The following is a 57,671-nucleotide window of genomic DNA, read 5'->3' on the forward strand; positions in this document are numbered from 1 at the left end:
ATATCGGCCCTGACGAGGCGCCGGGGAGATGTTCGACGACACGCCGCCCCGAAGATCAGGGGAGTCTCCGGGGTACACCCTGATGTCCTGTTTCCGGGGCCGTGTGACCATCGTTGGCATGCCGGAAGCCACAGCAGCGCCAGTCGTCGAGCCATGGCCGCCGCGCAAGCTCTACCGCAGCAGTGACGGACGCTGGCTCGGTGGAGTGGCGCGGGGGCTCGCGGGCCACCTCGGGCTGCCCGTGATCTGGGTGCGGCTGGTCTTCGTCGGCCTGTTCGTGGCCGACGGGCTCGGCGCGCTGCTCTACGCGGCGTTCTGGTTCTTCGTGCCGCTCGGCGTCGGCGGAGTCGACGCGCAGAAGCCGCCGTCCCTCGTCTCCACCGAGACCTCCCCGGACGGCCGCCGCAGGCTCGTCGCCCGCAGACCGGACAAGGGACAGATCGTCGCCCTGCTCCTCATGGTCGCCGTGGCCATGGTCTTCGTGGGCAACGTGAATCTGAGCGGCGGGGCCAGGGCCTACCTCTGGCCGGCCGTGCTGGTCGGCGCGGGCGTCGCCCTGGTCTGGCGGCAGGCGGACAACGCCCGCCGGGCCCGCTGGGTCGAGGCCGGCCGGCGTCGGCGCACGGTCCGGCTGCTGCGCGCGGTGGTCGGGGTGCTGCTGGTGACGGCCGGTGTCTCCGGCATCTTCGTCCTCCAGGGCTCCGCGGCCCACCTCGGATCCGTGCTCCAGGCGGCCCTGGCGGTCCTGGTAGGCATAACGCTGCTGGCCGGGCCGTATCTCGTGCGCATGACGCAGGACCTCTCGGAGGAACGCCTGATGCGCATCCGCGCCCAGGAGCGCGCCGAGGTCGCCGCCCATGTGCACGACTCGGTGCTGCACACCCTGACCCTGATCCAGCGCAACGCGGAGAGTCCCGGCGAAGTGCGGCGCCTGGCCCGCGCCCAGGAGCGGGACCTGCGCGCCTGGCTCTACAAGCCGGAGGGCAACGGCAAGGACGAGGACGACGAACCGGCCACCCTCGCCGAGGCCGTGAAGCGCAACGCCGCCGAGGTCGAGGACAAGCACGGCGTCCCCATGGAGGTCGTCGTGGTCGGCGACTGCCCGCTCGACGAACGGATCGGGGCACAGATGCAGGCCGCGCGCGAAGCGATGGTGAACGCGGCCAAGTACGGTGGCGAGGGCGGCGCCGTACAGGTCTTCGCCGAAGTCGAGGGCAGGACGGTCTTCGTGTCCGTCCGGGACCGGGGACCCGGCTTCGACCTCGAATCGATACCCGCCGACCGGATGGGTGTCAGAGAATCGATCATCGGCCGCATGGAGCGCAACGGCGGCACGGCGCGGCTGCGCGCGGTGCCCGGCGGCGGCATGGAGGTCGAGCTGGAGATGGAGAGGGCGGAGAAGACGTCATGAGTGACCCGACCGAAGCGAACGCGGGATCAGCCGAGTCGGCCGGCGGTGCGGCCGAGCGGCACGTACGCGTGGTCCTCGTCGACGACCACCGCATGTTCCGTACGGGTGTGCAGGCCGAGATCGGCCGGACCGAGCAGACCGGGGTCGAGGTGGTCGGTGAGGCCGCCGACGTCGACCAGGCCGTCACGGTCATCACCGCGACCCGGCCCGAGGTCGTCCTGCTCGACGTCCACCTCCCGGGCGGCGGGGGTGTCGAAGTCCTGCGTCGCTGCGCTCCGTTGATGACCGGCGCCGAGCGGCCCGTGCGCTTCCTCGCCCTGTCCGTGTCGGACGCGGCGGAGGACGTGATCGGCGTGATCCGCGGCGGTGCGCGGGGCTATGTGACCAAGACGATCACCGGCGCCGACCTCGTCGACTCCGTCTTCCGGGTCCAGGAGGGCGACGCCGTCTTCTCGCCCCGCCTGGCCGGCTTCGTCCTCGACGCCTTCGCCTCCACCGACGCCCCGCCGGTCGACGAGGACCTCGACCGTCTCACCCAGCGGGAACGCGAGGTGCTGCGCCTCATCGCCCGCGGCTACGCGTACAAGGAGATCGCCAAGCAACTGTTCATCTCCGTCAAGACGGTCGAGTCCCACGTCTCGGCGGTCCTGCGCAAACTCCAGCTGTCCAACCGGCACGAGCTGACACGGTGGGCCACCGCGCGGCGCCTCGTCTGACGCGGCTCGCGCCGGGGACTTGTCTGACGCGGCTCGCCCTGGGGTCTTGTCTGACGCGGCTCGCGCCCGATGGTTTCGCCGGGGCCGGCCGGCGTCGCAGGGGCGACGGGGTAGCTGCAGTTCCCCGTTTTCCTTCTCGTCTTCCTTCCCGGCTTCCGGAACGAACGCCGTTCCGCGTCACCGGAGTCCGAGGTGCTTGACACCAACCGGGTGGCTCCGGTGGACGGCGTCTCGTCCACCGGAGCCGCCCGGACCGGGGCCGACGGGTTCGGGGCGTGGATCATCCGCCCGCCCGCTCGATCCGCGTGGCCGAGTCCAGGTGCCGGTCGGGCTCGGCGCGGCACGGCCGGTCCCGTCCCACCCGAGGTGCGGAATCGGGGCCCGGCGGCCGTGCGGAGCATGATGCCGGAGAGCGCCCGGGGGCTGGTGGTGAGCCGGGTCCGTGCCCTTCATTAGGCTCCGGGCTCATGGACGTACTCATCCACCTCTTCGTCGGTCTGCACATCATCGGCATCGCGGCACTGCTCGGCGGCTTCCTCACCCAGATGAAGGCGATGGGCGAGGGCACGGCCCGCTTCGGTCCGGCGATGCTGCACGGCGCGCTGACCATGCTGGTCACGGGGGTGATCCTGGTCGGGCTGAACCAGGCCGACGGGCAGTCCGTCAACAACATCAAGATCGGCGTGAAGCTGGCCGTGCTGGTCGTGATCCTCGGCCTCGTCTACGTGAAGCGGGACGAGGAGAAGGCGGAGAAGGGCCTGTTCGGGCTGGTCGGCGCGCTGACCATGGTGAACGTCTTCATCGCGGTGCTGTGGACCTGAGCGCCGGCCGCGTGGACACGGCCGGCGCCGGGGACCGGAGCCGGGGAGCGGAACCCGCTCAGGCCGGGCGGAGCGGAACCGCTCAGGCCGGGCGCACCACGCTGTAGATCGACGACTCGCCGTCGTAGTAGACGGACTCCTCGCGGACGTACGCGCCCGGCTTCGGCGCGTGGATCATCATGCCGTTGCCGATGTAGATGCCGACGTGCGAGATGTCGTCGTAGAAGAAGACCAGGTCACCTGGTTGCGCCGCGGAGATCGACACCGTCGTTCCGGCGTTGACCTGGTCGTAGGTGGTACGGGGCAGGTCGACGCCCGCGTCCTTCCAGGCGGCCTGGGTGAGGCCGGAGCAGTCGTAGGAGTCGGGGCCGGTGGCGCCCCAGACGTACGGTTTGCCGATCTGGGCGCGGGCGAAGGCCAGGGCCTTCTCGGCCTTGGTGGTGTACGAGGAGTCGGTCGCGGACGTCGTCCCCGTCGATCCCGTCGTCCCCGCCGATCCCGAGGAGCCGCTCTCCTGCTCGGCGGCGGTCTTCGCGGCCTCCTCCTGGCGCTGCCGCTCCTCGGCCTGCTGCCGGGCCAGCTCATCGGCCTTGCGGGCCGCCTCCTGCTGCTTCTCCCTCTCGATCGCGGCGAGCCGCGCCTTCTCCTGGGCGGTCAGGTCGGCCAGCAGCTCACGCGCGGAGGCGAGCTTCGTCTGGACGGCGGCCTTGGCCGCCTTCAGGTCCTTCTGCGACGTGGTGAGCGTCTGGAGGCTCTCGGTGGCCTCCTGGCGCTTCTCCATCGTCTCCGCCTGCTGGGCGACGTAGTCGTCGACCAGCCGCTTCTGCCGGCCGGTGAGCCGGTCCATCAGCTGGTTCTGGTCGAAGTAGTCCTGCGGGGAGTCCGCGAGCAGCAGGGTCGCGGTGTCGGAGACGGCCGTGCCGGTGCGGTACTGGGCGGCGGCGAAGGAGCCCAGTTCCTCGCGCGCGTCGTTGAGCTCCTGGGTGCGCTCGGCGACGTCGTCCAGGAGGGTGTCGACCTGCTCCCGCTGCTTCGCGGTCTTCTCCTTGGCCGCGTTGTACTTCTCGGTGGCCGACCCGGCCTGGCGGTAGAGGTCGTCGACCTTCTTCTGGACCTCTTCCAGGCTCGGCCGGTCGTCGGCGGGGGCCGCGGTGGCCGTCTGGGGGAGCAGGGCCACGGAGGTGAGCGCGGCCGTGGCCAGGACGGGGGTCCGTATGCCTGCCATGCGCGTTCCGGCGGGACGCGACTTGCGGTGCGACGCCAAGGGAGGCGACTCCTTCCGTGCTCCGCCTACCGGGTTAGCTGTCGGGTTCGGGCGGGGGTGGTACGGAAGGCTGCCCTACGGTTCGGGCCCGGGGGAGGGCTGTGAACCGATTCACCCCAGTGTCACGGTGGGTCCCCGGTTCCGGGCGCCGCGTGGGCACGCCGGATTCGGCGGAGGCCGCGCGGCCCGGCGACGTTCGCCGGTGGGGGTCGAGCGGCCCGTCCGCACCGTAGCCAACTCATGCGGCCCCTGTGAAGGTTGAAGGGTGATATGCCCGATACATTTTCGTGACCTAGGGAACGGTCCTCACGGTGGGTGACGTGCGGTGGCGGGAGCGTGTCCGGCGGTCCGGGTCCGGCCGGGTTTCCCGGGGGGCGCCCGGTTGTCGGTGGGGCGCCCTAGACTCGTAGAGCGATGAGCAGCCTCTTTGACGACAGCTTCCTGGCGAACCTCCAGGCCCCCCGCGGCCACGAGGAGGAACCCCCGCCACCGCCCGAGGACGAGCACGTGCCGGAGCCGATCCCGGACGATCTGTTCGCCGGGAAGTTCGACGTGCCGCCGGAGCGGGACCCCTACTACCGGGACGGCGCCCCGCGCCCGGTGCTGGACCCCGCCGCGCTCCTGGACGGGCTGAACGAGAACCAGCGCGCCGCGGTCGTCCACGCCGGCTCCCCGCTGCTCATCGTGGCCGGCGCCGGTTCCGGCAAGACCCGCGTCCTCACCCACCGCATCGCCCACCTGCTCGGCGCGCGCGGTGTCCACCCCGGCCAGATCCTCGCGATCACCTTCACCAACAAGGCCGCCGGTGAGATGAAGGAGCGCGTCGAGCAGCTCGTCGGCCCGCGGGCGAACGCCATGTGGGTCATGACCTTCCACAGCGCGTGCGTACGCATCCTGCGGAGGGAGTCGAAGAAGCTCGGTTTCACCTCGTCGTTCTCGATCTACGACGCCGCCGACTCCAAGCGGCTGATGGCGCTGGTCTGCCGTGACCTGGACCTCGATCCCAAGCGCTTCCCGCCGAAGTCCTTCAGCGCGAAGATCTCCAACCTGAAGAACGAGCTGATCGACGAGGAGGACTTCGCCGCCCGGGTCGCTGGGGGCACCTCCCAGACGGAGTCCGGGGGAGGTTTCGAGCAGACCCTCGCCCAGGCGTACGCGATGTACCAGGCCCGGCTGCGCGAGGCCAACGCCCTCGACTTCGACGACCTGATCATGACGACGGTCAACCTGCTCCGCGCCTTCCCGGACGTCGCCGAGCACTACCGCCGGCGCTTCCGGCACGTCCTGGTGGACGAGTACCAGGACACCAACCACGCCCAGTACGCCCTGGTGCGCGAGCTGGTCGGCACCGGCGACCACGGCGAGGGCGTCCCGCCGGGCGAGGGCGGTGTCCCGCCCGCCGAGCTGTGCGTCGTGGGCGACGCCGACCAGTCGATCTACGCCTTCCGCGGCGCGACCATCCGCAACATCCTCCAGTTCGAGGAGGACTACCCGGACGCGACCACGATCCTCCTGGAGCAGAACTACCGCTCCACGCAGACCATCCTGAGCGCCGCCAACGCGGTCATCGAGCGCAACGAGTCGCGCCGGCCGAAGAACCTGTGGACCAACGCGGGCGCGGGCGAGCGGATCACCGGGTACGTCGCCGACACCGAGCACGACGAGGCCCAGTTCGTCGCCGACGAGATCGACCGGCTCACCGACGCGGGTGAGGCCAAGGCCGGTGACGTCGCCGTCTTCTACCGCACCAACGCCCAGTCCCGTGTCTTCGAAGAGGTCTTCATCCGCACCGGCCTGCCCTACAAGGTCGTCGGAGGCGTCCGCTTCTACGAGCGCAAGGAGGTCCGGGACGTCCTGGCCTACCTGCGGGTCCTCGCCAACCCGGAGGACTCGGTGCCGCTGCGGCGCATCCTCAACGTGCCCAAGCGGGGCATCGGCGACCGCGCCGAGGCGATGATCGACGCCCTGGCCCAGCGCGAGAAGATCAGCTTCCCGCAGGCGCTGCGGCGCGTCGACGAGGCGTACGGCATGGCCGCGCGCTCCACGAACGCCGTCAAGCGCTTCAACACACTGATGGAGGACCTCCGTACGATCGCCGAGTCCGGTGCCGGACCGGCCACCGTGCTGGAGGCGATACTGGAACGCACCGGCTACCTGGCCGAGTTGCAGGCCTCCACCGACCCGCAGGACGAGACCCGCATCGAGAACCTCCAGGAACTCGCCGCCGTCGCCCTGGAGTTCGAACAGGAGCGCGCGGAGGCGGAGGGAGAGGGCGAGCGGGCCGGGTCCGCCACCCTCGCCGACTTCCTGGAGCGGGTCGCCCTGGTCGCCGACTCCGACCAGATCCCCGACGAGGAGGACGGCGACGGCGTCGTCACGCTGATGACGCTGCACACCGCCAAGGGCCTGGAGTTCCCGGTGGTCTTCCTGACCGGCATGGAGGACGGCGTCTTCCCGCACCTGCGCGCCCTCGGCCAGACCAAGGAGCTGGAGGAGGAACGGCGGCTGGCGTACGTCGGCATCACGCGCGCGCGTGAGCGGCTGTACCTGACCCGGTCGACGCTGCGCAGCGCCTGGGGGCAGCCGTCGTACAACCCGCCCTCGCGGTTCCTGGAGGAGATCCCGGCCGCCCACCTGGCGTGGAAGCGGACGGGCGCGAGCACCTCCGCTCCGTCCGCGGGGCCGGTCTCCGGGGTGGCGGCCTCACTGTCGTCGTCCCGGTCGCGGTCGTCGGCGTCCGGCGGGTCCGGGTTCGCCACGCGCCGCACCGGTGAGCAGCCGGCGGTGTCGCTGGCGGTCGGCGACCGGGTCACGCACGACCAGTTCGGGCTCGGGACCGTGGTGGCGGTGAAGGGCACGGGAGGCAACGCCGAGGCGACGATCGACTTCGGCGACGCCAAACCGAAGCGGCTGCTGCTGCGGTACGCGCCGGTGGAGAAGCTCTGACGGAACGCTGAGGCCGGGCCCTTTCGGGGGCCGGGGCTCGGGCGTCCCGCGCCGGGGGCTGCGGCGCGTGTCCCGCGCCGGGGGTTCCGCGGCGGGTGGTTCGGACGGCGGGGGGTCTGCGGCGGGTGGTTCGCGCGTCGGGTGTCGTACGCCGGTGGGGCCGGTGTCGGATGTGCTACGTCGGGTCGAGGCCGTGGCTGCGCAGCCACGCCAGCGGGTCGATCGCCGCGCCGCCGGAGGGGCGCACCTCGAAGTGCAGGTGCGGGCCGGTGGAGTTGCCCGTGTTGCCGGAGTACGCGATCGGGTCGCCGGCCTTGACCGTGGTACCGGAGGAGACCTGGTAACTGGAGAGGTGGCAGTACCACGTCTCCGTACCGTCCTTCGCCGTCACGATCATCATGTTCCCGTACGCGGTGTTGTACTGCGTGCGGACCGTGCCGTCGGTCACGGCCATCACCGTCGTGCCGTACGAGACGGGGAAGTCGATGCCGGAGTGGACGGACATCCAGTTGATGCCGGACTGGCCGTAGTAGGCGCTGAGCCCGTGCTGCGCCACCGGGAGCGCGAACTTGGGGCGCAGCCGCTCCTTGCGCGCCGCTTCCTGCGCCGCGCGCTTCTTCTCCGCCTCCTGCTCGGCCTCGAGGTCGATGCGCTCCTGGGTCCGGCTGGCCCGGTCGGCGAAGTCGTCGGCACCGGCCGAGAGGCTGGCGAGCTGGGTGTCGAGCTTGTTGTTGGCGGCGGACGGTTCCACCGCCGGGGTGTCTGACGCCGACGCCGTGTTCTCCTTGCCGCCGTCGCCGTGCAGGCCGTCGACGGAGGCGGCGGCGATACCGGCCACGCCCATCACACAGGCCGAGGGCACGGCGATGGTCAGCAGCGCGGAACGCTTGGCGGGCTGGCGGCGGCGTGAACGGGACGCGCCCCGGGCGGCGGCACGGGCGGCGGCGCGGGTGCCGGTGGCGGGCGCCTGCGGAACGTCCGTGGCCGGTGCGCTCCCCTCCTGCTCCTCCAGCAGCGGCGTGACGGCGGGGAGTTCCCCGGTGGCGGCGAGGCCGTCGTCCGGCAGGGCGTCGTGGGGGGTGCCGCGCGGGTCGCCGTGCGGGTCACCGTGTGACACGCCGTGCGGATCGCCCTGCGGGTCGTCCTGAGCGGTCCCGTCGTTCACGGGTGTGCCGTCGGTGTTCCACTGGGTCGCGTCGTACGCGCCGGTGTCGAAGGCCTGCGTGCCCCAGTCCCACTGCTGGGTCTGGTCGGCGGGGTCCGCCGGGGCCGGGGCGGAGGCCGGTGCGCCGTACTGGTCGAGCTGGTCGGGCTGGAGCCAGGCGGCGCTGTCCCACTGGCCGCTCGTGTCCGGGGCCCCCGCCTGGGGCGGCACGGCGGGCAGGGGCTGATAGCCGTCCGCCCAGGTGGTGGTGTCGAAGGCCCCGGTGTCGTACGCGGCGTGATGCTGAGCGGCGTACGCGTCGTAGTTCAGGGTCTGGTGGCCGCCGGTGTCCAGGAGCTGGTGCCCGCCGGTGTCCAGCGTCTGGTGGCCGCCGGTCCACTGGGTGGTGTCGTACGCGCCGGTCGTGTCGTACGCGGTCGCGGCGGTGGCCGTGGCAGTGGTGGCCGCGGCGTACGGAGCGGTCTCGTATCCGCCGGCGTTCTGGCCCGGGAGACCGCCGAAGAGCGGGTCCGCCGCAAAACCGGTGGTGTCGTAGCCGTCGTACGTGGTGAGGTCGCCGTACTGGGCTTCCTGGATGCCGTACGACGCGTAGTGCGCCGAGGCGGCTTCGGAAGCCGCGGCCGGGGCGGTGGGGGTCCCCGACGGGTGACGGTCGTTCACCAACTTCTCTTTCGCCTCGACAACAGGGGCTGCCAGAGCAGTGCGGCGACTGTACCCGGCGGTACACGGGCGCGACAATCTTCCTCAGGTTTCACTCGCGCAGGAAACGGGCAATCGGTTGTGATTCGGCGGACTGCGGGCGCGGGTTTGGCCTTGTGTTCGAGAGTTGTTCGATAGGTCGGTCGTGAGTGATCCCGCTTCCGCGTCCGGTGGACGCGGTGGTCGGCGGACGCGGTGACCGGCGGATGCGGGTCCGCCGGACGGCCGTCAGGCGACGGTGAGCCCCGTGGGGCCGGCGGAACCGGCCGGATCGTCGGGGGCGCCGGGGCCGGCCTCGGACGGTGCGCTGATATGACTCGCGTCGAGGGCCTGCCGGATCCCGGTGGCCACCGCAGGGTGAACCGGCAGGGCCAGATGGCCGATGCCGCTGACCCGGACGTTCCGTGTCAGCAGGTCCGGGTGGTCCAGGCGGGCCGCCTCCAGTGGAACCATCAGCGGATCCAAGTCGCTCCAGAAGCTGACGAAGCGGGTGCGGCAGCCGGGGGCGGGGCGGGCCAGCTCCTCGATCACCGGAGAGCCGGGGCGCATCTGGCGCACGATCGGGTGCGCGTTGGCCAGTGGTGCCACGCGGGTGCCGGTGTGCGGGGTGCCGAGGGTCACCAGCATCCGGACGCGCCGGTCACCGCCGAGGCACTGGACGTAGTACCGCGCGATCAGCCCGCCGAGGCTGTGCCCGACGATGTCCACCTGGTCCTTGCCCGTGCGCTCGCAGATGTCCTCCAGGTGCCGGCCCAGCAGCTCCGCCGCGATGCGTATGTCACAGGTCAGCGGAGAGTAGTTGAGTGATTCGACCTGCTGCCTGCCGTGCTGCGCCAGGCTGCGGCGGAGCAGGACGAAGACGGACCGGTTGTCGATGAAGCCGTGCAACAGGACGACCGGGGGGCGGTTCTCGGCCTGTGTCGGCAGGCGGGGGAGCGCGACGGGGGCCCTGGCGGTGGTGTCTGCGGTGCTGGCGGTGGCGGTGGCGGTGGTGTGGCCGGTGGCGGCCGGGGTCTCGGCGGGGGTGCCGGCGCCGTCGTGGCTGCCGGAGGGCTGTCGGCCTGGCGAGGTCGGGATGGGCGGCACCGACGCCGGGGCCGCCCGGCGTTCCTGGATGATGCCCGAGGGGTAGAGAAGGACGTGCCCCGCCAGGATCGCGATCTCCAGGGCCGTCGCCTTCAGCAGGCCCACGGATACGCCCGTGACCTTCACCGGCAACACCGGTGCGAGCCGCCGGCAAAGCGGACGAAAGGGCTGCACTGCCCAGCTGACCTTCATGGCCGGCCTCCCGTCGGCACGCGGAAGAGCGCCTGTTTCTCCCGTGTGCCCTCATGGAGAGCCGTGACACGGGCGTCGGGCGGTGCAAATGGGGTACCGCGTGACTTCTGTGGGGGCGGGTGCGGCGTACCGGTAGTGAGCTGGTGGTTCGCGCAGCCCGATGCGTACAGGAGACCTGCTGCCTCCCGCAGTGGCCTCGTGGTGTCGTGTGCTGTCGAGGTGGCGGTGACCGAGTGTGCCGAGGCGCTGGTTCTCCGCGTGAGCGGTGGCTGTGGTGCGGTGTCGAAAGACCTGCTGTGAGCCTTACGCTGCGCGTCCCGCGTACTGTCCCGCCTGCTGTGTGTGTCCCGTGTTCAATGCCCCGTGTGCTGTGCTGCCCGGTGCGTCCGTGTCGGGCGCGGCTCTCCGTGCGCGCGCTTCCGTCAGTGGTCGAAACGCTGCGCGACCAACATGTTCTTCTGTGTGATTTCCCCCTCGGTGTCCACCGTGAAACTGCCGTTTGCGGGATGCTGGAGATAACGTTCGTTCACTTTGTCAGAGGCCGCTTCATGTCATGGAGGCAGTGATGGGCGTGGCAGCCGGACCGATCCGAGTGGTGGTCGCCAAACCAGGGCTCGACGGACATGACCGAGGGGCCAAAGTGATCGCGCGGGCGCTGCGCGACGCGGGCATGGAGGTCATCTACACCGGGCTCCACCAGACCCCCGAGCAGATCGTCGACACCGCGATCCAGGAGGACGCCGACGCGATCGGGCTCTCCATCCTCTCGGGTGCGCACAACACGCTCTTCGCCGCCGTGATCGACCTCCTTGAGGAGCGGGACGCGGAGGACATCCTGGTCTTCGGGGGCGGGATCATCCCGGAGGCCGACATCCCGTCGTTGAAGGAGAAGGGCGTCGCGGCGATCTTCACCCCCGGTGCGTCCACGACGTCGATCGTGGACTGGGTGCGGGAGAACGCGCGACAGCCCGCGGAGGCGTGAGCCAGAGGCGCCGGGAGGGCCGGGGGAGGACCGGAGAGAGCGCCGGCAGCGGTGACACCGGGGACGGGGGGGACAGGAGGCGGCGACCGGGGGCAGGAGGTGGTGACCGGGTACGAGGGGGGCGGGAGACGGTGACCGGGGACGAGGGGGCGGGAGACGGTGACCGGGACGGGCGACAGGAAGCGGTGACCGGGACGGGTGCACAGGAGACGGTGACCGGGACGGGTGCACGGGAGGCGGGCGCGGTACGGCGGGGCGGTCTGCATGTCAGCGCGGGCCCTGGGCCGGGGTGGCGTCCGTGGGGGCCGGGGCCGACTCCAGTTCCTCCGCCATCGTCGCGCGCAGCCGCAACGTGGTGACCAGGCGCTGGAACGCCTCCGCCCAGTACCCGCCGGCCCCCGGCGACGCGTCCTCCGGCTCGTCCGGTATCGCCGACAGCCCGTCGAAGCGGTCCGCCTCGGAGGGGTCGAGACACCGTTCGGCCAGGCCCATGACCCCGCTGAAGCTCCAGGGGTAACTCCCCGCGTCCCGAGCGATGTTGAGCGCGTCGACCACCGCCCGCCCCAGCGGCGCGGCCCACGGCACCGCGCACACCCCGAGGAGCTGGAACGCCTCCGACAGACCGTGCGTGGCGATGAAACCGGCGACCCACTCGGCCCGTTCGGCGGCGGCCAGGACGCCGAGCAGCTTGGCCCGCTCGGCCAGGGAGACCGCGCCCGGCCCTCCGGCCTCTGGCGCCGTGGGTGAGCCGAGCAGCGCCCGTGCCCATGCGGTGTCCCGCTGGCGTACGGCCGCCCGGCACCACGCGGCGTGCACCTCGCCCTGCCAGTCGTCCGCCACCGGGAGCGCGACGATCTCCTGGGGCGTCCGTCCGCCCAGGCGGTGGGTCCACGTCGGGAGAGGCGCCGCTTCCAGCAACTGGCCCAGCCACCAGGACCGCTCGCCCCGCCCGCTGGGCGGCTTGGGGACAACGCCGTCACGCTCCATGCTCGCGTCGCACTCGTGCGGTGCCTCCACGACGATCGTCGCGGTGGCTCGTGTGCGGTCGACGGACACGCAGGTCACCGCCCTGGCCGCCATCCGCTCCGCGAGCGCCGAACCCGGCAGCGCCGACAGCAGCTCCGCCGCCGTCGCCCGTACGTTGCGGCTGCGGTCGGCGAGCGCCTGTTCCAGGAACGGCTCGTCGTCCGGGCCGAGGCCCGCGCGGAGCGAGTCGAGGAACATCAGGCGGTCCTCGGCCCGCTCCGTCGCCCACGTGGTGGCGAGCAGTTCGCGGGCCTCCGCGGGGTGCCGGGCGCGCAGGGACGAGAGGAGCGCGACCCGCTCGGCGAACAGACCCTCCTCCCACAACCGGCGGACCCGGTCCGTCTCCTCCGGGCGCGGCAGTGCGGAGTCGCCACCCGGCGCCGCGCGCAGGGCGAACCGCCAGTCCGGGTTCAGCCGGGCCAGCCACAGGGCGCGCGGACCGGCGAACTCCAGGGCCGCCGGGCGCAGGTCGGTCCGTCCGCGTGCCGCGTCCAGCAGGGCGGGCAGGGCCTCCGGCGGGGCCGCGTAACCGTGGTCGTTCGCCGCCGCCAGCCACTGGGGCAGCAGCTCCATGAGGTCCGGGGCCGAGCCGCGCCGGCCGCCGCCCACGCCGGAACGGTCCGTGAGCAGCAGGGCGAGCCTGCGGGCGGCGGCCACCGGCAGGGGCGGACGGTGATCGGCGGGAGCCGGCGCCGGGTGCTCCGCCGACCGGGCGGGGCGCAGGGAGGCCCTTCTGCGGACGGTCTCCACGGCCGCCGCGTCCAGCAGGGCCGTCGGAGCGTGCGGGCCGGGCGCGCAGCCCGGCGGAGTGCGCCGTTCCGTGCCGAGCAGGGCCGCGGTGACCAACTCCTCCCAGACGGGCGGCGCGGGCGCGGACGCGGGTGTCCTGGACATGCGGTTCCTTTTCCTGGAGAGGGTGAGGGGCGGATTCCTGCGATGCGGAGGAGGCGGGCGTCTGAGGAGGAGGCGGGCGTCTGAGGAGGAGCGGGCGTCTGGGAAGAGGCGAATGCCGGGGAGACGGGTGCCTGAGGGGAGGTGGGTGCCCCAGGAAAGGCCAGGGCATGAGGGCGGACCGGGGCATGGACGGGAGCGGATGTCTGAGGACGGGGAGGGCGGCCGGTCAGTGCAGCGGCACCGCCGGGCCCGGGCCGGCCGGCCAGGCTGTCAGCGGGGTGAAGCCCCGGTGGCCGCACTCGCCGAAGACCTTGACGGGTGCGCCGCCCGACAGCGCGACCAGGCGCCACAGACCCGGATGGGCGCGGGCCGCGGGTGTGAGGGGCAGGGCCGTGTCGCCGTCGGCGTCCGCCAGTTGCCAGCCGTCACCGTCCGGGACCGGTATGACCCGGTCCAGTGTCACGGGGACGGAGTCCAGCCAAGGATCGTCACGAAGGGCATCACCGTACCGGGCGACCGCCCGGTACGTACTGATTCCCGGGGGACGCCGCTCCGCCATGGCGGGCGGGGCGAACCGCTCGCCCAGGGACGCCCGGTACTGACCGGCACCCGGATAAGGGGACACCTCCGTCTCCAACGCCAGCCCCACCGGCAGCGCGAGCTCCGGGGCCCGGCCCGCGGCACCGTAGGAGAGGAGCAGGACGGTGCGGTCCGACCCTGTGCCGTACAACCAGACCCGGCGCGTGGTCAGCCGCGCGTCCGCTGTGTCGTACTGGGCGAGGACCAGCCACTGGTCGCGGACGGCCGGCCCCTCCGGCGAGGAGGGCAGCCCCACGCGCGAGCGGACCGTCGCCGCCAGCCCCTCCGGCAGACGGTCACGGCACAGCCAGCCCCGGTCGAGCAGGTGGAGCAGGGCGCACTCCTCGAGCAACCGGGCCGGCCAGCCGGGACCGGACGACGGGACCGAGCCCAGCTCACGCGCCCGGGCGGCGAGTCCGGGAGCCTGGGCGTCGACCATGCGCGCCGCGGTCTCCTCCCACAGCCCGTATCCGGCCGTCTCCGCGCCGGCCAGGCCGCCGCGCAGCAGGTCGGCCAGGCGCCGCTCCAGCTCCGTGGCACCCGCCGATATCCGCTCGGCCCGGCGCTCGGCCCGGCGCCGCGCCGCCTTCGGATCGGCGGGTGTGGAGCCGGAACCGGACCCCGAGGCGTCCGCCCGGCCCTTCCGGTCCGCCTTCCCCCGCCGCGCCGACAGCCACTGCTCGGCCCAGTCGGGGGCCTGGGCCGACGGCACCGCGCCGTCCCCGCCCGTCCAGAGCAGCAGCAGACCGAGCGCGTGCTTGCACGGGAACTTCCGGCTCGGACAACTGCACTTGTACGCGGGTCCGCTCGCACCCGCGAGATCGACGACCGTCTGGTACGGCTTGCTGCCGCTGCCCTTGCACAGTCCCCACACCGCCCCTTCGTCGGTACATCCCGCCCCGGACCACGGCCCGGCCGCTCCGAGTTTGCTTCCCGCTTTGCGTGACGACGCGTCAGGCGCCAGTGCCAGCACCTGGTCCGCCGTCCAGCGCTCCCCCTGCTGTGTCATGCCACCGAAGCTAGGACCTACCACTGACAATCACCCCTCGCGCCGTCATTCGTGCAGGTCAGAGCGATTGTCAGTGGTGTGGTGCACCGTTGATGCCAGATCCGAACCGGCCGAGCTGGAGGGGGACTCAGCCATGCCTGTGTCCGTAGAACCGACGTCCGTCGACCCGAGCCAGAACGGGTCCGCGCCCGTGCGCACGGGCGCGGAGACCCAGACATCCGCAGGCGTGCGGGAGACCGCGCAGGCCCTGCGTCCGCACGCCGAGAACGCCTTCGCCGACGAACTGGCCGCACTCGCCGCGCAGGACGACCGACCGCGCCCGGCCCGCTGGAAGCTGTCGCCGTGGGCCGTCGCGACGTACCTGCTCGGCGGCACCCTGCCGGACGGCACGGTGATCACGCCGAAGTACGTGGGCCCGCGCCGCATCGTCGAGGTCGCCGTCACCACGCTGGCCACCGACCGCGCCCTGCTCCTGCTGGGCGTGCCCGGTACCGCCAAGACATGGGTGTCCGAGCACCTGGCCGCGGCGGTCAGCGGCGACTCGACGCTGCTGGTGCAGGGCACGGCCGGCACTCCGGAGGAGGCGATCCGGTACGGCTGGAACTACGCGCAGCTGCTCGCCCACGGTCCCAGCCGGGACGCCCTGGTGCCCAGCCCGGTCATGCGGGCGATGGCCGAGGGGATGACCGCCCGGGTCGAGGAACTGACCCGTATCCCGGCCGACGTGCAGGACACGCTCATCACGATCCTGTCGGAGAAGACGCTGCCGATACCGGAGCTGGGCCAGGAGGTGCAGGCGGTCCGCGGCTTCAATCTGATCGCCACGGCCAACGACCGCGACCGCGGGGTCAACGACCTGTCCAGCGCGCTGCGCCGCCGCTTCAACACCGTCGTACTGCCGCTGCCGGAGAGCCCCGAGGCCGAGGTCGACATCGTCTCGCGCCGCGTCGACCAGATCGGCCGCTCCCTGGACCTGCCCGCCACGCCCGACGGCATCGACGAGATCCGCCGCGTCGTCACCGTCTTCCGTGAACTGCGCGACGGGGTGACGACCGACGGACGCACCAAGCTGAAGTCGCCCAGCGGCACGCTGTCCACGGCCGAGGCGATCTCCGTGGTCACCGGAGGTCTCGCGCTGGCCGCGCACTTCGGTGACGGCGTGCTGCGCTCCGGCGACGTCGCGGCCGGCATCCTCGGCGCCGTCGTCCGCGACCCGGCGGCCGACCGTGTCATCTGGCAGGAGTACCTGGAGACGGTCGTCCGCGAGCGCGACGGCTGGAAGGACTTCTACCGGGCGTGCCGGGAGGTGAGCGCATGACCGGCGTCAGTGGGGCGTCCCGGAGGACGGAGGGGCTGGGAGCGGTGGCGTACGACGGGCGGGTCATGACGGGCCGCTGCGGCGACGGGGACGACACGACGTGGTCGTTCGCGGGGATCCGGGAGTGCGGGGGAGGGGGACGGGGCGATGAGCGCTGACGTCCACGGTCCCGGCGGTGGCCCGCTGCTGCTGGGTGTACGGCATCACGGGCCGGGGTCGGCCCGCGCGGTACGGGCGGCGCTGGCGGCCGCCCGGCCCCGGGTCGTCCTGATCGAGGGGCCGCCCGAGGCCGACGCCCTGGTCCCGCTGGCCGCCGACGAGGAGATGCGGCCGCCGGTCGCCCTGCTCGCCCATGCCGTGGACGAGCCCGGCCGCTCGGCGTTCTGGCCGCTCGCCGAGTTCTCGCCGGAGTGGGCCGCCCTGCGCTGGGCCCTGGACCACGACGTCCCGGTCCGCTTCTTCGACCTGCCGGCCGCGCACACGCTGGCTTTGCGGGCGCGGACGGACGGGACCTGCCAGACCGGCGGGCCTGAGGAGTCCCGGGAGCCGAGTGGGTCCGGGGAGCCTGAGGGGTCCGGCGAGTCCGGGGAGTCCGGCGGGTTCGGGAAGGCCGGGAAGGCCGGCAAGCCCAGGAAGGCCGGCGAGCCCGGGGAGCTTAGTGAGTCCGGTGAGTCCGGGGAGTTCAGCGAGTCCGGTGGGTGCGGGGTGCCCGGTGAGGCGGAGCACGCGGGTTCGCGGGAACTGACCGCGCGGACCGCCGTACGGACCGATCCGCTCGCCGCGCTCGCCGAGGCCGCCGGGTACGACGACCCCGAGCGCTGGTGGGAAGACGTCGTCGAGCACCGGGGCGCGGGGGAGGACGACCCGCTCGCACCGTTCGCCGCGCTGGAGGAGGCGATGGGGGCGCTGCGGGAGACCGAGGGAGCGGAGGGGGCCGGGCCGAGTCCGTCGGGACCGCCGGAGGCGGACAGCGAGCACGACCGTGACCTGGTGCGGGAGGCGTACATGCGGCTCCAGGTCCGGGCCGCGCAGCGTGAGTTCCCGCACGGCGTGGCCGTGGTGTGCGGGGCCTGGCACGTGCCCGCGCTGCGCCGTAAGACCACCGTCACCGCCGATCGGGCACTGCTCAGGGGTCTGCCCAAGGTGAAGGTGGACATGACGTGGGTGCCGTGGACCCACCGCAGGCTCTCCCGGAGCAGCGGCTACGGTGCGGGCATCGACTCACCGGGTTGGTACGGGCACCTGTTCAGCGTGCCGGACCGGCCCGTCGAGCGGTGGCTGACCAAGGTCGCGGGCCTGCTGCGGGAGGAGGACCGGATCGTCTCCTCGGCCCACGTCATCGAGGCGGTACGGCTGGCCGAGACGCTCGCCGTGATGCGCGGACGCCCGCTGCCCGGCCTGACCGAGACGACCGACGCCGTGCGCGCGGTGATGTGCGAGGGCTCGGACGTGCCGCTGGGCCTGGTACACGACCGGCTGATCGTCGGGGACGTGCTGGGGGAGGTGCCCGAGGCGGCGCCGGCGGTACCGCTGCAGCGTGATCTGACCCGGATACAGCGCCGGCTCAGGCTCAAGCCGGAGGCGCTGGAGCGGGAGCTGGAGCTCGATCTGCGCAAGGAGACCGACACCGAGCGCAGCAGGCTCCTGCACCGGCTGCGCCTGCTCGGCGTCGGCTGGGGAGAACCGGCCGCGTCACGCGCGGGCACGGGCACGTTCCGGGAGACCTGGCGGCTGCGTTGGGAGCCGGAGCTGTCCGTGCGGGTCGCCGAGGCCGGGGTGTGGGGCACCACGGTGCTCTCCGCCGCGACCGCCAAGGCCGAGGCGGACGCCGTCGCCGCACCGCACCTCGCCGACGTCACGGCCCTCGCCGAACACTGCCTGCTGGCCGAACTGCCGGACGCGCTGCCGGTGGTGATGCGCATCCTGGCCGACCGGGCGGCGCTCGACACGGACGTCGGCCGACTGGCCCAGGCGCTGCCGGCACTGGTCCGCACCCTGCGCTACGGCGACGTGCGCGGTACGGACACCGGTGCGCTGGCCGGGGTGGCCGCGGGCCTCGCCGAGCGGGTGTTCGTCGGCCTGCCGCCGGCCTGCGCCGCGCTGGACGCGGACGGGGCCGAGGAGATGCGACGCCATGTGGACGCGGTGCACGGGGCGATCGGCCTGCTGGGGGACGCGCCCGCGCCCGGCCACGGTGACCTGCGCGCCCGCTGGCACCGGGTGCTGCGGGTGCTGTCCGCGCGGGACACCGTGCCCGGGGTCATCCGGGGGCGTGCCGTGCGGCTCCTGCTGGACGACGGGGAACTGCCGGCGGAGGAGGCCGCCCGCCTCATGGGGCTGGCGCTCTCGCCGGGGACACCGCCGGCGGACGCCGCCGCCTGGATCGAGGGCTTCGTCGGTGGCGGCTCCGGGGGCGGCATGCTCCTCGTCCACGACGAGCGGCTGCTGGGACTGGTCGACGCGTGGTTGAGCGGCGTGCCGGCGGAGGCGTTCACGGACGTCCTGCCGTTGCTGCGGCGCACGTTCTCGGCGTACGAGCCCGGAGTGCGGCGCACACTGGGGGAGCTGGTGCGGCGCGGGCCCGGGGCACGGGGGAGCGCGGCGTCCGGCGGTCCCGGCATACCGGGCTTCGCCCCCGAGCCGGACGCCGCACGCGCCGACGCGGTCGAGCCGGTGGTGCGGTTGCTGCTGGGCCTGGACGATCCGGGTTCGGGTGCGGACACGTGGGTGAGCAGGGACGCGGGTGCGGGTGCGGGTGCGGGTGCGAGCGGGGGCGGGGGTGACGGCCCGGTGGGTCCGACAGGGCGCGGAGTCGACGACCGCGGCCGGCAGGACGGCGACGACGGCATCGGCGGTGACGGTGGCGGCAGAGGCAGCAGGGGTGACGGAGGCGGCAGAGGTGACGGAGGCGGCAGAGGCGACAGGGACCTCGCGGGGGTGGAGGCGTGATGGCCACATCGGCTGAACTGGACGATCCGGGGGCGGAGCGGCTGCGGCGGTGGCGGCTGGTGCTCGGCGGTGACGCGGCCGACGGCACCGGATGCACCCTCTCCGGGCGGGACGCCGGGATGGACGCGGCGCTCACCTCGCTCTACGGGAAGGAGGACAAGCCGCGGACGGGACGGGAGCGTTCGGCGGGGCTCGGGGCGTCGGCGCCGTCCGTGGCGCGCTGGCTCGGGGACATACGGACGTACTTCCCCTCCTCCGTCGTCCAGGTGATGCAGCGGGACGCGATCGACCGGCTCGGGCTCTCCACGCTACTGCTGGAGCCGGAGATGCTCGAAGCGGTGGAGGCCGACGTGCACCTGGTCGGCACGCTGCTCTCCCTCAACAAGGCGATGCCCGAGACGACGAAGGAGACGGCACGGGCCGTGGTGCGCAAGGTCGTCGAGGACCTCGAGAAGCGACTGGCCACCCGGACCCGGGCCACGCTCACCGGTGCCCTCGACCGCAGCGCCCGGATCAACCGGCCACGCCACCACGACATCGACTGGAACCGCACGATCGCGGCCAACCTCAAGCACTACCTGCCGGAGTACCGGACGATCGTGCCGGAACGGCTGATCGGTTACGGGCGGGCGTCCCAGTCGGTGAAGAAGGAGGTCGTCCTCTGCATCGACCAGTCCGGCTCGATGGCGGCATCGGTCGTGTACGCGTCGGTGTTCGGAGCGGTGCTGGCGTCCATGCGGTCGATCAGCACCAGGCTCGTCGTCTTCGACACGGCGGTCGTGGACCTCACCGATCAGCTCGACGACCCGGTCGACGTGCTCTTCGGCACCCAACTCGGTGGCGGTACGGACATCAACCGGGCGCTGGCGTACTGCCAGTCGCAGATCACCCGGCCCGCGGAGACGGTCGTCGTGCTGATCAGTGACCTCTACGAAGGAGGCATACGGAACGAGATGCTCAAGCGGGTGGCGGCGATGAAGGCGTCGGGGGTGCAGTTCGTGACGCTGCTGGCGCTGTCCGACGAGGGGGCGCCCGCCTATGACCGGGAGCACGCGGCGGCGCTGGCCGCGCTGGGCGCGCCGGCCTTCGCCTGCACGCCGGATCTGTTCCCGGACGTGATGGCGGCGGCGATCGAGAAACGGCCGCTGCCTATACCCGACACGGTGTGATGGCCGGAGAGGGCGTGTTGTCGGCGCGTGGGGTTATCTGCCGGTGACGGTGGGCTTGCGCGAGCTCCGTATGTCCGTGCGATTATCGGCGTCCGTCAGCTGTGACTCGCGGTGCGCTCGTCCGCATCGCTGTGCCGCTGTACCGCGTCGCGCCGGCAGGTGCCCGTGACGCCCACGTCGTTCCGTCGCACGGGAGGCATCTCCTTGTCCTGGCCGGCCGCTCCGCACGCTGCCGCACGGCGCGCGCTCCTCGGCGTGCTGCTGGTCGGTGGAGTGTTCCTCCTCGGGCTGTTCCTCGGACAGTCCGCGGAGGCGGCCGAAGGCGAGGGGCAGGGGGCTTCGCCTCCGGAACGGGGGACGGTGTCGCTGGCGGGCGGAGTGGTCGACCGGGGTGTGGAGCCGGTCGGTGACGTGGTGGTGGCGGTGGCCGAGGGATTCGGTTCAGCGCGGGGGGAGGTTCCGCCGCCGGAGCCGCCTTCTCCGCCTTCTCCGCCTTCTCCGTCTTCTCCGCCTTCTTCTGCGTTCCCGGCGCCCCCAGCGGTCTCGGGGATCGATTCGCCGAGCGGGCCGTCGTCGCCGGAGCCGTCGTCTCCGTCGCCAGGTCGGTCCGACGTCCCGTCCGACACGCCGAGCGTGCCCGATCCGTCGAGCGCGCCGGGCCGGCCGGGCCCCGCCGATCTGCCGAGTCGGTTGCCGTCGTCGAGTGGGGCCGGGGTCTGGGAAGGTTCGCCGAGTCCGTCCGCCCCGCCGCTCCCGGCCGACTCACCGGCCCCGGCAGGCCCGCCAGCCCGGCCAGGCCCGCCAGCCCTGTCGGTCTTGCCGGGCCTGCCGGGCCTGCCGGGTCCGTTGGGTTCGTCGGACCTGCCGGTCCTCTCCGATCTGCCGGTTCTCTCCGACCGGCCTGTCCTGTCGGATCTGCCTGTCCTGTCAGACCTCCCCGTCGTGTCCGACCTGGTCGGTGGTTCGGCGCCCCCTGTCTGGCCCGCGTTTCCCGTGTCCCCCGTAGCTCCGGCCGAGCCCGTGCTTCCGGGGCTCCCCGTGTTGCCGGTGCCCCCCGCGCTGTCGGCAGACCTGCTGCCCGCCCCGATCGGAGTCCCGGCCGGACCTGGTGGAGCCGGGCCCGCTCCGGACGAGTCCGCGTCGCCGCCGGAGCCGCCGGAGCCGCCGGAGCCGCCGGAGCCGCCGGAGCCGCCGGAGCCGCCGGTGCCGGCGGCCACGTCCGCGACCGGCGGTCGCAGCGCCGACGGTCAGGTGGCCGCAGGCCAGGAGGGCGCGCGGTCCCTGGCGGCCGGAATGTATGGACCGAGGTTCGCCGGTGGGCCGGCGGGCTTCGGCGGAAGTGGTGACGGCCGCCCGGCCCTGGGCGCGGGTTACGCGCCCGGTCCCCTTCACCAGACGCCCGCCGGGGACCCGGACGGCGCGTTGGGCGACGCGTCCGCTGCCGATCACGGCACGCCGCGGCACGGTGACGCGCCTGCCGTCGCCCTGAGTACCCGCATCCCCCTGCGACTCGCACCCGGTGCCGTCGCGTACGCCGACGCGGGCGACATCCGCGACCGGTGCCGGGACATTCCCGTTTCCCCCGCCTAGCCCGGCTCCGGGGGCAGTGACACGACCGACCCGTTGTTCCGGGTCCTGCCGTCGCCACGCCGTCCGTCGTCGCAGCTCGGCGTAGTCCGTCGTAGCTCGTTCGGTTCGGCGAATCGTGTGCGCGCCTCCGTCGTGCGGCCGGGGCGCCGACGCCTCGGCGCCCCGGCCGCCCCCGGCACCCTCCCGCACCACTGCCCAGCTTCCGTCCTGCGGCCTACGCGGACTGCGACTGCGACTGCGACTGCGCCGACGCCCGGACTCCGGCGTCCGTGCCCGCGTCCGTGCCCATGTCCGTGTCCGTGTCCGCAGGACGGGTATCGACGCCGCGGACCCTCCGGTGCCGGACGGCCGAAATCCATCGGTTCCGTCCGGTGACGGGAGACCGCGGTCGGGGTCGGGCCGGTCCCCAGGGGTGGGGACCGGTCACCCCACGCCCCGGAGCGCCGGCATCGCCGTAGCTCAGGGGTGTTCACCGGCCTCACCGGGCCGACCCCAGCCCGGTGAGGCCCCGAGCGTGCCCGCCAAACGCCGCACAGCGTCACGCGACGCCGCGCAATCCCGTGCGATGCCACGTACGGACTCACCCGCCCTCGCTCCGTCCTCACCCCGATCGCCCCGGCCCCACCCGTTTCCCGCACCCACCTCCGCCCGCCCCCACCTCAGCCCCACCCTCAGCCCCACTCCGCCCACCCCCACCCCCAGCCCCGCTCCGCCCCCGTCCGCGATCCCGCCCCCCGTCCGCGATCCGCCCCCGTGCCGCCGTCCGTCCCGCCTGCGGCACGCGGTGCCAGGGTGGGAGACATCATGTGACAGGTATCACCGCTCAGGTGTGAGATGGGATTTAGAGACCGTCCGCAAGCGGCGATAACCTGCGAGACGGACATGCCGCGCGCTCGGACACCGTGTGCGCCTCCCCTGTGACAGCGGACGTCACGTTGCCCTTCGCGGCACGCCCACGCATCCAACGAACCGCTAGATCACTGATAGGGACGGAAGCGCGTGGACCTGTTCGAGTACCAGGCGAGGGACCTCTTCGCCAAGCACGATGTACCGGTGCTGGCCGGTGAAGTCATCGACACGCCTGAGGCGGCCCGCGCAGCCACTGAGCGCCTCGGTGGCAAGTCCGTCGTCAAGGCCCAGGTGAAGGTGGGCGGTCGCGGCAAGGCCGGCGGCGTCAAGCTCGCCGCCTCGGCGGACGAGGCCGTCGCCCGCGCGACGGACATCCTCGGCATGGACATCAAGGGCCACACGGTCCACAAGGTGATGATCGCCGAGACGGCCCCGGAGATCCTGGAGGAGTACTACGTCTCCTTCCTCCTCGACCGTGCCAACCGCACCTTCCTCTCCATCGCCTCCGTCGAGGGCGGCATGGAGATCGAGGAGGTGGCCGCCACCCGTCCGGAGGCCGTCGCCAAGACCCCGATCGACGCGATCGACGGCGTGACGCCGGAGAAGGCGCGCGAGATCGTCGAGGCCGCGAAGTTCCCGGCCGAGGTCGCCGACAAGGTCGCCGACGTCCTGGTCAAGCTGTGGGACACCTTCATCAAGGAGGACGCCCTCCTGGTCGAGGTCAACCCGCTGGCCAAGGTCGCCTCCGGTGACGTCATCGCCCTCGACGGCAAGGTGTCGCTGGACGACAACGCCGAGTTCCGTCACCCCGACTTCGAGGAACTCCACGACAAGGCCGCGGCCAACCCGCTCGAGGCCGCCGCCAAGGAGAAGAACCTCAACTACGTCAAGCTCGACGGCGAGGTCGGCATCATCGGCAACGGCGCGGGTCTCGTCATGAGCACCCTGGACGTCGTCGCGTACGCCGGTGAGAAGCACGGCGACGTCAAGCCCGCCAACTTCCTGGACATCGGCGGCGGCGCCTCCGCCCAGGTCATGGCGAACGGCCTGGAGATCATCCTCGGCGACCCGGACGTCAAGTCCGTCTTCGTCAACGTCTTCGGCGGCATCACCGCCTGCGACGAGGTCGCCAACGGCATCGTCCAGGCGCTGAAGCTCCTGGAGGACCGCGGCGAGAAGGTCGAGAAGCCGCTGGTCGTCCGCCTCGACGGCAACAACGCCGAGCTGGGCCGCAAGATCCTCACCGACGCGAACCACCCGCTGGTGCAGCGCGTCGACACCATGGACGGCGCCGCCGACAAGGCCGCCGAGCTGGCTCACGCCGCCGCCAAGTAAGCACTCAGGACGAGGACACCAACACACCATGGCTATCTGGCTCAACAAGGACAGCAAGGTCATCGTCCAGGGCATGACCGGCGCCACCGGCATGAAGCACACCAAGCTCATGCTCGGCGACGGCACCAACGTCGTGGGCGGCGTGAACCCGCGCAAGGCGGGTCAGTCCGTGGACTTCGACGGCACCGAGGTACCGGTCTTCGGCACCGTCAAGGAGGCCATCGAGAAGACCGGCGCGAACGTGTCCGTCATCTTCGTGCCGGAGAAGTTCACCAAGGACGCCGTCGTCGAGGCCATCGACGCCGAGATCCCGCTCGCGGTCGTCATCACCGAGGGCATCGCCGTGCACGACTCGGCGTCGTTCTGGGCGTACGCGGGCAAGAAGGGCAACAAGACCCGCATCATCGGCCCGAACTGCCCCGGCATCATCACCCCGGGCCAGTCGAACGTCGGCATCATCCCGGGCGACATCACCAAGCCGGGCCGCATCGGCCTGGTGTCGAAGTCCGGCACGCTGACGTACCAGATGATGTACGAGCTGCGGGACATCGGCTTCTCCACCGCCGTCGGCATCGGTGGCGACCCGATCATCGGCACCACGCACATCGACGCGCTCAAGGCGTTCCAGGACGACCCCGAGACCGACCTGATCGTCATGATCGGCGAGATCGGCGGCGACGCCGAGGAGCGGGCCGCGGACTTCATCAAGGAGAACGTGACCAAGCCGGTCGTCGGCTACGTCGCGGGCTTCACCGCGCCCGAGGGCAAGACGATGGGCCACGCCGGCGCCATCGTCTCCGGCTCGTCCGGCACCGCCCAGGCGAAGAAGGAGGCCCTGGAGGCCGCGGGCGTCAAGGTCGGCAAGACGCCGACCGAGACGGCGAAGCTGGCGCGCGAGATCCTCGCCGGCTGAACCTCCCGCACCGCACGACAGGAAAGGGCCCGCGCCCCCGGAACTCCTCCCGGGGCGCGGGCCCTTCCGCAGAGCGGGGCGGTAGCTCAGCGACCCTGCGGAACCAGTCGTTCCGGCCCGTCCTGGAGCTGCTGCCGCAACTTGTCCCGCAGCTCCAGCTCCTCGTCCGACAGCGCCCCCGGCGCCACCCGGGCCGGTACGCCCCGTACCGCCTGCCCCGCGGGCACCGGTGGTTCGTACTTCGTCGGAGCCGTCCACAGGGTCAGCGTCGTCGTGCCGATCAGGGCCGCCGTGAAGGCGATCGCGGCCCTCGTCCAGAACCGGGCCCGGCGTTCACCGCCCGTCCGCACGGCCGGCGCGTCGGCCGCCCGCAGCCGCGCGGTGGACGCCAGCCCGGCCAGGCGCCGGCGCAGCTCCGCCGGGTCGGCCAGTTCCGGCAGCCGGGCGGCGACGGCCTCACGGGCGCTCAGCAGGCGGTTCGCCGCCGCCGGGGTGGTCGCCTCCGTCTCCGCCGCCGTCTCCGGCAGGCCCAGGCCGACGCCGTCGTAGAGGACGAGGGTGCGGCGGCGAGGGGGCGGAAGCGTCAGCAGGGCGTCCAGCAGGACGCGGTCGGAGGCGTCGGCGGCGGGCGGTTCGGACCGCCGGCGGCGCAGCCGGAACCGGTGCCAGGGCGAGAGGGCGAACTCGTACGCCGCCGCCCGCACCCAGCCCGCCGGGTCCCGGTCGCGGGCCACCTCGGGCCAGCGGTCCCAGGCGAGCTGGAAGGCCCGCTCGACCGACTCGCGCGCCAGTTCGCGCCGGCCGGTGAGCAGATACGCCTGCCGTACGAGGGCGGGGGCGCAGAACGCGTACAGCGCGTCGAACCCCTGAGCGGGCGTCAGGGGAGGCGGGGCCGGTTCCGGCTCACGCGGCGGCTCACTCCGAGGTTCGGGCGGCGGATCCCCCTGCGGCTGCGGAACGGGTTCCGGATCGGGCCGCGAGGTCGGCTGCGGGGCCGGCTCCCGAGCCGGCTGCGGGACCGGCCCCTGGGCCGGCTCAGTCTTCGGCTCCCGTTCCCGGTCCGGCTGCGGGGCCGCGGGTGCGGCGGGCGAGGGGGCCTCGGACCGCGCCGCGACCGCCTTGCCGACCTCCCGCGTCCCCGGCGCCCCCTGAGTCCCTTTCGTACCCTGAGTCTTCTGCGCCCCTTGCGTACCCTGAGTCTCCGGCGTCCCCTGCGTCTCCCGTGTCCCCTGTGTCTCTCGGGCCAGCCTGGCCAGCAGCTTCGCGTACGCCTCCCGCTTCCGGCCGCGCGGAGTCGAGCGGCCCGTCTCCCACGCACGTACCGTCTCACGGGTGACACCCACCCGTGCCGCGAGCTGAGCCTGTGTCAGCGAGGCGGCCTCCCGCAGGCGTCGGCGTGCCTTGGGAGGGGGAAGCGGAATGGCAGGACTCTCCGTCACCAGGCGCCCCTCCGTGCGAAAAAGTACATAAACATATATTGGGCGACACAGCGTGTCTTCGCCTGTTACGACGAGAAGGCGCGTGTCGTTGGGAGCATGACGACGTGATTCCCACGACCGTTCGCCGACCGCCGCCGTCCCCCCTGCTGTCCTCCCTGCCGTCCCTCCTGCTCGCCCGGTGGCGTGACCGTTCGCCGGGTCTCGCCACCGGTCTGCTCGGCGGAGCGGTCGCCGCGGGACTCGGACTCGCCTCGCTGGCAGTCCTGGTGACGGTGGTGTGGATCAGCTCGCCGTACCCCGACAGCGGGGCCGGCGGCGCCCTGCACGCCGCGGCGAGCCTGTGGCTGCTCGCCCACGGCGTCGAACTGGTCCGTCCCGACACCCTCTCCGGCGCCCCCGCCCCCGTCGGGGTCACCCCGCTGCTCCTCACCCTGTTGCCCGTCTGGCTGCTGCACCGCGCCGCCCGGGACGTGACCGACCCCGGGGACGGTGTGGGCGTGACCGTGGGGGCGGGGCCCGGTGTCCAGGTCCAGGACCGTCCGGGCCCGCCGCCGGTCTCCGCGCGCAACGCCTGGGCGGGCGTGGTCCTCGGCTACCTGGCCGTCGCCCTGCCGGTGACGCTGCACGCGGACAACGCGGACGGCGGCGCGCTGCGGCCTTCCTGGGCGGAGGCGGCGGTGTGGCTGCCGCTGGTGGCCATGGCCGCGGCGGGTACGGGGACGTGGACGGCGTTCGGCCGCCCGGGAGGACCGGTGGGCCGGGCGTTGCGGCTCCTGCCCCGGACCCCGCGGGAACTGATCGTGGAGCCGGACGCGCGGGTGGGGGCCTCGGCGCGGGCGGCGGGTGCCGGGGCGGCGGTGCTCGTCGGCGGCGGGGCCCTGCTGTTCCTGGTGTCGCTGGTGGGGCACGGCGGGGCGGCCCGCGGGGCGTTCCTGCTGCTGGCGGACGGCTGGGCGGGGCGGTTCTCCGTCCTGCTGCTGTGCCTCGCGCTGGTGCCGAACGCGGCCGTCTGGGGGGCGGCGTACTCCCTCGGTCCGGGCTTCGTGCTCGGCACCGGTCATTCCGTCGGCCCGTCCGCCTCGGCCCCCGCCGCGCTGCTGCCGCCGCTGCCGCTGCTGGCGGCGGTGCCGGACGCCGGTCCCGGAACGCCGCTGCACTGGCTGGTGGCCGCGGTGCCGCTGGCCGCCGGCGGGACCGTGGGGTGGTGCACCGCCCGGGCGGCCACCGCGCCCGCCCGTGCCCCGGTGCCCACGCTGACCTCACCGGCCCCGGGCGGCCCGGCGGGCGGTGAGGGCCGCTCCGACCCCTGGTCGAGCAGGCGCACGGCCGTCGCCGCCTCCCTCGCGGCGCTCCTCTGCGCGCTCCTGGTCGCGTCGCTCGCCGCGCTGTCCGCGGGACCGATCGGCAATGCGGTCCTCGCCCGTTTCGGGCCGGTGTGGTGGCAGGCCGGGGCTGCGGCGCTGGCGTGGATCTGGCCGGTGGCCGTGCCGACGGCACTGGTCGTACGGCTCTGGCTGCGGCGGGCCGCCGCCGTGCGGCCGCCGCTCGCGGAGGGCGGGGGTGAGGCCGCGGGCGGGCGCGGTCGGCGGCGGGTGCCGTTGCCACTGTCGTCGCGATCGCCGTCGCCTTCGTCGGCCAGGAGGCGACGCGGTCCTACGGAGGCCGGGGCGAGGGGCCGCGGGACCGGCGGACGAGGACGCCGCGCCGTTCGGGCGGTACGCCGGGTACACCGGGTACGTGGGGTACGTGAGGTACGGCTGGGGTGGCTGGGCCGCTGGGGACGTGAGGTACGGCTGGGGTGGCTGGGCCGCCGGAGGCGCCGGGGGCGCGATGTACGGCTGGGATGGCTGGGCCGCCGGGTACGGCTGGGGCGGCGGGGGAGACCGGGTGCGGAGGGACGCCGGGTACGGCATGTACGCCAGGTGCGGCACGTACGCCAGGTACGCCAGGTGCGCCAGGTGCGCCAGGCTCAGCAGACAGGACGGAGGCGAAGGAGGCGGCCGAGGTGACGGAGGCAATATGAGGCGACGGAGGCGAAGGAGCCGACGTGAGGTGGCCGACGGAGCCGACGCGCGGCGCCGGTTCAGCCCTCCGTCCCCAGCACCCCCCGCAGCTCCTCCGGCAGATGCCGGCTGCACGACTGCTTGGCCTCGTTGGTGAGGGCGTCGCTCCGGCAGGTGTAGTAGTCGCTGTAGACCACCTGCGCGGCGAAGGACACGGCGACCAGCAGGATGCCCAGCGAGGCCGTGACCAGGCCGCTGACGGCGGCGGTGGTCTGCGGGCGGCCGGGCGGCTGCTCGGGCGCCGGGGTGTCCGGGTCTGCGGCGGCGCGGGGCTTGGCGCGCAGGGCGCTGATGCCCCAGTACAGGGCCAGGGAGCCCAGCAGCAGCGCCACGTACCCCCAGCTGAACAGCGCGAAGAACAGGGCCCACATGCCGCTCAGCAGGGCGTAGCGAGCGCGGCGCTGGGCGGGGTCGGTGGGGTCCCAGCGCGGGCCGGGGGCACCGGACTGCTGGTCCAAACCGCCGCCCGGGACGCCGGGGCGCTCACCGAAACCGCCGGGGGAGCGGCCGGGCTGCCGCTCGCTCCACTGACCGCCCCACGGCCGGCCGCCGTCACCGTGGCCCGAGGAGCCCCGCGAGCCGTCGCCGCCGGACGGGTGCCGCGGCCGCCAGGGCTGGTCGGGGGAGCCCTCGGGCGGCGGGGCGAAGGGGTTGTCCTCCTGCTGGGCGCCCTCCCGAGGCCCCTGGCCCTCCCGAGGCCCCTGCCGGGAGTCCTCCCAGGGCCCCTGCTGGGAGTCTTCCGAGGACCCCGGCCGGCCGCCCTCCCGGGAATCCCGCCGGGCACCGTCCCGGAAACTCCACCGGGCACCCTTCCGGGCCCCGTCCCGCCCCTCGCCCCGCCCCTCGCCGGGCCCGCGGCCACCCGGCGCGTCGGGCGGAGAGGACGGGCGCTCCCGCAGCAGCACGACGGCGCCGTGCTCCCTTCCCTGCGCCGACTGCTGGGGGAGCGTGAGCAGTCGCGGGCTGCGGTCCGGCATCAAGTGAGCGTCTTCCCCTTGGCAGTGGCGATCGGGTGGTTACGAGTGGTGAACGCGCGGTGCGCGGACAGCGTTCCCGGCGAGCCTCCAACCAGACGCTACCTTCCGGCCACGCCCCCGTCCCGAGGGGGCCGTCCGGAGTGCCGGTATCGTTGCTGCCGGTCGGCTGCTTCGTAGGCTTCCCCGTATCCGGGGGCGTGAAGCATTCGTATGACCGCACAAACGCGGTGGTACGGACCGGCCGCACGCACCCGTTTCCCCGAGAAAGGGCCCCATCGTGGCCGCCAAGCCCGTGGCCGAGCGCGTCGCGCGCCTCGTCGTCCTGGTCTCCGGATCCGGCACCAACCTCCAGGCGCTCCTCGACGAGATCGACGCCACCGGCAGCGAGGCCTACGGGGCCCGGATCGTCGCGGTCGGCGCCGCCCGCGGCGGCCTCGAGGGGCTCGCGCGCGCCGAGCGGGCCGGGCTGCCGACCTTCGTCACGAAGGTCGGGGACTACGCCACCCGCGAGGAGTGGGACCTCGCGCTCGCCGAGGCCGTTTCCGCGCACGAGCCCGACCTCGTGATCTCGGCCGGGTTCATGAAGATCGTGGGCAGGGAGTTCCTCGCGCGGTTCGGCGGGCGGCTGGTCAACACCCACCCCGCCCTCCTGCCCAGCTTCCCGGGCGCCCACGGCGTGCGCGACGCGCTCGCGTACGGCGCGAAGGTCACCGGGTGCACCGTCCACTTCGTCGACGACGGCGTCGACACCGGACCGGTCATCGCGCAGGGCGTGGTGGAGATCCGGGACGAGGACGACGAGAGCGCTCTGCACGAGCGCATCAAGGAAGTCGAGCGAAGGCTGCTCGTCGACGTCGTGGGGCGGCTCGCCCGCAACGGCTATTCGATCGAGGGACGAAAGGTAGTTATCCAGTGACCGCCGAGAGCAACAAGCGGGCCATCCGCCGCGCACTGGTCAGCGTCTACGACAAGACCGGCCTCGAGGACCTCGCCCGCGGCCTGCACGAGGCGGGCGTCGAACTCGTCTCCACCGGGTCCACGGCCGGCCGCATCGCCGCCGCCGGCGTCCCGGTCACCAAGGTCGAGGACCTCACCGGCTTCCCCGAGTGCCTGGACGGCCGGGTCAAGACCCTGCACCCCAAGGTGCACGCCGGCATCCTCGCCGACCTGCGCCTGGAGAGCCACCGGCAGCAGCTCGACGAGCTGGGCGTGGCGCCGTTCGACCTGGTCGTGGTCAACCTCTACCCGTTCCGCGAGACCGTCGCCTCGGGCGCCTCCCCCGACGAGTGCGTCGAGCAGATCGACATCGGCGGCCCCTCGATGGTCCGCGCCGCCGCCAAGAACCACCCCTCGGTCACCGTGGTCACCAGCCCCGCCCGCTACGCCGACGTGCTGGCCGCCGCCAAGGACGGCGGGTTCGACCTGGCCACCCGCAAGCGGCTGGCCGCCGAGGCGTTCCGGCACACCGCCGAGTACGACATCGCGGTCTCCTCCTGGTTCGCCTCGTCCTACGCCCCGGCCGACACGGAATCCGACAGCGGCTCCGCCGGGGGGGTCTTCCCGGAGTTCCTCGCCACCAGTCTGGAGCGCTCGCGCACCCTGCGCTACGGCGAGAACCCGCACCAGCCCGCCGCGCTCTACACCGCGCCGGCGTCGGTCGGCGACTCCGCCGCGGACGGCGGTCTCGCCCGGGCCGAGCAGCTGCACGGCAAGGAGATGTCGTACAACAACTACACGGACACGGACGCCGCCCGCCGTGCCGCGTACGACCACGCCGAGCCCTGCGTCGCGATCATCAAGCACGCCAACCCGTGCGGCATCGCGGTCGCCGCGGACGTCGCCGAGGCGCACCGCAAGGCGCACGCCTGCGACCCGCTCTCCGCGTTCGGCGGCGTGATCGCCGTGAACCGCCCGGTCAGCAAGGAGATGGCCGAGCAGGTCGCGGAGATCTTCACCGAGGTCATCGTCGCGCCGGACTACGAGGACGGCGCCCTCGAAGCCCTCACCAAGAAGAAGAACATCCGCGTACTGCGCTGCCCCGGGGCCCCGGCCCACCCCATCGAGGTCAAGCCGATCGACGGCGGCGCCCTGCTCCAGGTCACCGACCGGCTCCAGGCCGAGGGCGACGACCCGGCCACCTGGACCCTGGCCACCGGCGAGGCGCTGTCGGAGGCGGAGCTGGCCGAGCTGGCCTTCGCCTGGAAGGCGTGCCGGGCGGTCAAGTCCAACGCCATCCTGCTCGCCAAGGACGGCGCCTCGGTCGGCGTCGGCATGGGCCAGGTCAACCGGGTCGACTCCGCGAAGCTGGCCGTGGAGCGGGCGGGCGCCGAGCGGGCGCGGGGGGCGTACGCCGCCTCCGACGCGTTCTTCCCCTTCCCCGACGGCCTGGAGATCCTCACCGAGGCCGGTGTGAAGGCGGTCGTCCAGCCGGGCGGCTCGGTCCGGGACGAGCTGGTGGTCGAGGCCGCGCGGAAGGCCGGCGTGACCATGTACTTCACCGGGACGCGGCACTTCTTCCACTGATTCCGGCGACGTGACCGCCGGCGGTACGGGAACGGGGGCGACGCCCTCGCTCCCGTACCGCCGGACCCGTATCCGCATCCCGCCGCCGTCGGCGTACAGGGTGGCCCGCCGTCGATGTGCAGGGTGGCCCCGGTGACGGCGTACAGGGTGGCCCCGCCGTCCGGCGGACCTGAGAAGTCCCAGGGTCACTTCCGGCCCGGAGGCGTGTATTCCTTGAGGTGGTGGGCGACGCGGCCGGCGTAGTCGCGGTACTTCGGGGGAACACCGGCCGCGTCGTTCACCGTGCGGTACGACGTCCGGTAGGCGGCGGCGATCAGGACCCGGCGGTCGCCGGGCAGGTCGTCGTCCAGGCGGGGGGCGATCCAGCACAGGTAGCGGCCCATCGCCGGGATGGACTCGGCCGGGGGGAACGGGGGTTCGGGCACCGTCTCGGCGGGGGTGCCGTCGTCGTTCATCCACCAGCGCAGCACCTTCGGCGTCCACCGGGCGATGCCGTACTCGTCGAGTTCGTAGTCGGCCAGGTCCGGGTCGAAGTCGCTCTCCACCTTCAGCATGGCGGCGATCAGCGCCGGTGTGACGTCCTCGTCGGCGCAGTCGTGCGCCGTCTCCACGATCAGCAGCCGGTAGGCGGCCGGGACGCCCCGGTCGGTGCGCAGCTCGGCGGAGCCGTAGGAGGCGGCGGCGACGGCCGCGCCGTCGGCCGTTTTCGTGCCGCCGCCGGCCTGCCGGTGCGGACCGGTGCCGGACCGGTCGACGACGCCGTACGCCAGCGCGGCGACGGCCACCGTGGCGGCGCTCGCGACGAGCAGGCGCCGGCGGCGTCCTCCGGGGCGGTCCCGGCGGTCCCGGCGGGCGAACGGGCGCGGCGGCCGGCGCGATCGCCGTCCGGCCGGTGCCGCGGCCGTGGCCGCGGCCATGGCGTCCGAGACCCGGCGCAGCAGCGCCTCGGTGCCGATCCGGTCGGCGTGCGTAGGGGTCAGACAGGCGCGGACGATCCCCCGCCACGCGTCGGGCAGCCCGGGCGACAGGCGCAGCTCGTCGCCGCCGCGGGCGTAGGCGACGGCCGCGTCGCGGCGGGCCGTGGGGGTGCCGCCGGGCAGCGGGAAGGAACCGGTGAGCACCAGGTGGGCGAGGACCCCGAAGGCCCAGACGTCGGCGGACGGGCGGGTCTGCCGCCCCCGCTCCCCGACCTCGGACCACAGCAGCTCGGGCGGGGTGTAGTCCGGGGTCGAGAAGGCGGGCGTGTAGGCGTGGGTGCCCTCCAGCTCCGCGGCCATGTTGAAGTCGGCGAGACGGACCGAACCGTCCGCCATCAGCAGCACGTTGCCCGGCTTCAGGTCACCGTGCACCCAGCCGGCCCGGTGCAGCTGGGCCAGGCCCTCGCAGACCTGGGCGAGCAGGACGGGACCGGACGGCGGACACGGGGCGGCGGCCAGCAGGCCGGACAGGGAGCCCTCGGCCCGCTCCAGCACGAGGACGGTGGCGCCGTCGAGGCGGGGCGTGCCGGGGTCGTCCACGACGAGGGTCTCGTACATCCGCACCAGCCGGGGCCGCCGCAGCCGGCCGAGCAACCGCACCTCACGGTCGGTCAGTTCGCGCAGGTGGGCCAGTTGGCGGGGCGTCCCCGTGCCGGTGGGCAGGAACTTCAGGGCGACCGAGTCCGGCGCGTTTGGCCCGCCCCCCTCGGTCCCGGCCCGGCGTGCCGCGTACACGCTGCCGAAGGCGCCGGTCGCGATCGGCTCGCGCACCTCCCAGCCGCCCACCCGGTAGCCCCGGGGCACCGGCACGGCGTACGGCTCGGTCACCGCGGCGCCCGCCGGGACGGCGCCGCGAGGACCACCAGGTCGTCCTCGCGGACCAGGTCGAAGCGGAGCGCCAGCGACACCAGCGACTCCTTCTTGCCGTTCAGCCGCGTGCCCGGCTCGGCCGTCTCCGGACCGGGCTTGAGGCGCAGCTTGACGGCCAGGTAGTCGATGTTCCACTGCACCGAGGTGCGGGACGCGGCCGGCCAGGTGGGGCGCAGCCGCTCCACGACCTGGTCGACGGTGGGCGGCGGGGCGTGCGGCGCGCCCCGCAGACGCGGCTCGCACAGGGCGGCCAGGACCGCGAAGTAGCGCTTGGTGCGGTCCACGGAGAAGGCGGGCGCGGTGGGCTCGCCGTCGGTCCCGTCCTCGGCGCGCAGGTAGTCGTGGCGCGGTGCCCACACCTCCACGGGGAGCAGGTCGCCCGCCGCGGGCAGCACGATCCGCGAGAACTCGAACGGCACCGGCGCGTCCAGCCGGCCCGGCGCCACCTTGATGTGCTCGCCCGCGCCCTCCGGGTTCTCCACCACGTACGTCTGGTGGCCGGAGAGGTTGCTCAGGGTCCAGAAGGTGCCCTGGGCGGCGATCTCACCCGCTCTGCGGGACACCCCGTCGTGCGCGATCAGCAGGCCGTCCGCGGCCACCGACCGCCCGAAGGCGAGCCGCTCGCCGGGAGCGAGCCGCAGTTGCGTACGGTCCCGTCCGTCCTCCGCGGGCGGCGGAGGTACCACGATGATGCTGTACAAGGTGTCTCCCCGTGCCTGCCGGCTGCCCCGGCCAGCCTAGGGGGACACGTGAGGGCCGTGTCCCCCTCGAAAGGGTGGAACACGGCCCTCACGGTTGAACGGCGAGAACCGGACCCCGTACGGGTGACGCGGTCAGTTCTGGATGACCATCGTGCTGGCCGCCTTGTCGTGCCAGCCCTGCTGGCGGCCGGACTTGTCCCAGAACGGGGACAGGTAGATGAGCGGCTGGCCGATACAGCAGGCGAAGCCGCCGACCGCCGGGATGATGTAGCGGATGAACGACGACCCCAGGCCCGGCTTCTGGCCGGTGTCGACCTTCACCACGCGGATGCCGACGCAGAGCTTGCCGAGGGTGGCGCCCACCAGGCCGGTCATCAGCCACTCGTAGAGAACGCCGATGAGCAGGAACACGCCGACCACCGCGCCGAACGAGCTCACGAAGTCCGAGCTGGCGTCGTTCACGCAGCTGTCGTAGGTGACGGAGGCCGGGTCGCAGTCCTGGATGTCCCCGATCGAGCCGGCCGCCCCGATGAAGACGAGGACGAGGTAGATGATGAGGAAGGCCGCGCCGTCGATCAGCCGGGCGCTGAAGCGGCGGGCCATGGAGGCGACGCGCGGCCCGCCCGGGTAACCGGCCTGCTGCGGGTAGGCGTACCCCTGCTGCGGCGGGACCGGGGGCGCCTGCGGGTAGCCGTAGCCGGGCTGGCCCTGCTGGCCCGGCTGCTGGGGGTAGCCGTAGCCCGGCTGACCCGGCTGACCCGGCTGACCCGGCTGACCCGGCTGACCCGGCTGACCCGGCTGACCCGGCTGACCCGGCTGACCCGGCTGACCCGGCTGGTTCTGCGGCACGCCGTGACCCGGCTGGCCGGGCCGGCCCTCCTGGGGGGCGTCGTGCCCGGGAGGGGGGTTCTGCGGCTGACCGTACGGGTTGTTGGGCGAGCCGAAACTCATGGCGGGATTCCTCCATTGCGCAAGCGGGGACGGTGCGGACGCCGTGGAGGAACGTCAGGACATGAGCGGTTCGCCCCCCGAGCTTGACCGCGGTACTGCGCCGTTCATCGTCGTCGGCGGGCCGAGCCCTTGTCCAGCCGATCGCCGCACTGTTGTGCAAGTGCAACATCCTTGATCAAGAGCGGATACGGCGGGACAACCCGTCCACCGCCGCCCGGAGCCGCCCGGAGCCGCCCGGGCGGTGACCGGATGACGGCCGGATTGGAACAGGAGGGCGGTCATCCGCGAGGATGGGAGGCATGACCGCCCAGATTCTCGATGGCAAGGCCACCGCAGCCGCGATCAAGTCCGAACTGACCGCCCGCGTGGCGGCCCTGAAGGAGAAGGGGGTCACGCCCGGTCTCGGCACGGTCCTCGTCGGGGAGGACCCCGGCAGCCAGAAGTACGTCGCCGGCAAGCACCGGGACTGCGCCCAGGTCGGCATCGCCTCCATCCAGCGCGAGCTGCCCGCCACGGCGACGCAGGAGGAGATCGAGGCGGTCGTCCGCGAGCTGAACGAGGGCCCGGCCTGCACCGGCTACATCGTCCAGCTGCCGCTGCCCAAGGGCATCGACGAGAACCGCATCCTGGAGCTGATGGACCCGGAGAAGGACGCGGACGGCCTGCACCCGATGAACCTCGGCCGTCTCGTGCTGAACGAGCCGGCGCCGCTGCCCTGCACCCCCAACGGCATCCTCACCCTGCTGCGCCGCCACGGCGTGGAGATCAAGGGCGCCGAGGTCGTGGTCGTCGGCCGCGGGGTCACCATCGGCCGGCCGATGCCGCTGCTGCTCACCCGGCGCAGCGAGAACGCGACCGTGACCCAGTGCCACACGGGTACGCGCGACCTGTCCGCCCACCTCAAGCGCGCGGACATCATCGTCGCCGCGGCCGGCTCCCCGCACCTGGTCCGGGGCGAGGACGTCAAGCCGGGCGCGGCCGTCCTCGACGTCGGCGTCTCGCGCAACGCCGAGGGCAAGATCGTCGGCGACGTCCACCCGGACGTCGCCGAGGTCGCCGCCTGGATCTCCCCCAACCCCGGCGGCGTCGGCCCGATGACCCGGGCCCAGCTGCTCGTCAACGTGGTCGAGGCGGCGGAGCGCAGTGCCGGCCGATGAGGAGGCCGCGGGCACGGCCCGGAAACGGGACACGGACACGGACACGGTGACGGAGGCCGGGGTGGCGCAGGGGGCGGCCGGGAACGCGGCCGGGACGGCGAGGACGGACGCGGCCGGTGGCGACGCCCGCCGGAACGGTGCCGGTGGCGACAGCGCTGCCGGCGGTGACGCGGACGTTCGCGCGGAGGGTGCCGGTGACGACGCCGACGGCCGTGCGGGCGGTGCCGTCGACGACATCGACGGCTTCACCGTGCGGGACCCCGTCAGCGCCCCCGACGCCTTGGGCCGCCCGCGTCGCGTCACCCGGCGCTTCCCCCTGTTCACCAGGGACACCGCACCTCCCGAGGGCGGTGGCCGGGCCGCTCCCGGTGACGCTCCGGCGCCCGCCCGGCAGTGGCCGGTGCTCACCGTGGCGGGCCTGGTCGGAATCGGCCTGCTGCTGACCGCGCTGGACGTGTTCCGGTACGGGACGCTGCTCATCGGCCTCGCGCTGCTGGGCGGCGCCGCGCTGCGCTGGTTCCTGCCCGACGTCGGCATGCTCGCCGTACGGTCCCGCTTCACGGACATCGCCACCTACGGCTTCCTGGGCCTGGTCATCGTGCTGCTGGCGTTGATGGCGCAGCCGCGGCCGGTGCTGGAGATCCCGTTCCTGAAGGACACGCTGCACTTCACGGTGAGCAGCGAATAACGCGCGCCCGGCCCGCGGCGACCCGGCCCGCGGTGGCCCGGCACCGTTCGTCCACCAAGGCCTCCGCCGATTCTGTTACCGAGACCTCCGCCGATTCCGTTACCGGGATCTCCGCCGATTCCGCGACCGGGGAAAGCCGTGCGTCCGGCGTGACAGGGCGTGCGCGGGCGTGTGCATTCGGTGTGACGATGTGACGACAAGTTCGCGGATCTGTGGTCAACTCGTCCGAGAACCGCTTCACTTGGTCAATCGGGACGGTCCGGGGCGTCCCGACGGGAGAATGGTTCTCCGTGATTGGGGCCACGGGGGCCTCGATGGGAGACTGGACCGCGAGCCAGTGGGCGTGCGACGGTGCTCGCCCACGGTGCTGTGCTTCTGTGCGCCCCCACCCCGGGAAACCGAGATCCACGCCGGGCGCATCCCCGTGGGTAGCCAGAACGGGACTCGGCGGAGCGCATGCGCACGGGGGAACGACCAGTACGACCCAGCAAGACATCCGGGGGGAAGAGGGGGAAGCAATGCCTCGTTGGAAGGCCTTGCCCGACGAACTCGATCCGCAGATCAAGGAGTTCGCCGGCCAGTTGCGCAGACTCGTCGACCGCAGCGAACTGAGCATCGCGGCGGTGGCCGACGCCACGGGCTACAGCAAGACGTCCTGGGAGAAGTACCTCAACGGCCGGCTGCTCGCGCCGAAGGGGGCCATCGTGGCCCTGGCCGAGGTCACGGGGACCAATCCGGTCCATCTGACCACCATGTGGGAGCTGGCCGAGCGGGCGTGGAGCCGCTCGGAGATGCGGCACGACATGACCATGGAGGCCATCCGGATCTCCCAGGCGCGCGCGGCGCTGGGCGAGTCGACCGCGCCCCAGCAGAAGGCCAGGAGTGGCCGGGGCGCCGCGGATGCCGCGCCGGCCAAGGCCGCCGCCGAGGCCAAGGGCGCCGTGGGAGCCGGGGGCGGCAGGGCGGTCGGCCGCGGGGTGCTCACGCCCGGGATCGCCGGTCCGGCCGGGGTGGCGCCCACCGTGCCGCCGGTTCCGGCGCAGCCGACGGCCGCCGACAGCCAGGACTGGGCCGGTGACCGGGGCGGTGCGGCCCGGGGGAGCGTGGCCCGGGACGCCGGGGTCCGGGACAGCGCCCCGGCCGCCGAGGTCTCCGGCGCGTCCTCGGGCGGCAACTCCTGGGGCATGGCCGGCTACCGCGGACCGGCGCCCTCCGGCAACCGCGGGACCGCGCCGTCCGGCGGACCCGTGCGGGACGCCACCGTGGCGCTGGGGACCGCCGGGGACTACCCGTCCCCCCTCACCCGGCCGCAGGGCGGACCGCCGCCCGGCGACCACGGGCCGGGGCAGGGCTCCGGCAGCGGCGGCAAGCGGCTGACGACCTTCGTCGCGGGCGCGGTCGGCGTCCTCGTCGTGGTCGCCGGCGCCTTCTTCCTGCTCGACGACGGCGGCGGGGAGGACGCGGACGCCCGTCCGTCCCCGTCGCCCACCGTGAGCACCGACCCGGACCTGCCGGCCGGTGTGAAGTGCAGCGGCGACCAGTGCACCGGAAAGGACGCCGAGACCATGGGGTGCGGCGGGGACCTGGTGACTACCGAGCGGACGGCGACCGTCGGCACGGCCGTCGTCGAGGTCCGGTACAGCAAGATCTGCGGTACGGCATGGGGCCGGGTCACCCAGGCCGGACAGGGCGACGAGGTCGAGGTGAGCGCCGGCGGGGCCGAGCAGACCGGGTCGATCACGGTGGCCGGTGACACCATCGCGTACACGCCGATGGTGGCCGTCGAGAGCGCGGCCGACGCCAAGGCGTGCGTGACGCTGGCGTCGGGGGAGAAGGGCTGCACGGAGTAGCGCGAGGACTGAGCCCCGGAGGAACCGCGCAGCGGAAGCCCGAACGGCGGAAGCCCGGGCAGCCGGGAAAAGCGAACGGATTCCGTCGGGCAGGCATGGCCGGCGGAATCCCGGGCACCTGGACAGTACCCCCACGGGAGTCCGGCAACGGGTGTCCCATACGGCGGCCGCTCACGTCCCCCCTCTCCCGGACGAGCGGCCGCCTCTTCTGCGCGGGCCCGAAGGGCCATGGGCCGACGGCCTGTGGGCCGGGCCACAGGGACCCGGAGGTCCGGGATGCCGGATGCGCGATAGCCTGACGGCCGGATGGATCTCTTGATAACGAGAGATCGATCAAACGTAGCGGGGCAGGGACGCCGCCCCACCGCCAGCTGTCATACGGAGAACGCCATGACCCGCACTCCCGTGAACGTCACCGTCACCGGCGCGGCCGGCCAGATCGGTTACGCCCTCCTCTTCCGCATCGCCTCCGGCCAGCTGCTCGGCGCGGACGTGCCGGTCAAGCTGCGCCTGCTGGAGATCACCCCGGCGCTGAAGGCCGCCGAGGGCACGGCGATGGAGCTGGACGACTGCGCGTTCCCCCTCCTCCAGGGCATCGACATCACCGACGACCCGAACGTCGCCTTCGACGGCGCCAACGTCGGTCTGCTCGTCGGCGCCCGCCCGCGCACCAAGGGCATGGAGCGCGGTGACCTGCTGGAGGCCAACGGCGGCATCTTCAAGCCCCAGGGCAAGGCCATCAACGACCACGCCGCGGACGACGTCAAGGTCCTGGTCGTCGGCAACCCGGCCAACACCAACGCGCTGATCGCGCAGGCCGCCGCCCCCGACGTACCGGCCGAGCGGTTCACCGCGATGACCCGCCTGGACCACAACCGCGCGCTGACCCAGCTCGCGAAGAAGACCGGCGCGGCCGTCTCCGACATCAAGCGGCTCACCATCTGGGGCAACCACTCCGCCACCCAGTACCCGGACATCTTCCACGCCACCATCGCCGGCAAGAACGCCGCCGAGGTCGTGAACGACGAGCAGTGGCTCGCGGACGAGTTCATCCCGACCGTCGCCAAGCGCGGCGCCGCGATCATCGAGGCCCGGGGCGCGTCCTCCGCCGCCTCCGCCGCCAACGCCGCCGTCGACCACGTCCACACCTGGGTCAACGGCACCGCCGACGGCGACTGGGTCTCCATGGGCATCCCGTCCGACGGCTCCTACGGCGTCCCCGAGGGCCTCATCTCCTCCTTCCCGGTGACCTGCAAGGACGGCAAGTACGAGATCGTCCAGGGCCTGGAGATCAACGACTTCTCGCGCGCCCGCATCGACGCCTCCGTCAAGGAGCTGGCCGAGGAGCGCGACGCGGTCCGCGGTCTCGGCCTCATCTGAGCCGCCCCGCCCACGACGTCCACGAGCCCCCTTCCGGCACCGGCCGGGAGGGGGCTCGCGGCGTCCTGTCCGTCCGCGGCGGCGACGTCCAGCCGCTCCTCGGACCAGGAGTGGGCGGCGTGGACGTGGCCGTGGCGTGCGGTGCCGTACCCGTACCCGTGCGCGGCGGGCCGCCGTGCGCCGGACGCTTCACACGCACACCTCGTACGCCCTCACTCGCGACCTCGCACCCGCCTCGCGCGACCTCACGCGCACCTCGTGCGCCCTCGTGCATCCTCGCGCACGCCTCATGCGGCCCCGCGCACATCCCCCGCGCACATCTCACACGCACGTCCAACCCGATGATCGGCGTGCTCATGGTGGGGGGAGAAGGCCGTCGAGCTGATCGGCGGTGACGCCCGATGAGCGCCGTCACCGAGGCCCCGGCCGAGCGTCCCCGCGTCTTCTCCGTGGCCGGCCTGTGGAAGGCCTTCGGCCCGAAGGCCGACCGCGTCCGGCGGCGGCATGGCGGCCCGGCTGCTGGAGGACTTCGAGTGGACCACCGAGGAGCGGAACGAGGTCTCCCTGCTGATCGTGGAGCGGAAGCCGTCGCCGAAGGAGGCGGCGGGGAAGCGGGCGGAGGGCCACGAGTCGGTGTGGCGGGCGTGGCTGCCCTGGCCCGTGGCCCTCACGTGCCCTGTCGTGGCCCTGCCGCAGTCCTGCTGGGACTCTGCGGTGGTCCTGCGGTGCCCTGCCGTGTCTGCCGTGACCCGCGTCCTGCCGTGCCTGCCCTGCCCCGTGCCCTGCCGTGCCCCGTGCCCTCGCGTGCCCTGCCGTAGCTGCCCTGACCCGCGGCCCTCAGCCCAGCAGCCGTGTGGCCGTCTCCCGCAGCGCCTCGGCCGTCCGCCGCTGGAACCCCGGCCCGAAGGTGACCCGGGTGGCCCCGAGTCCGCCCAGTTCGGCGGGGGAGGGGCCCGCCCCGACCAGGGCGCCGACGTTCAGCGGCCCCTCGATCCCGGCCCGCAGCAGCGGCAGTACGGCCACGGGGGCCATGATCGGGTAGACGCAGTCGGCGCCCGCGGCCACGTACAGCGCCGCCCGCTCCACGGCCGGGCCGGGATCGCTGACCCCGCGGACGAACGTGTCGACCCGCGCGTTGACGAAGAGCCGGTCGCCCGCCGCCTCCCGGACCCCGGCCAGCCACTCCGCGTGCTCCCGGGGGTCCTTGAGGACGCCGGCCACGGAGTCCTCGAGGTTGCAGCCCACGGCACCGGCTTCCAGCAGCCGCTCCACCAGCTCCCCCGGCGCCAGCCCGTACCCGTCCTCGACATCGGCCGAGACCGGCACGTCCACCGACCGGGCGATCCGGGTGACGGCCGCGAACATCTCGTCGGCCGGGGTGTGCCCGTCCTCGTACCCGAGGGACGCCGCGACCCCCGCGCTGGGCGTCGCGAGCGCCGGGAACCCGGCGGCCTCGAACACCCGGGCGCTGGCCGCGTCCCACGGTCCGGGCAGCACCAGGGGGTCCTGCGGGGAGCGGCGGCGGTGCAGGGCGCGGAACCGCTCGGCCTTGGTCACCACGGGCTGCCTCCTGCCGGGACGCGCCGGGCGACCATCAGCCGGTTCCAGCTGTTGATGGCGGTGATCAGCGCGATGAGGTGGGCGAGCCGCTCCTCGTCGAAGTGCGCGGCGGCCCGCGCGTACACCTCGTCGGGCACGGGACCTCCTCCAGGGCCGGAAGCCCGGCGGGCGCCCCCGGTCAGCACGGTCACCGCCTCGGTCAGCTCCAGCGCCGCCCGTTCCCGGCTGTCGAAGACGTCGTCGCCCGCCTCCTCCCAGGCGGCCAGCAGATCCAGCCGCCGCTGCCCGGCCCCGTGCTCGCGGGCGATCCCCAGATGCATGTCGAGGCAGAACGCGCAGTGGTTGAGCTGCGAGGCGCGGATCTGGACGAGTTCGGCGAGGGCGGCGTCACCGAACCCCCGCTTGGCGGCGGCGCTCACCGCCTGGAGCGCGGACCGCACCCCGGCGTCCAGACGCGTCGTACGCGTCGTACGAGCCGGAGCGGCAGGAGCCGTAAGAGCCGTCACGCGTACTGCCCCGGCGTGTAGTGACCCGGCGTCATCCGGCAGGTCACGCCGAACCGGTTCCAGGCGTTGATCACCGTGATGGCGGCGATCAGCTGGGCCAGTTCCGCCTCGTCCGGGAAGTGCGCGGCGGCCCGCGCGTACACCTCGTCGGGCACGAAACCCTCCGTCAGCACGGTCACCGCCTCGGTCAGCTCCAGCGCCGCCAGCTCCTTCTCCGTGTAGAAGTGCCGCGACTCCTCCCAGGCGCTGAGCTGCACGATCCGCTCCACGCTCTCGCCCGCCGCGAGCGCGTCCTTGGTGTGCATGTCGAGGCAGAGGGCGCAGTGGTTGAGCTGCGAGGTGCGGATCTTGACCAGCTCCAGGAGCTTGGGGTCCAGGCCCTTGCGCGCGGCGGCGTCGAGCCGGACCATCGCCTTGTAGACCTCGGGGGCGTGCTTGGCCCACTGGAGCCGGGGCTGGTGTTCGTCGGCGTACGCGGTGGTGTTCCCGTTGTCCGTCATGCTTCGACCCTAGGGCGGAAGCAGCCCACGGGTATGGTCCACTTCCGTGACGGAAACGTGGGCCAATCTCGGCATCGACCTGCATCTGGAACCGGCCGGACCGGGCCTGCGCCGCGGCCTGACCGACGCCCTGCGCGACGCCGTCCGCACCGGCCGCCTCGCCCCCGGCACCCGGTTGCCGTCCTCCCGCACGCTCGCCGCCGACCTGGGTATCGCCCGCAACACCGTCGCCGACGCCTACGCCGACCTGGTCGCCGAGGGCTGGCTCACCGCCCGGCAGGGCTCGGGCACCAGGGTCGCCGACCGCCCCGTGGCCGCGTTGCCCCCCGCCGGCCCGGCACTCCGGGGCAGGGTGTCCGCCCGCCCCGCCTACGACCTGCGCCCCGGCACCCCCGACCTGGCCTCCTTCCCCCGCGCCGAGTGGCTCAAGGCGGCCCGCCGCGCCCTGCACGCGGCCCCGCACGACGCCCTGGGCTACGGCGACCCCCGAGGCCACCACGCCCTCCGCCTCGCCCTCGCCGGCTACCTCGCCCGCGCCCGGGGCGTGCGCGCCGACCCGGACCGGGTCCTCGTCTGCAACGGCTTCGTGCACGCCCTGAGCCTGCTTGCCGCGGTGCTGCGGGCCCGCGGCGTGCACACCGTCGCCGTCGAGTCGTACGGCCTCCACCTCCACCGCGACCTGCTGACCGCGGCCGGCCTGCGCACCGTCCCGCTGCCCTTCGACGGCCAGGGCACCGACCCCGGTGCCCCCGCCGACGGCGCCGGGGCCGTCCTGCTCACCCCCGCCCACCAGTTCCCGATGGGCGTGCCGCTGCGCCCCGACCGCCGCGCCGCCGTCGTCGACTGGGCCCGCCGCACCGGCGCCCTGGTCCTGGAGGACGACTACGACGGCGAGTTCCGCTACGACCGCCAGCCCGTCGGCGCCCTCCAGGGCCTCGACCCCGACCGCGTCGTCCACCTCGGCACCGCCAGCAAGGCCCTCGCCCCCGGCCTCCGCCTGGCCTGGGCCGTCCTTCCGCCGTCGCTCGTCGACGAAGTCCTGGACGCCAAGCACAACCTCCCCACCTGCTCCGCCCTGGACCAGCTCACCCTCGCCGAGTTCCTCACCCGCGGCGCCTACGACCGCCACGTCCGCGCCTGTCGCCTGCGCTACCGGCGCCGCCGCGACGCCCTGGTCGCCGCCCTCGCCGCCCGCGCCCCCGGCGTCCGCGTCACCGGCATCGCCGCCGGCCTGCACGCCGTACTCCTCCTCCCGCCCGGCACCGAACAGTCCGTCGTCCAGGCCGCGACCTGGCAGAACCTGGCCCTCTACGGCCTCTCCCTCTTCCGCCACCCCACCGCCGTGACACCTCCCGCCGACGCCCTCGTCGTCGGCTACGGCACCCCGCCGGACCACGCCTGGGCGGGGGCGCTGGACGCGTTGTGCCGGGTCTTGCCGTAGTGGATCCGCGCGAGGCGCGTCGGTGGGGGGACAGCCGTCATCCCAGCCGCTTCCCCTCGTGCGTGAGCACGCGCCCGTGCTGTTGACGCGGCAGGTCCTGGCCGGCGTCTCCCCGTCGTTCGTCGCTCGTCGTCGGCCACGCCGCGACGCTCCGGCCGCGCACCGGCTCGCCCACGCCCTGCGCACCGACGTCGGCGCACTGCCGCACCCCGGGCGAGAACCCTGGCGATCTCTGTGGCCGCGGACGGAACCACCGCGCTCCCCCGTTGGCCGCCGGGGTCAGGCATCCCCCCGTCGGAAAACGTGAGCAGGTGGGGGGTGAATGTCAGGAGGGTGCTCAAACGAGCGAGGGGAGGACAATGGGGCGGCAGTTGCTCACGTTTTTCGTGGCCGGTGTCGTGTCCGGGCGGCTGCTGAACGGTGTTCCGGTGCCTTGACCGGCTGCACCGCCCGGCGGGGCCCCACCTGATCGTCGGAGCCGTTCGCGGTGCGCCGGTCCCTCTCGGCACCGGGAGCCGCGGCTCGAGCCCCCGGCCGAGGTGGCCGAGGTGTTCGCCGCCGCCTGCCGTCGGGTGGTGCCCGACTCCCCGTTCAGCGGGCAGCCGGCGCGACGTCCGCCGGAGATGTACCGGGCGGGGTGCGCGACGGTCGCCGGCACGATCCGCGAGACCGGGCGGTTCGACGAACCGGAACAGCGGCGGTTCGACTGGGCGCGGTCCGGCACGCGCGACCAGGGGCTGGACCCGCTCCCCACGACCGGCGGCGTCACCCGGCTCCCCGCCGACCGGCTCGCCGAGGTCCTGGGCGCGGTGGGCGGCGCCGTCGACGCGCCGGGCGGCGGCTTCACCAAGCGGTACACCACGCTGGCGACCACCGCCGTACGCGTCGCGACCCCCTGATCCTTCACCGCACGCCCGCGCGCACCCCCGCCCGTTGCGCCCCGCACCGGGTCCTGCCGTAGCATCCACCTCCGACGGCGGCCGTACATCCGAGCGATCCAACGGTCGTACGTCCGGACGGACATCGGCAACAGCAGCGGGGGATGGGGACATGGCAGAGACTCGGCGACGGCTGCGGTCGAGCACCGTCGTGCTCGGCGGCATGGGGGTCCTCGCGGCGGCCCTGACCTCGTGCGGCTCGGAGCCCGACCGGCGCTGCGTGGACCGCGACGACTACACCGCCGCCGACGGCTACAAGATCGTCGCCGACCGGAACTGCACGTCGTCCACCAGCACGCGCGCCGACTGGTACTACGACTCCGACGTCCGGCGCGGCCGGGCCGACTACGGCACCTTCGACTACGACGACGCCGTCGACCGAGGCGGCTTCGGCTGTTCCGGCTCCGGCAGCGGCGGCGGCTGAGCGACCGTGGAGCGCCGTACCACCGAGCCCCGCCCCGGCTGGCAGCAGACCGTCGAGGAGCAGGGGCTCGTCTACCCCCTCACCCGCTACCCCGACGGCTCCCTGCGCCCCTACTGGGACGAGAGCGCCTACTACGTGTTCTCCCTCCCCGAGGTCGAGGCACTCGAAGAAGTCGTCGAGGAACTGCACCGCATGTGCCTGACCGCCGCCGAGCACATCGTCACCGCCGGCCGCTTCGCCGACCTCGGCATCACCGACCCCCGCGTGGCCGACGCCGTCGCCGAGTCCTGGCGGCGCCGCGCCGAACTCCCCTCCGTCTACGCCCGCTTCGACCTGCGCTACGACGGCACGGGACCGGCGAAACTGCTGGAGTACAACGCCGACACCCCGACCTCCCTCGTCGAGGCGGCCTCCCCGCAGTGGTTCTGGATGGAGGAACGCTTCCCCGGCGCCGACCAGTGGAACTCCCTCCACGAGCGCCTGGTCGACGCCTGGAAGAAGCAGGCCGCCCTGCTGCCGCCCGGCAGCCCCCTGTACTTCGCGCACTCCACCGCCGACGAACTCGGCGAGGACCTGATGACGGTCGCCTACCTCAAGGAGACCGCCGAACAGGCCGGCCTGGCCACCGAGTCGATCTCCATGGAGGAGATCGGCTGGGACCGCCTCTCCGGCCGCTTCGTCGACACCCGGCTCCGCTTCATCCGCAGCTGCTTCAAGCTCTACCCCTGGGAGTGGCTCACCACCGACCGCTTCGCCGGCCACGTCCTCGGCACCCTCGACAACGGCGGCGGCACCGGAACCACCCTGTGGATCGAGCCCGCCTGGAAGATGCTGCTCAGCAACAAGGCCCTGCTCGCCGTCCTGTGGGAGCTGTACCCCGGCCACCCCAACCTCCTCCCGGCCTACCTCGACGGCCCCCGCGAACTGGCCGAGGGCCCCGGCTGGGTCGCCAAGCCCCTCCTCGGCCGCGAGGGCGCCGGCGTCACGGTCCACGAGCCCGGCAGCCCGGCCGCCGTCCGCGACGAACCCTGCTGCTACCAGGCCCTCGCCCCGCTCCCCGCCTTCGACGGCAACCACGTCGTGCTCGGCGCCTGGGTGGTCGAGGACGAGTCGGCGGGCCTGGGCATCCGGGAGTCGTCGGGCCTGGTGACGGACGAGTACGCCCGCTTCCTGCCCCACGTGATCCTGTAGGAACTCAGGACCCCGTAGGGGCCTGAGCTCTTGCGGGGCTCGGGGTGTCGCGGGGCCTGAGGTCTTGCGGGGCCCGAGGTCTTGCGGGGGCCTGAGCTCTTGCGGGGCTCGGGGTGTCGCGGGGCCTGAGGTCTTGCGGGGACCCGAGGTTTCGCGGGGGCCTGAGATCCCGTAGAGCCTGGGATTCCGCGGGCCCAGGCCCCGTAGGGCCCGAGATCTCACGGGGTCCGGGGTCTCACGGGGTCCGGGGTCTCACGGGGTCCGGGGTCTCACGGGGTCCGGGGTCCCACGGGGTCCGGGGTCCCACGGGGACTCAAGATCCCGTAGGCACGCCGGAGGCGTACGGCGGAGACGGTCAGGTCCGCGGGACCGGGAAGGTGACGCCGGTCAGCCGTTCGCTCCCGCGCCACAGCCGGGCCCCCAGGCCGGGGTCGTCAGCCCCGGCGGCAGCCGGACCGGCCTCGGCGTACGGGAGGTCCGGTCGCGTCAGGGCGGGCCCGGACCCCTCGGCGGGCCCGGGCCGCCCCGCCCGCATGATGGACGCTCGGCGTCCGCACTCCCGTCCCCCGGGTAATCTGGTCCCCGGGCCGTGACTGGCGTGCTGGGATGGGACCGACCATCGGGAAGCGGCCCCCGGACCCCGCCTCCCGGGGGGCCGGAACAGTGCCGTGCGCCTGGGCCCCCGTACCGTGAACGCTGAAAGTCGACGTCCGGAGGTCCCCATGTCAGCCGAGCACCCCCTCTCCACCGAGTCCACCGCCTACCGCGCCGCCCTCGACGTGATCCGCGCCGTCGAGCCGCGCGTCGCCGACGCCATCGGCCAGGAGGTCGCCGACCAGCGCGAGATGCTCAAGCTGATCGCCTCCGAGAACTACGCCTCCCCGGCCACCCTCCTGGCGATGGGCAACTGGTTCAGCGACAAGTACGCCGAGGGCACCGTCGGCCGCCGCTTCTACGCCGGCTGCCGCAACGTCGACACGGTCGAGTCGCTCGCCGCCGAGCACGCCCGCGAGCTGTTCGGCGCCCGCCACGCCTACGTCCAGCCGCACTCCGGCATCGACGCCAACCTGGTCGCCTTCTGGGCCGTCCTCGGCGCCCGCGTCGAGGTCCCCTTCCTGGAGAAGACCGGCGTCCGCCAGATCAACGACCTCACCGACGAGGACTGGGCCGAGCTGCGCCGCGCCTTCGGCAACCAGCGCATGCTCGGCATGTCCCTGGACGCCGGCGGCCACCTCACCCACGGCTTCCGCCCGAACATCTCCGGGAAGATGTTCGACCAGCGCTCGTACGGTACCGACCCGGCCACCGGGCTCATCGACTACGAGGCCCTGCGCGCCTCCGCCCGCGAGTTCAAGCCGCTGATCATCGTCGCCGGCTACTCCGCCTACCCCCGCCTGGTGAACTTCCGGATCATGCGGGAGATCGCCGACGAGGTCGGCGCCACGCTCATGGTCGACATGGCGCACTTCGCCGGTCTCGTCGCGGGCAAGGTCCTCACCGGCGACTTCGACCCCGTGCCGCACGCCCAGATCGTGACCACCACCACCCACAAGTCGCTGCGCGGCCCGCGCGGCGGCATGGTGCTGTGCGACGACTCCCTCAAGGACCAGGTCGACCGCGGCTGCCCGATGGTCCTGGGCGGCCCGCTGCCGCACGTCATGGCCGCCAAGGCCGTCGCCCTCGCCGAGGCCCGGCAGCCCGCCTTCCAGGACTACGCCCAGCGCATCGTCGACAACGCCCGCGCCCTCGCCGAGGGCCTGATGAAGCGCGGCGCCACCCTGGTCACCGGCGGCACCGACAACCACCTCAACCTGATCGACGTGGCGTCCTCCTACGGCCTCACCGGCCGCCAGGCCGAGGCCGCCCTGCTCGACTCCGGCATCGTCACCAACCGCAACGCCATCCCCGCCGACCCCAACGGCGCCTGGTACACCTCCGGCATCCGCATCGGCACCCCCGCCCTGACCACCCGGGGCCTGGGCACCGCCGAGATGGACGAGGTCGCGGGCCTGATCGACCGCGTTCTGACCGCCGCCGAGCCCGGCACCACCAAGTCCGGCGCCCCCTCCAAGGCCTCCCACGTCCTGGACGCCAAGATCTCCGACGAGATCTCCCGCCGCGCCACCGACCTCGTGGCCGGCTTCCCGCTCTACCCGGAGATCGACCTCGGCTGAGGCGCCCCGAAGGAGCACGGGGAACCGCGCGACCGGCCACGACGGTCGCGCGGTTCCCCACCCGCCGAAACCATCCATGACCCTCTGAGACAATGGTGGGCATGGCGAATGACCGACCTCGTGTGCTCTCCGGAATCCAGCCCACCGCAGGCTCGTTCCACCTCGGCAACTACCTCGGCGCGGTCCGCCAATGGGTGGCCCTCCAGGAGACCCACGACGCGTTCTACATGGTCGTCGACCTGCACGCGATCACGGTCCCGCAGGACCCGCAGGCGCTGCGGGCCAACACCCGCCTGGCCGCCGCCCAGCTCCTCGCGGCCGGCCTCGACCCGGACCGCTGCACGCTGTTCGTCCAGAGCCACGTCCCCGAGCACGCCCAGCTCGCCTGGGTCATGAACTGCCTCACCGGCTTCGGCGAGGCGTCCCGGATGACCCAGTTCAAGGACAAGTCCGCCAAGCAGGGGGCCGACCGCGCCTCGGTCGGCCTGTTCACCTACCCGGTCCTCCAGGTCGCGGACATCCTCCTCTACCAGGCGCACGAGGTGCCGGTCGGCGAGGACCAGCGCCAGCACATCGAGCTGACCCGCGACCTCGCCGAGCGCTTCAACGGCCGCTTCGGCGAGACCTTCACCGTCCCCGAGCCGTACATCCTCAAGGAGACGGCGAAGATCTACGATCTCCAGGACCCGGCGGTCAAGATGAGCAAGTCGGCGTCCACGCCGAAGGGCCTGGTCAACCTGTTGGACGAGCCCAAGGCCACCGCCAAGAAGGTCAAGAGCGCGGTCACCGACACCGACACGGTCGTCGTCTACGACGCCGAGAACAAGCCGGGCGTCAGCAACCTCCTCACCATCTACTCCACCCTCACCGGCGCGGGCATCGGCGAACTGGAGGAGAAGTACGCGGGCAAGGGCTATGGCGCGCTCAAGACGGACCTCGCCGAGATCATGGTCGACTTCGTGACCCCGTTCCGGGAGCGCACCCAGCAGTACCTGGACGACCCGGAGACGCTGGACTCGGTCCTGGCCAAGGGCGCGGAGAAGGCGCGGGCGGTCGCGGCGGAGACCCTCTCCCTGGCGTACGACCGCGTGGGCTTCCTGCCCGCCAAGCACTGAGCGCCACCCCGAGCGCCGCACATCACTCCGGTTGCGCCTGCCCGCCGCCGGGCCGTGGCCGTACAGTCGATGAACAGGTGGCCGCACCGGCGGCCGCTCCCACCGGAACGACGACAGGTCAGAACAGGAGACGACGTGGGGACCGTAACGATCGGTGTGTCGATCACGGTCCCGGAGCCCCACGGCAGCCGGCTGCAACAGCTGCGCGCGGGCTTCGGCGACGCCGCCGCTCACGGCATCCCCACGCACGTCACCCTGTTGCCGCCGACGGAGGTCGACGCCGCGGCGCTCTCCGCGATCGAGGCGCACCTCGCGGAGGTCGCCGCCGCCGGGCGGCCCTTCCCGATGCGGCTGTCCGGCACCGGCACCTTCCGTCCCCTCTCCCCGGTCGTCTACGTCCAGGTGGTGGAGGGCGCCGAGGCCTGCTCCTGGCTGCAGAAGCAGGTCCGTGACGCGTCCGGACCGGTCGCCCGCGAGCTCCAGTTCCCCTACCACCCGCACGTCACCGTGGCGCACGGCATCGAGGAGGCGGCCATGGACCGCGCCTTCGAGGAGCTGGCGGACTACGAGGCCCAGTGGCCGTGCACCGGCTTCGCGCTCTACGAGCAGGGCGCCGACGGGGTGTGGCGCAAGCTGCGCGAGTTCCCCTTCGGCGGCACGGTGGTACCGCCCCAGACCGGACGCGCGCAGCGGGACTCCCTGCCCAGGCCGTAGTCCGCAGACCCGCAGCCCGCAGCCTGTAGTCCGCAGGCCCGCAGGCCCGCAGGCCCGCAGGCCCGCAGGCCCGCAGACCCGCAGACCCGCAGGCCCGCAGCCCGTCGCCCGCAGGCGGCAGCCCGCAGCCCCTGCTCCGTAGCCGACGGCCGACGGCCGGCGGCCCGTGGCCGGTACTCCGTAGCCAGCGGCCAGCGGCCAGCAGCCAGCAGCCGGTACTCCGTAGTCCTGGGCCGCCCTACACCGGCAGCCGCCGGAACACCGTGCGGGGCAGGTGGCGCACGGCCGCCATCACGACCCGCAGCGCGCCCGGGACCCACACCGTCTCCGAGCGGCGCCTGAGGCCCAGCTCGATGGCGGTCGCGACGGCCTCGGGCGTCGTCGCCAGCGGTGCCTCCTCCAGGCCGGCGGTCATCTTCGACCGGACGAAGCCGGGGCGTACGACCATGACGTGCACGCCGGTGCCGTGCAGCGCGTCGCCCAGGCCCTGCGCGAAGGCGTCCAGGCCGGCCTTGCTGGAGCCGTAGATGAAGTTGGCGCGACGGGCCCGTTCCCCGGCGACGGAGGAGAGGACCACCAGGGAGCCGTGGCCCTGGTCCTGGAGCGCGGCGGCGCACACCAGGCCGGCCGAGACGGCGCCGGTGTAGTTGGTCTGCGCGACCCGCACGGCGCTCACCGGCTCCCGCTCGTCGTGCGCCTGGTCGCCCAGGACGCCGAAGGCGAGCAGCACCAGGTCGATGTCGCCCTCCGCGAAGACCTTGCCCAGCGCCTCCCCGTGCGACTCGGGGTCGAGGGCGTCGAAGGCGACCGTGCGCACCTGGGCGCCGAGCCCCCGCAGCCGCCCGGCGGCCTCGTCGAGGGCGGGGGAGGGGCGGCCCGCCAGCCAGACCGTACGGGTGCGGCGGGCCACCAGGCGGCGGGCGGTGGCCAGCGCGATCTCGGACGTACCGCCGAGGACGAGGAGGGACTGGGGCAGGCCGAAGGCGTCCTTCATGGCGGTCTCCTAGAGGTCGAGGCGGCGGGAGAGGTCGGAGACGAACACCCCGCGCGGGTCCAGCTCCGCGCGCAGCGCGCGGAAGTCGTCGAGGCGCGGGTACATCGCGGCGAGCAGTTCGGGCCGCAGCCGGGAGTCCTTGGCGAGGTAGACCCGGCCGCCCGCGCCCGCCACCTCCTCGTCCAGCGCGTCGAGGAGGGCGCCGAGGCCGGGCAGGCGGGCCGGGATGTCCAGGGCCAGCGTCCAGCCGGGCACCGGGAAGGACAGCCAGCCCGGGTCGGAGTCCCCGAAGCGCTTGAGGACGGCCAGGAAGGACGGGCAGCGGTGCGCGCGGATGCGGTGCACGATGCGGCGCAGGGCCTCCTCCCGGCCGTGGCCGACGGCGAACTGGTACTGGACGAAGCCGCCGCGGCCGTAGACCCGGTTCCAGTGCGGGACGCCGTCCAGGGGGTGGAAGAAGGACGGGATGCGCTGGAGCCGGCCGGCGCGGGCGCGGGGGGCCTTGCGGAACCAGACCTCGTTGAAGAGGCCGACCGTGGTGCGGCTCAGCAGGGCCTCGGGGACGTACGCGGGGGCGGCCGGGAGGCGGGGGGCGCGGAACGCGAGGGGGTCCCGGCGGGCGTGGCGCGGCAGGACGTGGGGCGGGGCGTGGTCGCCGCGGGTGAGGACCGCGCGGCCGGTCGCGGCGCCGCGGGCGAGCAGGTCGATCCAGGCGACGGAGTAGCGGTAGCGGTGGTCGGTCGCGGTCAGCCGGGCCAGCAGGTCGTCCAGGTCGGCGGCGCGCTCGGTGTCCACCGACATCCACGAGGACCCGACCCGGTGGAGGCGGACCGTCGCGGTGAGGATCACGCCGGTCAGACCCATCCCGCCGGCGGTCGCCTCGAACAGCGGCGTGCCCGGTGTGACGGTGCGCACCCGCCCGTCGGCGGTGAGCAGCTCCATCGCCCGCACATGCCGGGAGAAGGAGCCGCTGACGTGGTGGTTCTTGCCGTGGATGTCGGCGCCGATCGCCCCGCCGACGGTGACGTAACGGGTCCCGGGCGTGACCGGCACGAACCAGCCCAGCGGCAGCAGCACCTCCATCAGCCGGTGCAGGGAGACGCCCGCGTCGCACAGCACGGTGCCGCCCTCGGCGTCGATGGCGTGGATGCGGTCCAGGCCGGTCATGTCCAGCACGGCACCGCCCGCGTTCTGCGCCGCGTCGCCGTACGCCCGGCCCAGGCCCCGGGCGACGGCGCCGCGCTCCCCGCAGGCGCGGACGGCGAGCGCCGCCTCCTCGTACGTCCGGGGGCGGACCAGCCGGGCGGCGGTGGGGGCGGTACGGCCCCAGCCGGTGACGGGACCCCAGTCGGTGTCGGCAGACATGCCGGTGACCGTATCGCCCATTTGTCCGTGATTGATTACGAAACCTCAGGGCCGTCCCCGAAACGGGTGATTAATGGGACATGGACCGATAGCTCCGGAGTTTTGCCGGAGTTCCGCCGCCACCGGCGTGAACAGTGGGTCCGTATGGACCACCACCTCGACCACCGCGACGGCATGGACCACCGGATCGTCTCCGTCCTCAGCGCGTGCGGCGGCGACCCGCGCGTGGCGGGCGCCGCCCGCGCCCTGTCCTACGCGGGGGAGCACGGGGCGCTGTGGCTGGCGGCAGGTCTCGCCGGGGCCGCCGTGGACGGTGCCCGGCGCGGCGCCTGGCTGCGCGGCACCGCGCTCACCGCGGGCGCCCACCTGGTCAGCATGGGCGTGAAACGGGTCGTGCGCCGCCCGCGCCCCGCGCATGTGCGGCCCCTCGTGCCCACCGCGGGCCGGCACTCCTTCCCCAGCTCGCACGCCACCTCCTCGGTGGCCGCCGCCGTCGCCTTCGGCACCCTCGGGGTCCGCGCCGCCTGGCCGGTGGCCGCCGCGGTATGCCTCTCCCGGCTGGTCACCGGCGTCCACTACCCCTCGGACGTGGCGGCCGGCGCCGCCCTGGGCGCCCTCGCGGCTCGCCTCGGCGCCGACTGGATGCGGGGAGGCACCGCCCGTGGCTGACACCACCGCCGTCCCGCGCCGGCGCGCTCCCGAGCGGCCCCCGGCGCCACCGCCGGGCGCGGGCGGCCTGCTGACCGGCCTGGTCCGCACCGCGCGCCCCAAGCAGTGGGTCAAGAACGTCCTGGTCGTCGCCGCCCCGGCCGCCGCCGGCCAACTGTTCACCCCGGCCGCCCTGACCCGGCTCCCCGTGGTCTTCGCCCTGTTCACCGCCTGCGCCGCCGCCGTCTACCTGGTCAACGACGCCCGCGACGCCGACGCCGACCGCGCCCACCCGGTCAAACGCCACCGCCCGGTCGCCGCCGGGCAGGTGCCCGTCCCCGTCGCCCACGCCGTCGGCGGCGCCCTCGCCCTCCTCGCGCCCGCCGCCGCGCTCTGGCTCTGCCCACCCGCCGTCGCCGCCCTGCTCGCCGCCTACCTCGGCATGCAACTGGCGTACTGCGTCACCCTCAAGCACGTCCTCGTCGTCGACCTCGTCGTCGTCACCACGGGCTTCCTGATGCGCGCGGTGGCCGGCGGACTCGCGCTCGGCATCCCGCTCTCCCGCTGGTTCCTGATCACCACCGGCTTCGGCGCGCTGTTCATGGTCTCCGCCAAGCGCTACTCCGAAGCCGTGCGGATGGCCGGGGCGGCGGGCGCCACCCGCGCGCTGCTCACCGAGTACACCACCGGCTACCTCCGCTTCGTCTGGCAGCTCGCGGCCGGTGTCGCCGTCCTCGGCTACTGCCTGTGGGCCCTGGAGGAGGGCGGCGTCCCGCACGCCGGTCTGCTGCCCTGGCGCCAGCTCTCCGTGGTCGCCTTCGTGCTCGCCGTGCTCCGCTACGCCGTCTTCGCCGACCGGGGCACGGCCGGCGAACCCGAGGACGTGGTGCTGCGCGACCGCGCGCTCGCCGTCATCGGGGTGGTGTGGGCCGCGATGTACGCGGCGGCGGTGGCGGACTGGTGAGCGGACCGGGCGACAGGGCGACGGTACGGCAGGGCGGCGGGTCGGCAAGGCGAGCGGACGGGACGGCGGGGCGAGCGGACCGGGTGATGCGGTGAGCGCGTCGGGTGGTGGGGTGAGTGGGCCGGGTGATGCGGTGAGTGCCTCGGGTGGCGGGGTGAGTGGGCCGGGTGATGCGGTGAGCGCGTCCGGTGGCAGGGCGAGTGCGCCCGGCAACCGCCGGGAGCTCGTCGGCTTCGCCTCCGTCGGCCTGCTCGCCTACGCCGTCGACCTCACCCTCTTCAGCTGCCTGCGCGGACCGGCCGGACTCGGCCCGCTCCTCGCCAAGGCGCTCGCCTTCGTCGCCGGCTGCTCGGTGGCGTACGCCGGCAACGCCCTGTTCACCTACCGGCACACCCGCCCCCGGGGCCCGCGCCCGTACGCCGTCTTCCTCGCGGTGAACCTCGCCGGGGCCGCCGTACAACTCCTCTGCCTCGCCGTCAGCCACTACGGCCTCGGCCTCACCTCGCAGCGCGCCGACACGGTCTCCGGAGCGGGAATCGGCATGGCCCTGGCCACACTGCTGCGTTTCTGGGGCACAAGGACACTGGTTTTCCCGACCGGGGGCAGAGACGGACCATGGACTGGCTGAAAAGGCTTCCCGTAGTGGGCCCGTGGGCGGCGCGGCTGATGGCCACGCACGCGTGGCGGTCGTACGAGCGGCTGGACCGGGTGAAGTGGACGCGGCTGGCCGCCGCCATGACCTTCACCAGCTTCGTCGCGCTGTTCCCGCTGCTCTCGCTGGGCGCCGCGATCACCGCCGCCACGCTCAGCGAGCGGCAGCAGAAGGAGGTCCAGGACGCGATCACCGACCAGTTCCCCGGCCTCGGGGACCAGTTGGACATCGAGGGGCTGGCGGCGAACGCCGGCACCGTCGGGGTGATCGCCGCCGCCCTGCTGCTGCTCACCGGCATGAACTGGGTCGACTCGACCCGGGGCTGTCTGCGGGCGGTGTGGGAACTGCCCGACGAGGAGGACAACCCCCTCCTGCACCGGGCCAAGGACGGCGGCATCCTGATCGGCTTCGGCGGCGCGCTGCTGGTCACCCTCGCCCTCTCCACCGTCGCCTCCGCGCTGGCCGGCTGGCTCGTCCGGCGCCTGGGCATGGACGACGGCGGCGTCGGCGGGGTGCTGCTGCACATCGCGGCGTTCGCCGTCGCCGTACTCGCCGACTTCCTGGTCCTGCTCTACGTCCTGACCCTGCTGCCCGGCGCCGAGCCCGAGCGCCGCCGCCTGCTGGTGGCGGCGCTGATCGGCGCGGTCGGCTTTGAACTGCTCAAGCTGCTGCTGAGCGGCTATGTGCGGGGCGTGGCCGCGAAGAGCATGTACGGCGCGTTCGGCGTGCCCGTCGCCCTGCTGCTGTGGATCAACTTCACCTCGAAGCTGGTCCTGTTCTGCGCCTCCTGGACGGCGACGGGCGGCAAGGAGACCGGACGCGCCGCACTCACGGACGGTCCCGGCGGCGCACCAGATCCGGCAGCGGCCACCGGCGGTTGACCAGGAACGCGGCGCCCGCGAGCAGCACCAGCGCCCCGCCGGTGACGGCCAGCGCCATGCCGATGCCGCCGGAGCCGCCCGCGGCGGCGGCACCGACGGGCGTGGTGCCCATGGCCGCGTCGCCGCTGTCGCCGGCCCCGCCCCCGCCCGTCGCCGGGGAGGCGCTCGACCCGGCACCCTTCGGGGCCACCAGCTCGCCCACCGGCTCGACCTTGCCGGCCGCCTCGAACCCCCAGTCGAAGAGCTCGGCGGTCTCCTTGTAGACCTCGTTGTGGTCGTTCTTCTCCGGGTTCATGACCGTGACCAGGAGCACCTTGCCGTCGCGTTCGGCGACCCCGGTGAAGGTGGCGCCCGCGTTGGTGGTGTTGCCGTTCTTGACGCCGGCGATGCCCTCGTACTGCTCTATGTCGTAGTCGCCGGTCAGCAGCCGGTTGGTGTTCTGTATCTCGAAGGACTCGCGGACCGTCTTGCCCTTCTTGTTCTTCGTCGTCTCGCCCGGGAACTTCGCGCTGACCGTCGAGCAGTACTCGCGGAAGTCCGCCTTCTGCAGCCCGGAGCGGGCGAACAGGGTCAGGTCGTACGCGGAGGAGACCTGGCCGGGGGCGTCGTACCCGTCGGGGCTGACCACGTGGGTGTCGAGGGCCTGGAGCTCCTCGGCGTGCTCGTTCATGTCCGCGACCGTCTCGTCCACGCCGCCGTTCATCGCGGACAGCACGTGCACGGCGTCGTTGCCGGAGCGCAGGAAGACACCGAGCCACAGGTCGTGCACGGTGTACGTCTCGTTCTCCTTGATGCCGACCATGCTGGAGCCGGAGCCGATGCCCTCCAGGTCGGAAAGGGCGACCTTGTGCTCGGTGGTCTTCGGGAACCGCGGCAGCAGCGTGTCGGCGAACAGCATCTTCAGGGTGGACGCCGGGGCCAGCTGCCAGTGGGCGTTGTGCGAGGCCAGGACCTCGCCGGACTCGGCGTCGGAGACGATCCAGGAGCGGGCGGTGACCTCCTTGGGCAGCACGGGCACACCGGCGGCGAGATTGACCTGCGTCCCCGGCTGCCCGAGGCGGGCGCCGCCCACCGACGACATGTTCGCCGGGGGTGTGACGGAGGGGCTCGCCGAG

Annotated in this window: 43 protein-coding genes, 1 pseudogene and 2 riboswitches (1 of these 46 cut by a window edge); of the genes and pseudogenes, 28 read left to right on the forward strand and 16 right to left on the reverse strand. The window is 73.5% G+C overall.

What is annotated here, in order from left to right; all coding sequences use genetic code 11:
- Positions 1-118 precede the first annotated feature (118 nt).
- The 3 genes from ACY1JF_RS01655 to ACY1JF_RS01665 all read left to right on the forward strand — a co-directional run bounded on the left by ACY1JF_RS01655 (position 119) and on the right by ACY1JF_RS01665 (position 2,948).
- Entirely contained in the window at positions 119-1,411 is a 1,293-nt protein-coding gene (locus ACY1JF_RS01655; protein ID WP_462703116.1) for an ATP-binding protein, read from the forward strand.
- A complete protein-coding gene (locus ACY1JF_RS01660) occupies positions 1,408-2,127 on the forward strand; it encodes a LuxR C-terminal-related transcriptional regulator (protein ID WP_462703117.1) in 720 nt (239 codons plus the stop codon). Before ACY1JF_RS01655 ends, ACY1JF_RS01660 begins: the two co-directional genes overlap by 4 nt.
- Positions 2,128-2,594: 467 nt before the next feature.
- Positions 2,595-2,948, forward strand: coding sequence for a hypothetical protein (locus ACY1JF_RS01665; protein ID WP_462703118.1), 354 nt, complete (start codon positions 2,595-2,597; stop codon positions 2,946-2,948).
- Positions 2,949-3,030: 82 nt separating this feature from the next.
- On the opposite strand, the gene ACY1JF_RS01670 is transcribed toward ACY1JF_RS01665, so the two are convergent.
- Positions 3,031-4,212, reverse strand: a complete 1,182-nt coding sequence (locus ACY1JF_RS01670) for a C40 family peptidase (protein WP_462703119.1) — start codon at positions 4,210-4,212, stop codon at positions 3,031-3,033.
- A gap of 8 nt (positions 4,213-4,220) precedes the next feature.
- A riboswitch (cyclic di-AMP (ydaO/yuaA leader) is annotated at positions 4,221-4,395 on the reverse strand.
- A 231-nt stretch (positions 4,396-4,626) separates the two neighbouring features.
- Here ACY1JF_RS01670 and pcrA point away from each other — a divergent pair.
- Positions 4,627-7,158: a DNA helicase PcrA gene (gene pcrA, locus ACY1JF_RS01675; protein WP_462703120.1), complete on the forward strand. Its 2,532-nt coding sequence runs from the start codon at positions 4,627-4,629 to the stop codon at positions 7,156-7,158.
- A 175-nt stretch (positions 7,159-7,333) separates the two neighbouring features.
- Here the strand turns inward: pcrA and ACY1JF_RS01680 are convergent, their stop codons facing one another.
- Both ACY1JF_RS01680 and ACY1JF_RS01685 read right to left on the reverse strand, forming a co-directional pair.
- A complete protein-coding gene (locus tag ACY1JF_RS01680; RefSeq protein ID WP_462703121.1) occupies positions 7,334-8,983 on the reverse strand; it encodes a M23 family metallopeptidase in 1,650 nt (549 codons plus the stop codon).
- A 267-nt stretch (positions 8,984-9,250) separates the two neighbouring features.
- Positions 9,251-10,300, reverse strand: coding sequence for an esterase/lipase family protein (locus ACY1JF_RS01685; RefSeq protein WP_462703122.1), 1,050 nt, complete (start codon positions 10,298-10,300; stop codon positions 9,251-9,253).
- 565 nt (positions 10,301-10,865) lie between these two features.
- On the opposite strand from ACY1JF_RS01685, the gene ACY1JF_RS01690 reads away from it, so the two are divergent.
- Positions 10,866-11,282 carry a cobalamin B12-binding domain-containing protein gene (locus ACY1JF_RS01690; RefSeq protein WP_462703123.1) on the forward strand — a complete coding sequence of 139 codons (417 nt, stop codon included), beginning with the start codon at positions 10,866-10,868 and terminating at the stop codon, positions 11,280-11,282.
- A gap of 267 nt (positions 11,283-11,549) precedes the next feature.
- On the opposite strand, the gene ACY1JF_RS01695 is transcribed toward ACY1JF_RS01690, so the two are convergent.
- Positions 11,550-13,202 (reverse strand): DUF5691 domain-containing protein, encoded by a 1,653-nt coding sequence (locus tag ACY1JF_RS01695; protein WP_462703124.1) that lies wholly within the window; start codon positions 13,200-13,202, stop codon positions 11,550-11,552.
- 226 nt (positions 13,203-13,428) lie between these two features.
- The gene (locus ACY1JF_RS01700; protein ID WP_462703125.1) at positions 13,429-14,790 is read right to left on the reverse strand and encodes an SWIM zinc finger family protein; all 1,362 of its coding nucleotides are present in this window, start codon (positions 14,788-14,790) and stop codon (positions 13,429-13,431) included.
- Positions 14,791-14,923: 133 nt separating this feature from the next.
- On the opposite strand from ACY1JF_RS01700, the gene ACY1JF_RS01705 reads away from it, so the two are divergent.
- The 5 genes from ACY1JF_RS01705 to sucD all read left to right on the forward strand — a co-directional run bounded on the left by ACY1JF_RS01705 (position 14,924) and on the right by sucD (position 24,913).
- Positions 14,924-16,108, forward strand: a complete 1,185-nt coding sequence (locus tag ACY1JF_RS01705) for an ATP-binding protein (protein ID WP_462703126.1) — start codon at positions 14,924-14,926, stop codon at positions 16,106-16,108.
- A gap of 147 nt (positions 16,109-16,255) precedes the next feature.
- Complete coding sequence (locus ACY1JF_RS01710; RefSeq protein ID WP_462703127.1) at positions 16,256-19,057, forward strand: DUF5682 family protein; 2,802 nt, start codon at positions 16,256-16,258, stop codon at positions 19,055-19,057.
- Positions 19,057-20,226: a VWA domain-containing protein gene (locus ACY1JF_RS01715; RefSeq protein WP_462703128.1), complete on the forward strand. Its 1,170-nt coding sequence runs from the start codon at positions 19,057-19,059 to the stop codon at positions 20,224-20,226. Before ACY1JF_RS01710 ends, ACY1JF_RS01715 begins: the two co-directional genes overlap by 1 nt.
- Positions 20,227-22,815: 2,589 nt before the next feature.
- Positions 22,816-24,000: an ADP-forming succinate--CoA ligase subunit beta gene (sucC, locus tag ACY1JF_RS01720; protein ID WP_462703129.1), complete on the forward strand. Its 1,185-nt coding sequence runs from the start codon at positions 22,816-22,818 to the stop codon at positions 23,998-24,000.
- Positions 24,001-24,028: 28 nt separating this feature from the next.
- Positions 24,029-24,913 carry a succinate--CoA ligase subunit alpha gene (sucD, locus tag ACY1JF_RS01725; protein WP_462703130.1) on the forward strand — a complete coding sequence of 295 codons (885 nt, stop codon included), beginning with the start codon at positions 24,029-24,031 and terminating at the stop codon, positions 24,911-24,913.
- Between the two features lie 86 nt (positions 24,914-24,999).
- Here the strand turns inward: sucD and ACY1JF_RS01730 are convergent, their stop codons facing one another.
- Positions 25,000-26,352 (reverse strand): helix-turn-helix domain-containing protein, encoded by a 1,353-nt coding sequence (locus ACY1JF_RS01730; RefSeq protein ID WP_462703131.1) that lies wholly within the window; start codon positions 26,350-26,352, stop codon positions 25,000-25,002.
- Positions 26,353-26,456: 104 nt separating this feature from the next.
- Between ACY1JF_RS01730 and ACY1JF_RS01735 the strand changes: the two genes are divergently transcribed.
- Positions 26,457-28,361: a cell division protein PerM gene (locus tag ACY1JF_RS01735; protein WP_462703132.1), complete on the forward strand. Its 1,905-nt coding sequence runs from the start codon at positions 26,457-26,459 to the stop codon at positions 28,359-28,361.
- A 74-nt stretch (positions 28,362-28,435) separates the two neighbouring features.
- Here the strand turns inward: ACY1JF_RS01735 and ACY1JF_RS01740 are convergent, their stop codons facing one another.
- A complete protein-coding gene (locus ACY1JF_RS01740; RefSeq protein ID WP_462703133.1) occupies positions 28,436-29,392 on the reverse strand; it encodes a hypothetical protein in 957 nt (318 codons plus the stop codon).
- A 277-nt stretch (positions 29,393-29,669) separates the two neighbouring features.
- Between ACY1JF_RS01740 and purN the strand changes: the two genes are divergently transcribed.
- Both purN and purH read left to right on the forward strand, forming a co-directional pair.
- Positions 29,670-30,308, forward strand: a complete 639-nt coding sequence (gene purN / locus ACY1JF_RS01745; protein WP_462703134.1) for a phosphoribosylglycinamide formyltransferase — start codon at positions 29,670-29,672, stop codon at positions 30,306-30,308.
- Positions 30,305-31,915 (forward strand): bifunctional phosphoribosylaminoimidazolecarboxamide formyltransferase/IMP cyclohydrolase, encoded by a 1,611-nt coding sequence (purH, locus tag ACY1JF_RS01750; protein ID WP_462703135.1) that lies wholly within the window; start codon positions 30,305-30,307, stop codon positions 31,913-31,915. The genes purN and purH overlap by 4 nt, the downstream gene beginning before the upstream one ends.
- 185 nt (positions 31,916-32,100) lie before the next feature.
- Here purH and ACY1JF_RS01755 read toward each other — a convergent pair whose 3' ends face one another.
- The 3 genes from ACY1JF_RS01755 to ACY1JF_RS01765 form a co-directional block, all read right to left on the reverse strand.
- Entirely contained in the window at positions 32,101-33,720 is a 1,620-nt protein-coding gene (locus ACY1JF_RS01755; protein WP_462703136.1) for a serine/threonine protein kinase, read from the reverse strand.
- Complete coding sequence (locus tag ACY1JF_RS01760; protein WP_462703137.1) at positions 33,717-34,463, reverse strand: FHA domain-containing protein; 747 nt, start codon at positions 34,461-34,463, stop codon at positions 33,717-33,719. Before ACY1JF_RS01760 ends, ACY1JF_RS01755 begins: the two co-directional genes overlap by 4 nt.
- A gap of 132 nt (positions 34,464-34,595) precedes the next feature.
- Complete coding sequence (locus tag ACY1JF_RS01765) at positions 34,596-35,414, reverse strand: RDD family protein (protein WP_462703138.1); 819 nt, start codon at positions 35,412-35,414, stop codon at positions 34,596-34,598.
- A gap of 299 nt (positions 35,415-35,713) precedes the next feature.
- Here ACY1JF_RS01765 and ACY1JF_RS01770 point away from each other — a divergent pair, with 299 nt between their 5' ends.
- The 4 genes from ACY1JF_RS01770 (at position 35,714) to ACY1JF_RS01785 (ending at position 40,489) form a co-directional block, all read left to right on the forward strand.
- The gene (locus tag ACY1JF_RS01770) at positions 35,714-36,571 is read left to right on the forward strand and encodes a bifunctional methylenetetrahydrofolate dehydrogenase/methenyltetrahydrofolate cyclohydrolase (protein WP_462703139.1); all 858 of its coding nucleotides are present in this window, start codon (positions 35,714-35,716) and stop codon (positions 36,569-36,571) included.
- A gap of 61 nt (positions 36,572-36,632) precedes the next feature.
- On the forward strand, positions 36,633-37,259 hold the full coding sequence (locus ACY1JF_RS01775) for a DUF3017 domain-containing protein (protein WP_462703185.1): 627 nt from the start codon (positions 36,633-36,635) through the stop codon (positions 37,257-37,259).
- 518 nt (positions 37,260-37,777) lie between these two features.
- Positions 37,778-39,109, forward strand: a complete 1,332-nt coding sequence (locus tag ACY1JF_RS01780) for a helix-turn-helix domain-containing protein (protein WP_462703140.1) — start codon at positions 37,778-37,780, stop codon at positions 39,107-39,109.
- Between the two features lie 390 nt (positions 39,110-39,499).
- Positions 39,500-40,489: a malate dehydrogenase gene (locus ACY1JF_RS01785; protein WP_462703141.1), complete on the forward strand. Its 990-nt coding sequence runs from the start codon at positions 39,500-39,502 to the stop codon at positions 40,487-40,489.
- Positions 40,490-41,326: 837 nt separating this feature from the next.
- Here the strand turns inward: ACY1JF_RS01785 and ACY1JF_RS01790 are convergent.
- The 3 genes from ACY1JF_RS01790 to ACY1JF_RS01800 are packed head-to-tail and all read right to left on the reverse strand — an operon-like array spanning position 41,327 to position 43,055.
- Positions 41,327-42,046: an isocitrate lyase/PEP mutase family protein gene (locus ACY1JF_RS01790; protein WP_462703186.1), complete on the reverse strand. Its 720-nt coding sequence runs from the start codon at positions 42,044-42,046 to the stop codon at positions 41,327-41,329.
- The gene (locus ACY1JF_RS01795) at positions 42,043-42,555 is read right to left on the reverse strand and encodes a carboxymuconolactone decarboxylase family protein (RefSeq protein WP_462703142.1); all 513 of its coding nucleotides are present in this window, start codon (positions 42,553-42,555) and stop codon (positions 42,043-42,045) included. Before ACY1JF_RS01795 ends, ACY1JF_RS01790 begins: the two co-directional genes overlap by 4 nt.
- Complete coding sequence (locus ACY1JF_RS01800) at positions 42,552-43,055, reverse strand: carboxymuconolactone decarboxylase family protein (RefSeq protein WP_462703143.1); 504 nt, start codon at positions 43,053-43,055, stop codon at positions 42,552-42,554. Before ACY1JF_RS01800 ends, ACY1JF_RS01795 begins: the two co-directional genes overlap by 4 nt.
- Before the next feature lie 46 nt (positions 43,056-43,101).
- Here ACY1JF_RS01800 and pdxR point away from each other — a divergent pair, with 46 nt between their 5' ends.
- The 7 genes and pseudogenes from pdxR to ACY1JF_RS01835 all read left to right on the forward strand — a co-directional run bounded on the left by pdxR (position 43,102) and on the right by ACY1JF_RS01835 (position 51,052).
- Positions 43,102-44,496: a MocR-like pyridoxine biosynthesis transcription factor PdxR gene (gene pdxR / locus ACY1JF_RS01805; protein ID WP_462703144.1), complete on the forward strand. Its 1,395-nt coding sequence runs from the start codon at positions 43,102-43,104 to the stop codon at positions 44,494-44,496.
- A 524-nt stretch (positions 44,497-45,020) separates the two neighbouring features.
- A pseudogene (locus ACY1JF_RS01810) lies at positions 45,021-45,395 on the forward strand (SAM-dependent methyltransferase); the annotation flags it as partial.
- 151 nt (positions 45,396-45,546) lie between these two features.
- The gene (locus tag ACY1JF_RS01815; RefSeq protein WP_462703145.1) at positions 45,547-45,858 is read left to right on the forward strand and encodes a hypothetical protein; all 312 of its coding nucleotides are present in this window, start codon (positions 45,547-45,549) and stop codon (positions 45,856-45,858) included.
- Positions 45,859-45,864: 6 nt separating this feature from the next.
- On the forward strand, positions 45,865-47,049 hold the full coding sequence (locus ACY1JF_RS01820; protein WP_462703146.1) for a glutathionylspermidine synthase family protein: 1,185 nt from the start codon (positions 45,865-45,867) through the stop codon (positions 47,047-47,049).
- 579 nt (positions 47,050-47,628) lie between these two features.
- Positions 47,629-47,736, forward strand: a riboswitch (ZMP/ZTP riboswitch).
- A gap of 35 nt (positions 47,737-47,771) precedes the next feature.
- Complete coding sequence (locus ACY1JF_RS01825; RefSeq protein WP_462703147.1) at positions 47,772-49,223, forward strand: glycine hydroxymethyltransferase; 1,452 nt, start codon at positions 47,772-47,774, stop codon at positions 49,221-49,223.
- A 101-nt stretch (positions 49,224-49,324) separates the two neighbouring features.
- Positions 49,325-50,338 carry a tryptophan--tRNA ligase gene (gene trpS, locus ACY1JF_RS01830; RefSeq protein ID WP_462703148.1) on the forward strand — a complete coding sequence of 338 codons (1,014 nt, stop codon included), beginning with the start codon at positions 49,325-49,327 and terminating at the stop codon, positions 50,336-50,338.
- A gap of 135 nt (positions 50,339-50,473) precedes the next feature.
- Positions 50,474-51,052, forward strand: a complete 579-nt coding sequence (locus ACY1JF_RS01835) for a 2'-5' RNA ligase family protein (protein WP_462703149.1) — start codon at positions 50,474-50,476, stop codon at positions 51,050-51,052.
- 238 nt (positions 51,053-51,290) lie between these two features.
- On the opposite strand, the gene ACY1JF_RS01840 is transcribed toward ACY1JF_RS01835, so the two are convergent.
- Both ACY1JF_RS01840 and ACY1JF_RS01845 read right to left on the reverse strand, forming a co-directional pair.
- The gene (locus tag ACY1JF_RS01840; RefSeq protein ID WP_462703150.1) at positions 51,291-52,046 is read right to left on the reverse strand and encodes a decaprenylphospho-beta-D-erythro-pentofuranosid-2-ulose 2-reductase; all 756 of its coding nucleotides are present in this window, start codon (positions 52,044-52,046) and stop codon (positions 51,291-51,293) included.
- Between the two features lie 9 nt (positions 52,047-52,055).
- Positions 52,056-53,411: an FAD-binding protein gene (locus tag ACY1JF_RS01845; protein WP_462703151.1), complete on the reverse strand. Its 1,356-nt coding sequence runs from the start codon at positions 53,409-53,411 to the stop codon at positions 52,056-52,058.
- A gap of 144 nt (positions 53,412-53,555) precedes the next feature.
- Here ACY1JF_RS01845 and ACY1JF_RS01850 point away from each other — a divergent pair, with 144 nt between their 5' ends.
- The 4 genes from ACY1JF_RS01850 (at position 53,556) to ACY1JF_RS01865 (ending at position 56,556) form a co-directional block, all read left to right on the forward strand.
- Positions 53,556-54,080 carry a phosphatase PAP2 family protein gene (locus tag ACY1JF_RS01850; protein ID WP_462703152.1) on the forward strand — a complete coding sequence of 175 codons (525 nt, stop codon included), beginning with the start codon at positions 53,556-53,558 and terminating at the stop codon, positions 54,078-54,080.
- Complete coding sequence (locus ACY1JF_RS01855; RefSeq protein ID WP_462703153.1) at positions 54,073-55,023, forward strand: decaprenyl-phosphate phosphoribosyltransferase; 951 nt, start codon at positions 54,073-54,075, stop codon at positions 55,021-55,023. The genes ACY1JF_RS01850 and ACY1JF_RS01855 overlap by 8 nt, the downstream gene beginning before the upstream one ends.
- A gap of 175 nt (positions 55,024-55,198) precedes the next feature.
- Positions 55,199-55,651 carry a GtrA family protein gene (locus ACY1JF_RS01860; protein WP_462703154.1) on the forward strand — a complete coding sequence of 151 codons (453 nt, stop codon included), beginning with the start codon at positions 55,199-55,201 and terminating at the stop codon, positions 55,649-55,651.
- Positions 55,639-56,556 (forward strand): YihY/virulence factor BrkB family protein, encoded by a 918-nt coding sequence (locus ACY1JF_RS01865; protein WP_462703155.1) that lies wholly within the window; start codon positions 55,639-55,641, stop codon positions 56,554-56,556. Before ACY1JF_RS01860 ends, ACY1JF_RS01865 begins: the two co-directional genes overlap by 13 nt.
- Here the strand turns inward: ACY1JF_RS01865 and ACY1JF_RS01870 are convergent.
- Positions 56,504-57,671, reverse strand: the 3' portion of a protein-coding gene (locus ACY1JF_RS01870; RefSeq protein WP_462703156.1) for a D-alanyl-D-alanine carboxypeptidase family protein. The gene runs 119 nt beyond the window's last position; only the last 1,168 of its 1,287 coding nucleotides appear in the window; its start codon lies beyond the right edge, outside the window; its stop codon occupies positions 56,504-56,506. The genes ACY1JF_RS01865 and ACY1JF_RS01870 overlap by 53 nt on opposite strands.

Source organism: Streptomyces sp. SYSU D01066-1, assembly GCF_054956795.1.

Excerpts from the sequence above, each read along its gene's own strand:
- ACY1JF_RS01655 (WP_462703116.1), top strand. The coding sequence starts at position 119 with ATGCCGGAAGCCACAGCAGCGCCAGTCGTCGAGCCATGGCCGCCGCGC.
- ACY1JF_RS01660 (WP_462703117.1), top strand. The coding sequence starts at position 1,408 with ATGAGTGACCCGACCGAAGCGAACGCGGGATCAGCCGAGTCGGCCGGC.
- ACY1JF_RS01665 (WP_462703118.1), top strand. The coding sequence starts at position 2,595 with ATGGACGTACTCATCCACCTCTTCGTCGGTCTGCACATCATCGGCATC.
- pcrA (WP_462703120.1), top strand. The coding sequence starts at position 4,627 with ATGAGCAGCCTCTTTGACGACAGCTTCCTGGCGAACCTCCAGGCCCCC.
- ACY1JF_RS01685 (WP_462703122.1), bottom strand. The coding sequence starts at position 10,300 with ATGAAGGTCAGCTGGGCAGTGCAGCCCTTTCGTCCGCTTTGCCGGCGG.
- ACY1JF_RS01690 (WP_462703123.1), top strand. The coding sequence starts at position 10,866 with ATGGGCGTGGCAGCCGGACCGATCCGAGTGGTGGTCGCCAAACCAGGG.
- ACY1JF_RS01695 (WP_462703124.1), bottom strand. The coding sequence starts at position 13,202 with ATGTCCAGGACACCCGCGTCCGCGCCCGCGCCGCCCGTCTGGGAGGAG.
- ACY1JF_RS01700 (WP_462703125.1), bottom strand. The coding sequence starts at position 14,790 with ATGACACAGCAGGGGGAGCGCTGGACGGCGGACCAGGTGCTGGCACTG.
- ACY1JF_RS01705 (WP_462703126.1), top strand. The coding sequence starts at position 14,924 with ATGCCTGTGTCCGTAGAACCGACGTCCGTCGACCCGAGCCAGAACGGG.
- ACY1JF_RS01710 (WP_462703127.1), top strand. The coding sequence starts at position 16,256 with ATGAGCGCTGACGTCCACGGTCCCGGCGGTGGCCCGCTGCTGCTGGGT.
- ACY1JF_RS01715 (WP_462703128.1), top strand. The coding sequence starts at position 19,057 with ATGGCCACATCGGCTGAACTGGACGATCCGGGGGCGGAGCGGCTGCGG.
- sucD (WP_462703130.1), top strand. The coding sequence starts at position 24,029 with ATGGCTATCTGGCTCAACAAGGACAGCAAGGTCATCGTCCAGGGCATG.
- ACY1JF_RS01740 (WP_462703133.1), bottom strand. The coding sequence starts at position 29,392 with ATGCCGGACCGCAGCCCGCGACTGCTCACGCTCCCCCAGCAGTCGGCG.
- ACY1JF_RS01765 (WP_462703138.1), bottom strand. The coding sequence starts at position 35,414 with ATGAGTTTCGGCTCGCCCAACAACCCGTACGGTCAGCCGCAGAACCCC.
- ACY1JF_RS01770 (WP_462703139.1), top strand. The coding sequence starts at position 35,714 with ATGACCGCCCAGATTCTCGATGGCAAGGCCACCGCAGCCGCGATCAAG.
- ACY1JF_RS01780 (WP_462703140.1), top strand. The coding sequence starts at position 37,778 with ATGCCTCGTTGGAAGGCCTTGCCCGACGAACTCGATCCGCAGATCAAG.
- ACY1JF_RS01785 (WP_462703141.1), top strand. The coding sequence starts at position 39,500 with ATGACCCGCACTCCCGTGAACGTCACCGTCACCGGCGCGGCCGGCCAG.
- ACY1JF_RS01800 (WP_462703143.1), bottom strand. The coding sequence starts at position 43,055 with ATGACGGACAACGGGAACACCACCGCGTACGCCGACGAACACCAGCCC.
- ACY1JF_RS01815 (WP_462703145.1), top strand. The coding sequence starts at position 45,547 with ATGGCAGAGACTCGGCGACGGCTGCGGTCGAGCACCGTCGTGCTCGGC.
- ACY1JF_RS01825 (WP_462703147.1), top strand. The coding sequence starts at position 47,772 with ATGTCAGCCGAGCACCCCCTCTCCACCGAGTCCACCGCCTACCGCGCC.
- trpS (WP_462703148.1), top strand. The coding sequence starts at position 49,325 with ATGGCGAATGACCGACCTCGTGTGCTCTCCGGAATCCAGCCCACCGCA.
- ACY1JF_RS01840 (WP_462703150.1), bottom strand. The coding sequence starts at position 52,046 with ATGAAGGACGCCTTCGGCCTGCCCCAGTCCCTCCTCGTCCTCGGCGGT.
- ACY1JF_RS01845 (WP_462703151.1), bottom strand. The coding sequence starts at position 53,411 with ATGTCTGCCGACACCGACTGGGGTCCCGTCACCGGCTGGGGCCGTACC.
- ACY1JF_RS01850 (WP_462703152.1), top strand. The coding sequence starts at position 53,556 with ATGGACCACCACCTCGACCACCGCGACGGCATGGACCACCGGATCGTC.
- ACY1JF_RS01865 (WP_462703155.1), top strand. The coding sequence starts at position 55,639 with ATGGACTGGCTGAAAAGGCTTCCCGTAGTGGGCCCGTGGGCGGCGCGG.